The 56,136-nt window shown below is 68.9% G+C and carries 51 protein-coding genes and 2 tRNA genes (1 of these 53 only partly in view); 20 read left to right on the top strand and 33 right to left on the bottom strand.

The window, feature by feature from the left end:
* A partial coding sequence (locus ACIQCY_RS10365; RefSeq protein ID WP_400484001.1) for an integrase core domain-containing protein occupies positions 1-104 on the top strand: 104 nt, incomplete at its 5' end.
* 35 nt (positions 105-139) lie between these two features.
* Here ACIQCY_RS10365 and metG read toward each other — a convergent pair.
* The 7 genes from metG to ilvD all read right to left on the bottom strand — a co-directional run bounded on the left by metG (position 140) and on the right by ilvD (position 9,964).
* Entirely contained in the window at positions 140-1,714 is a 1,575-nt protein-coding gene (gene metG / locus ACIQCY_RS10370; RefSeq protein ID WP_400483810.1) for a methionine--tRNA ligase, read from the bottom strand.
* A gap of 46 nt (positions 1,715-1,760) precedes the next feature.
* Complete coding sequence (locus tag ACIQCY_RS10375) at positions 1,761-2,690, bottom strand: acetamidase/formamidase family protein (protein WP_400483811.1); 930 nt, start codon at positions 2,688-2,690, stop codon at positions 1,761-1,763.
* A gap of 11 nt (positions 2,691-2,701) precedes the next feature.
* Positions 2,702-4,294, bottom strand: coding sequence for a phosphoglycerate dehydrogenase (gene serA, locus ACIQCY_RS10380; RefSeq protein WP_400483812.1), 1,593 nt, complete (start codon positions 4,292-4,294; stop codon positions 2,702-2,704).
* 133 nt (positions 4,295-4,427) lie between these two features.
* On the bottom strand, positions 4,428-5,453 hold the full coding sequence (ilvC, locus tag ACIQCY_RS10385) for a ketol-acid reductoisomerase (protein WP_400483813.1): 1,026 nt from the start codon (positions 5,451-5,453) through the stop codon (positions 4,428-4,430).
* A gap of 54 nt (positions 5,454-5,507) precedes the next feature.
* Positions 5,508-6,020 (bottom strand): acetolactate synthase small subunit, encoded by a 513-nt coding sequence (ilvN, locus tag ACIQCY_RS10390; RefSeq protein ID WP_400483814.1) that lies wholly within the window; start codon positions 6,018-6,020, stop codon positions 5,508-5,510.
* 2 nt (positions 6,021-6,022) lie between these two features.
* Positions 6,023-7,903, bottom strand: a complete 1,881-nt coding sequence (locus tag ACIQCY_RS10395; RefSeq protein ID WP_400483815.1) for an acetolactate synthase large subunit — start codon at positions 7,901-7,903, stop codon at positions 6,023-6,025.
* A 357-nt stretch (positions 7,904-8,260) separates the two neighbouring features.
* The gene (ilvD, locus tag ACIQCY_RS10400; protein WP_400483816.1) at positions 8,261-9,964 is read right to left on the bottom strand and encodes a dihydroxy-acid dehydratase; all 1,704 of its coding nucleotides are present in this window, start codon (positions 9,962-9,964) and stop codon (positions 8,261-8,263) included.
* A 231-nt stretch (positions 9,965-10,195) separates the two neighbouring features.
* On the opposite strand from ilvD, the gene ACIQCY_RS10405 reads away from it, so the two are divergent.
* Positions 10,196-10,666 (top strand): hypothetical protein, encoded by a 471-nt coding sequence (locus tag ACIQCY_RS10405; RefSeq protein ID WP_400483817.1) that lies wholly within the window; start codon positions 10,196-10,198, stop codon positions 10,664-10,666.
* On the opposite strand, the gene ACIQCY_RS10410 is transcribed toward ACIQCY_RS10405, so the two are convergent.
* Positions 10,650-11,669 (bottom strand): 2-hydroxyacid dehydrogenase, encoded by a 1,020-nt coding sequence (locus ACIQCY_RS10410; protein ID WP_400483818.1) that lies wholly within the window; start codon positions 11,667-11,669, stop codon positions 10,650-10,652. The two genes, ACIQCY_RS10405 and ACIQCY_RS10410, sit on opposite strands and share 17 nt — an antisense overlap.
* A 194-nt stretch (positions 11,670-11,863) precedes the next feature.
* On the opposite strand from ACIQCY_RS10410, the gene ACIQCY_RS10415 reads away from it, so the two are divergent.
* Positions 11,864-11,936: transfer RNA gene (locus ACIQCY_RS10415), tRNA-Lys, on the top strand.
* A 465-nt stretch (positions 11,937-12,401) separates the two neighbouring features.
* Here ACIQCY_RS10415 and ACIQCY_RS10420 read toward each other — a convergent pair.
* Positions 12,402-12,647, bottom strand: a complete 246-nt coding sequence (locus ACIQCY_RS10420; RefSeq protein WP_400483819.1) for a helix-turn-helix domain-containing protein — start codon at positions 12,645-12,647, stop codon at positions 12,402-12,404.
* A 272-nt stretch (positions 12,648-12,919) separates the two neighbouring features.
* Here ACIQCY_RS10420 and ACIQCY_RS10425 point away from each other — a divergent pair, with 272 nt between their 5' ends.
* The gene (locus ACIQCY_RS10425; protein ID WP_400483820.1) at positions 12,920-13,159 is read left to right on the top strand and encodes a hypothetical protein; all 240 of its coding nucleotides are present in this window, start codon (positions 12,920-12,922) and stop codon (positions 13,157-13,159) included.
* Between the two features lie 125 nt (positions 13,160-13,284).
* On the opposite strand, the gene ACIQCY_RS10430 is transcribed toward ACIQCY_RS10425, so the two are convergent.
* Complete coding sequence (locus tag ACIQCY_RS10430; protein WP_400483821.1) at positions 13,285-14,544, bottom strand: hypothetical protein; 1,260 nt, start codon at positions 14,542-14,544, stop codon at positions 13,285-13,287.
* 328 nt (positions 14,545-14,872) lie between these two features.
* Between ACIQCY_RS10430 and ACIQCY_RS10435 the strand changes: the two genes are divergently transcribed.
* The gene (locus ACIQCY_RS10435) at positions 14,873-15,670 is read left to right on the top strand and encodes a hypothetical protein (protein ID WP_400483822.1); all 798 of its coding nucleotides are present in this window, start codon (positions 14,873-14,875) and stop codon (positions 15,668-15,670) included.
* Here the strand turns inward: ACIQCY_RS10435 and ACIQCY_RS10440 are convergent.
* Together ACIQCY_RS10440 and ACIQCY_RS10445 are read right to left on the bottom strand one after the other, a co-directional pair.
* Positions 15,647-16,258 (bottom strand): hypothetical protein, encoded by a 612-nt coding sequence (locus tag ACIQCY_RS10440; RefSeq protein ID WP_400483823.1) that lies wholly within the window; start codon positions 16,256-16,258, stop codon positions 15,647-15,649. The two genes, ACIQCY_RS10435 and ACIQCY_RS10440, sit on opposite strands and share 24 nt — an antisense overlap.
* Positions 16,259-16,352: 94 nt before the next feature.
* The gene (locus ACIQCY_RS10445; RefSeq protein ID WP_400483824.1) at positions 16,353-16,814 is read right to left on the bottom strand and encodes a hypothetical protein; all 462 of its coding nucleotides are present in this window, start codon (positions 16,812-16,814) and stop codon (positions 16,353-16,355) included.
* A gap of 534 nt (positions 16,815-17,348) precedes the next feature.
* On the opposite strand from ACIQCY_RS10445, the gene ACIQCY_RS10450 reads away from it, so the two are divergent.
* Positions 17,349-18,122 carry an AAA family ATPase gene (locus ACIQCY_RS10450; RefSeq protein ID WP_400483825.1) on the top strand — a complete coding sequence of 258 codons (774 nt, stop codon included), beginning with the start codon at positions 17,349-17,351 and terminating at the stop codon, positions 18,120-18,122.
* A gap of 167 nt (positions 18,123-18,289) precedes the next feature.
* On the opposite strand, the gene ACIQCY_RS10455 is transcribed toward ACIQCY_RS10450, so the two are convergent.
* Entirely contained in the window at positions 18,290-18,922 is a 633-nt protein-coding gene (locus tag ACIQCY_RS10455; protein ID WP_400483826.1) for a DUF3800 domain-containing protein, read from the bottom strand.
* Positions 18,923-19,502: 580 nt separating this feature from the next.
* On the opposite strand from ACIQCY_RS10455, the gene ACIQCY_RS10460 reads away from it, so the two are divergent.
* The 3 genes from ACIQCY_RS10460 to ACIQCY_RS10470 all read left to right on the top strand — a co-directional run bounded on the left by ACIQCY_RS10460 (position 19,503) and on the right by ACIQCY_RS10470 (position 21,106).
* The gene (locus ACIQCY_RS10460) at positions 19,503-19,745 is read left to right on the top strand and encodes a hypothetical protein (protein ID WP_400483827.1); all 243 of its coding nucleotides are present in this window, start codon (positions 19,503-19,505) and stop codon (positions 19,743-19,745) included.
* 44 nt (positions 19,746-19,789) lie between these two features.
* Positions 19,790-20,500 (top strand): hypothetical protein, encoded by a 711-nt coding sequence (locus tag ACIQCY_RS10465; RefSeq protein ID WP_400483828.1) that lies wholly within the window; start codon positions 19,790-19,792, stop codon positions 20,498-20,500.
* 129 nt (positions 20,501-20,629) lie between these two features.
* Positions 20,630-21,106: a VOC family protein gene (locus ACIQCY_RS10470; protein WP_400483829.1), complete on the top strand. Its 477-nt coding sequence runs from the start codon at positions 20,630-20,632 to the stop codon at positions 21,104-21,106.
* A 78-nt stretch (positions 21,107-21,184) separates the two neighbouring features.
* Here the strand turns inward: ACIQCY_RS10470 and ACIQCY_RS10475 are convergent, their stop codons facing one another.
* From ACIQCY_RS10475 to ACIQCY_RS10495, 5 genes are all read right to left on the bottom strand, one after another.
* Entirely contained in the window at positions 21,185-22,195 is a 1,011-nt protein-coding gene (locus ACIQCY_RS10475) for a cation diffusion facilitator family transporter (RefSeq protein ID WP_400483830.1), read from the bottom strand.
* A gap of 69 nt (positions 22,196-22,264) precedes the next feature.
* A complete protein-coding gene (locus ACIQCY_RS10480) occupies positions 22,265-22,453 on the bottom strand; it encodes a DUF2795 domain-containing protein (RefSeq protein WP_400483831.1) in 189 nt (62 codons plus the stop codon).
* A gap of 63 nt (positions 22,454-22,516) precedes the next feature.
* Positions 22,517-23,380: a glycosyltransferase family 2 protein gene (locus ACIQCY_RS10485; RefSeq protein WP_400483832.1), complete on the bottom strand. Its 864-nt coding sequence runs from the start codon at positions 23,378-23,380 to the stop codon at positions 22,517-22,519.
* On the bottom strand, positions 23,377-24,936 hold the full coding sequence (locus tag ACIQCY_RS10490) for a PfkB family carbohydrate kinase (RefSeq protein ID WP_400483833.1): 1,560 nt from the start codon (positions 24,934-24,936) through the stop codon (positions 23,377-23,379). Before ACIQCY_RS10490 ends, ACIQCY_RS10485 begins: the two co-directional genes overlap by 4 nt.
* The gene (locus ACIQCY_RS10495) at positions 24,936-26,348 is read right to left on the bottom strand and encodes an aldehyde dehydrogenase family protein (protein WP_400483834.1); all 1,413 of its coding nucleotides are present in this window, start codon (positions 26,346-26,348) and stop codon (positions 24,936-24,938) included. Before ACIQCY_RS10495 ends, ACIQCY_RS10490 begins: the two co-directional genes overlap by 1 nt.
* Before the next feature lie 283 nt (positions 26,349-26,631).
* Here ACIQCY_RS10495 and ACIQCY_RS10500 point away from each other — a divergent pair, with 283 nt between their 5' ends.
* Positions 26,632-27,783: a glycosyltransferase family 9 protein gene (locus ACIQCY_RS10500; protein ID WP_400483835.1), complete on the top strand. Its 1,152-nt coding sequence runs from the start codon at positions 26,632-26,634 to the stop codon at positions 27,781-27,783.
* Here the strand turns inward: ACIQCY_RS10500 and ACIQCY_RS10505 are convergent.
* The 7 genes from ACIQCY_RS10505 to ACIQCY_RS10535 all read right to left on the bottom strand — a co-directional run bounded on the left by ACIQCY_RS10505 (position 27,749) and on the right by ACIQCY_RS10535 (position 34,534).
* The gene (locus ACIQCY_RS10505; protein ID WP_400483836.1) at positions 27,749-28,474 is read right to left on the bottom strand and encodes an SDR family oxidoreductase; all 726 of its coding nucleotides are present in this window, start codon (positions 28,472-28,474) and stop codon (positions 27,749-27,751) included. The two genes, ACIQCY_RS10500 and ACIQCY_RS10505, sit on opposite strands and share 35 nt — an antisense overlap.
* A gap of 62 nt (positions 28,475-28,536) precedes the next feature.
* Positions 28,537-29,904: a PfkB family carbohydrate kinase gene (locus ACIQCY_RS10510; RefSeq protein WP_400483837.1), complete on the bottom strand. Its 1,368-nt coding sequence runs from the start codon at positions 29,902-29,904 to the stop codon at positions 28,537-28,539.
* Positions 29,901-30,602 (bottom strand): SIS domain-containing protein, encoded by a 702-nt coding sequence (locus ACIQCY_RS10515; RefSeq protein ID WP_400483838.1) that lies wholly within the window; start codon positions 30,600-30,602, stop codon positions 29,901-29,903. The genes ACIQCY_RS10510 and ACIQCY_RS10515 overlap by 4 nt, the downstream gene beginning before the upstream one ends.
* Positions 30,599-31,891 carry a glycosyltransferase gene (locus ACIQCY_RS10520; protein WP_400483839.1) on the bottom strand — a complete coding sequence of 431 codons (1,293 nt, stop codon included), beginning with the start codon at positions 31,889-31,891 and terminating at the stop codon, positions 30,599-30,601. Before ACIQCY_RS10520 ends, ACIQCY_RS10515 begins: the two co-directional genes overlap by 4 nt.
* Positions 31,888-32,889 (bottom strand): glycosyltransferase, encoded by a 1,002-nt coding sequence (locus ACIQCY_RS10525; protein ID WP_400483840.1) that lies wholly within the window; start codon positions 32,887-32,889, stop codon positions 31,888-31,890. The genes ACIQCY_RS10520 and ACIQCY_RS10525 overlap by 4 nt, the downstream gene beginning before the upstream one ends.
* The gene (locus tag ACIQCY_RS10530; RefSeq protein ID WP_400483841.1) at positions 32,886-33,989 is read right to left on the bottom strand and encodes a glycosyltransferase family 9 protein; all 1,104 of its coding nucleotides are present in this window, start codon (positions 33,987-33,989) and stop codon (positions 32,886-32,888) included. The genes ACIQCY_RS10525 and ACIQCY_RS10530 overlap by 4 nt, the downstream gene beginning before the upstream one ends.
* Positions 33,986-34,534, bottom strand: a complete 549-nt coding sequence (locus ACIQCY_RS10535; RefSeq protein WP_400483842.1) for a D-glycero-alpha-D-manno-heptose-1,7-bisphosphate 7-phosphatase — start codon at positions 34,532-34,534, stop codon at positions 33,986-33,988. The genes ACIQCY_RS10530 and ACIQCY_RS10535 overlap by 4 nt, the downstream gene beginning before the upstream one ends.
* A gap of 154 nt (positions 34,535-34,688) precedes the next feature.
* Between ACIQCY_RS10535 and ACIQCY_RS10540 the strand changes: the two genes are divergently transcribed.
* A complete protein-coding gene (locus ACIQCY_RS10540) occupies positions 34,689-35,678 on the top strand; it encodes a glycosyltransferase family 9 protein (protein WP_400483843.1) in 990 nt (329 codons plus the stop codon).
* 63 nt (positions 35,679-35,741) lie between these two features.
* Here the strand turns inward: ACIQCY_RS10540 and ACIQCY_RS10545 are convergent, their stop codons facing one another.
* Positions 35,742-36,572: a sigma-70 family RNA polymerase sigma factor gene (locus tag ACIQCY_RS10545; protein ID WP_400483844.1), complete on the bottom strand. Its 831-nt coding sequence runs from the start codon at positions 36,570-36,572 to the stop codon at positions 35,742-35,744.
* A gap of 223 nt (positions 36,573-36,795) precedes the next feature.
* Positions 36,796-37,305, bottom strand: a complete 510-nt coding sequence (locus ACIQCY_RS10550) for a MarR family winged helix-turn-helix transcriptional regulator (RefSeq protein WP_400483845.1) — start codon at positions 37,303-37,305, stop codon at positions 36,796-36,798.
* 160 nt (positions 37,306-37,465) lie between these two features.
* Here ACIQCY_RS10550 and bcp point away from each other — a divergent pair, with 160 nt between their 5' ends.
* From bcp to ACIQCY_RS10590, 8 genes are all read left to right on the top strand, one after another.
* Positions 37,466-37,939 carry a thioredoxin-dependent thiol peroxidase gene (bcp, locus tag ACIQCY_RS10555; protein ID WP_400483846.1) on the top strand — a complete coding sequence of 158 codons (474 nt, stop codon included), beginning with the start codon at positions 37,466-37,468 and terminating at the stop codon, positions 37,937-37,939.
* Positions 37,940-38,021: 82 nt separating this feature from the next.
* Positions 38,022-38,103, top strand: a tRNA-Leu gene (locus ACIQCY_RS10560).
* A gap of 815 nt (positions 38,104-38,918) precedes the next feature.
* Entirely contained in the window at positions 38,919-40,070 is a 1,152-nt protein-coding gene (locus ACIQCY_RS10565) for a hypothetical protein (protein ID WP_400483847.1), read from the top strand.
* Between the two features lie 394 nt (positions 40,071-40,464).
* On the top strand, positions 40,465-41,190 hold the full coding sequence (locus ACIQCY_RS10570; RefSeq protein WP_400483848.1) for a fasciclin domain-containing protein: 726 nt from the start codon (positions 40,465-40,467) through the stop codon (positions 41,188-41,190).
* Between the two features lie 205 nt (positions 41,191-41,395).
* Positions 41,396-43,084 carry an ABC transporter substrate-binding protein gene (locus ACIQCY_RS10575; protein WP_400483849.1) on the top strand — a complete coding sequence of 563 codons (1,689 nt, stop codon included), beginning with the start codon at positions 41,396-41,398 and terminating at the stop codon, positions 43,082-43,084.
* A 103-nt stretch (positions 43,085-43,187) separates the two neighbouring features.
* On the top strand, positions 43,188-44,687 hold the full coding sequence (locus ACIQCY_RS10580) for a malate:quinone oxidoreductase (RefSeq protein ID WP_400483850.1): 1,500 nt from the start codon (positions 43,188-43,190) through the stop codon (positions 44,685-44,687).
* A 52-nt stretch (positions 44,688-44,739) separates the two neighbouring features.
* Positions 44,740-47,877 carry an efflux RND transporter permease subunit gene (locus tag ACIQCY_RS10585; protein ID WP_400483851.1) on the top strand — a complete coding sequence of 1,046 codons (3,138 nt, stop codon included), beginning with the start codon at positions 44,740-44,742 and terminating at the stop codon, positions 47,875-47,877.
* Positions 47,878-47,966: 89 nt separating this feature from the next.
* Positions 47,967-48,491 (top strand): MarR family winged helix-turn-helix transcriptional regulator, encoded by a 525-nt coding sequence (locus ACIQCY_RS10590; protein ID WP_400483852.1) that lies wholly within the window; start codon positions 47,967-47,969, stop codon positions 48,489-48,491.
* Between the two features lie 24 nt (positions 48,492-48,515).
* Here the strand turns inward: ACIQCY_RS10590 and ACIQCY_RS10595 are convergent, their stop codons facing one another.
* Complete coding sequence (locus ACIQCY_RS10595) at positions 48,516-49,319, bottom strand: transglutaminase family protein (RefSeq protein ID WP_400483853.1); 804 nt, start codon at positions 49,317-49,319, stop codon at positions 48,516-48,518.
* Between the two features lie 119 nt (positions 49,320-49,438).
* On the opposite strand from ACIQCY_RS10595, the gene ACIQCY_RS10600 reads away from it, so the two are divergent.
* Positions 49,439-50,359: an oxidoreductase gene (locus tag ACIQCY_RS10600; protein ID WP_400483854.1), complete on the top strand. Its 921-nt coding sequence runs from the start codon at positions 49,439-49,441 to the stop codon at positions 50,357-50,359.
* A 6-nt stretch (positions 50,360-50,365) separates the two neighbouring features.
* Here ACIQCY_RS10600 and ACIQCY_RS10605 read toward each other — a convergent pair whose 3' ends face one another.
* The 5 genes in view from ACIQCY_RS10605 to nadA are tightly spaced (at most 35 nt apart) and all read right to left on the bottom strand, a layout consistent with a single transcriptional unit that may run on beyond the window.
* Entirely contained in the window at positions 50,366-51,139 is a 774-nt protein-coding gene (locus tag ACIQCY_RS10605) for a hypothetical protein (protein ID WP_400483855.1), read from the bottom strand.
* Between the two features lie 35 nt (positions 51,140-51,174).
* Entirely contained in the window at positions 51,175-52,365 is a 1,191-nt protein-coding gene (locus ACIQCY_RS10610; RefSeq protein ID WP_400483856.1) for a cysteine desulfurase family protein, read from the bottom strand.
* Positions 52,362-53,288: a carboxylating nicotinate-nucleotide diphosphorylase gene (gene nadC, locus ACIQCY_RS10615; RefSeq protein WP_400483857.1), complete on the bottom strand. Its 927-nt coding sequence runs from the start codon at positions 53,286-53,288 to the stop codon at positions 52,362-52,364. The genes ACIQCY_RS10610 and nadC overlap by 4 nt, the downstream gene beginning before the upstream one ends.
* The gene (nadB, locus tag ACIQCY_RS10620) at positions 53,285-54,958 is read right to left on the bottom strand and encodes an L-aspartate oxidase (RefSeq protein WP_400483858.1); all 1,674 of its coding nucleotides are present in this window, start codon (positions 54,956-54,958) and stop codon (positions 53,285-53,287) included. The genes nadC and nadB overlap by 4 nt, the downstream gene beginning before the upstream one ends.
* Positions 54,955-56,136, bottom strand: the 3' portion of a protein-coding gene (nadA, locus tag ACIQCY_RS10625) for a quinolinate synthase NadA (protein ID WP_400483859.1). 99 nt of this gene lie beyond the right edge of the window; the window shows 1,182 of its 1,281 coding nt (coding positions 100-1,281); its start codon lies beyond the right edge, outside the window; its stop codon occupies positions 54,955-54,957. The genes nadB and nadA overlap by 4 nt, the downstream gene beginning before the upstream one ends.

A 56,136-nucleotide genomic window follows, 5' to 3' on the forward strand; every position in this document is an offset into this window, starting at 1 on the left:
CCGACGCTCTCCACCACTGGCTACACTTCTACAACCACCAGCGCCCCCACGGCAGCCTCGGAGGCAAACCACCCATTACCCGGTGCAACCAACCTGCTGTCTAAGTACAACTAGGCCCCGCAGGAAGCGATCGGCGCGCTCAGGCCCCGGCGGGTTCCTCGTACTTGGGGAACACCGGGGACGGTGCGGGCAGGACGGTTCCCGGCTCGATGCGCCGTGCGAGGGCTTCGAAGAGGCGCCTGGGGTCGTCGTCGGCGGTCCCCTGGCCGAGCGCCGTGAGGATCTGCCCCGCACTGGTCGGCATGACGGGCTGGACCAGGACGGCCACCACCCGGAGTACCTCCAACGTCACGTACAGCACCGTGTTCATGCGTGCGGGGTCCGTCTTCCGAAGGACCCAGGGCTGCTGGTCGGCGAAGTACGCGTTCGTGTCCCCGAGCACGGTCCACACGGCCTCGAGCGCCCGGGAGAACTCCTGCCGGTCGTACGCGGCACGGCTCGCTCCCAGCAGGGCGTGCGCCTGGTCGAGGATCTGCGTGTCGGCGGGCGTGAGCTCCCCCGGCTGCGGGACGGCGCCGTCGCAGTTCTTGGCGACCATCGAGAGCGAGCGCTGCGCCAGGTTGCCGAAGTTGTTCGCGAGGTCGGAGTTCATCCGGCCGACGACGGCCTCGTGGCTGTAGGAGCCGTCCGCGCCGAACGGGACCTCCCGGAGGAGGAAGAAGCGCACGGAGTCCAGTCCGTACTGGTCCACCCAGTCGGCAGGAGCCACGGTGTTGCCGAGCGACTTCGACATCTTGACGCCCCGGTTGTGCAGGAAGCCGTGGATCATGACGCGCTTGGGCACCTCGAGCCCCGCCGACATGAGGAAGGCCGGCCAGTAGATGGCGTGGAAGCGGGAGATGTCCTTCCCGATCACGTGCACGTCGGCGGGCCAGAACCTGCGGAAGCGCTCCGACTCGGTGTCGGGGAACCCGACGCCGGTCAGGTAGTTGGTGAGCGCATCCACCCAGACGTACATGACGTGGCGGTCGTCGCCCGGCACCGGGACGCCCCAGTCGAAGGTGGTGCGGCTGATGGAGAGGTCCTCGAGTCCGCGCCGGACGAACGAGATGACCTCGTTGAACCGGGGCTGGGGTGCCCCGAACTCCGGCTGCGACTCGTACAGGTCGAGGAGCTTCTGCTGGTACGCGGAGAGCCGGAAGAAGTAGCTCTCCTCCTCGGTCCACGTGACCTCGGTATCGGTCTCCTTGGCGTACCGCACGCCGTCCTCGCGGACCTCCGTCTCGTCCTCGCCCCAGAACGCCTCGTCCCGCACGGAGTACCAGCCTGCGTACTTGTCGAGGTAGATGTCCCCGTTCGCCTCCATGCGCTTCCAGATCCCGGTCGCGGCGGCGTAGTGGTCCTCGTCGGTGGTGCGGATGAAGCGGTCGTAGGAGGTGCCGACGACGTCGTTCATGTCCCGGAACGCCTGCGCGTTGCGCGTGGCGAGGTCGCGCACGGGGATGCCCTCGCGGTCCGCCGCCTGCTGCATCTTCAGCCCGTGCTCGTCCGTGCCCGTGAGGTACATGACCTCGAACCCGTCCAGGCGCTTGAAGCGCGCCATGGCGTCGACGGCGATCGTCTCGTAGGCGTGCCCGATGTGCGGCACGCCGTTGGGGTAGGAGATGGCCGTGGTGATGTAGAACGAGGGCTTTGCGTCAGCTGGGGAGGTCACCCTATGAAATTACCCCGGCCCACCCGTATTTGCCCAAGTGCGGCGCTCACGCCGTCGTGACGGCGTCGATCCCCAGGACGGCGTGCACACCCCACGTCTGGTTGGCGATCTGCGTGACCCGGAGGTCGACGACGGAACTGGCGAGGGCCAGCGCGGCCTTCCGTTCGAGGCCATGGAGTTCCTGCATCCACGTGAGCATCGCCCCGAGCGCCTCGGCCGTCGCCCGGTTGAGGTCCGCGTCGAAGCCGAAGGTGATGCGTGCCGTGGGCGTGACCGCGTGGATGCCCGCCGGCGGAGCGTCCCGGACGACGTCGACCGTGACCGTCGTCGTCATCCCGCACTCGATGGCGGTGCCGCCCACCTCGCCGTCCCCCTGTGCTGCGTGCCCGTCCCCGAGGTGCAGCAGGGCGCCGGGCACGGTGACGGGCAGGAAGAGCGTGGAGCCGGCCGTCAGCTCGCGGCAGTCGATGTTGCCGCCTCCGGCCGCGCGCGGTGGCGTGGTGGAATGCTCCCCCGGCTCGGCGGGCGGCAGCCCCACCACGCCGAGGAACGGGGCGAGGCGGACGACGTGCCCGTACTGGTCGGTGCCCGTTCCGGCATCCCGGTCCAGGTCCCACAGCAGCCACGCCGGGTCCGTGCCCTCGAGGCCCAGGCTGCGGGTGAAGGCATCATCCCGCTTGCCGGCCACGGTCCAGCCCCAGTCGGCGGGTTCGAGCGCGTCGAACCGCACCGCCAGCACGTCCCCCGGCTCGGCCCCGGCCACCTCGATGGGCCCCGTGAGCGCGTGTCCGCGGCGGTCGGGGAACCGGTAGGGCGTCGCCGCTCCGGGCGTGTCCTGCCGTGCGAGGTGCCCCCAGGCGTCGAGCGATTCGACGACCACGCGGTCCCCCGGCTCGATCCGGAGGACGGGCGGCGTGTCCCTCGACAGGACCTGCACCGCGGTCGACTGCTCGGCGGCGAGATGGTGCGTGGCCATGGAGGGTCCCCTCAGTCCTGGAGGTCCACTTCACGTGCCACGGTGGCACCGATCTCGGCACGGATGGCGTCGAGGACCTCCTGCGGCACCGCGCTGTCGACGGTCAGGAGGGACAGCGCCTGGCCTCCCTCCTTGTTGCGGGAGACCTGCATGCCCGCGATGTTGATGTCGCGCTCGCCGAGGAGGCGGCCGAGCGTGCCGATCACGCCGGGACGGTCCGTGTACAGCAGCACCAGCAGGTGGTCGCTGATGGGGATCTCCAGCTCGTAGCCGTTCACGCCGACGAGCTTCTCCACCTGCTTGGGCCCGGTGAGGGTCCCCGCCACGGAGATCTGGCTTCCGTCGGACAGCGCCCCGCGCAGGCGGAGCACGTTGCGGTACTCCTCGGACTCGGGCGTGGTGACCAGCCGGGAGCTGATGCCGCGCTGCTCCGCGAGGACGGGTGCGTTGACGTAGGAGACCTGCTCCGAGACGACGTCGGTGAAGACGCCCTTGAGGGCGGCGAGTTCGAGGGCCTTGACGTCGAGGGACGCGATCTCGCCGGCGACCTCGATCTCGATCTGCGTCAGCGAGGCGTGGGTGAGGGCGGTGAAGATGCGCCCGAGCTTCTCCATGAGCGGGATGCCGGGCCGGACGGCCGGGTCGATCACGCCGCCTGCCACGTTGACGGCATCGGGCACGAGTTCGCCGGCCAGTGCGAGCCGGACCGACTTCGCGACGGAGATGCCCGCCTTCTCCTGGGCCTCCTCCGTCGAGGCGCCGAGGTGCGGTGTCACCACGACGCTGTCGTGGGCGAAGAACGGGAGGTCGGTGCTCGGCTCCTTCACGAAGACGTCCACGCCCGCGCCGGCGATCTGGCCCTGCTCGAGGGCGGTATGCAGTGCCGCCTCGTCGACGAGCCCGCCGCGCGCCACGTTCACCACGTACGCGGTGTCCTTCATGAGGGCGAAGGCGTCGGCACCGAGCATCCCCACGGTCTCGGGGGTCTTCGGCATGTGGATCGTCACGAAGTCGGATTCGCGCAGCAGTTCGTCGAGGGACACGAGCTGCACGCCGAGCTGCGCGGCGCGCGCGGAGGTGACGTAGGGGTCGTAGGCGAGGATCTGCGTGCCGAAGCCCTGGAGGCGGGCGGCGACCAGGGCGCCGATGCGGCCGAGCCCGATGATGCCGATGTTCTTCTCGTACAGTTCCGAGCCCGAGTACTTCGAGCGCTTCCACTCCCCCGCCTTCAGCGCCGCGCTCGCCTGCGGGATGTTGCGGGCCAGGCTCAGGATGTGGCCGACCGTGAGCTCGGCCGCGGAGATGATGTTCGACGTCGGGGCGTTCACGACCATGACGCCGGCCTGCGTCGCGGCCTTGATGTCGACGTTGTCCAGGCCCACTCCCGCACGTGCGATGACCTTCAGCTTCGGGGCGGCCCGAATGGCCTCCTCGTCCATCTGCGTCGCCGAGCGGACCAGGACGGCGTCGACGTCGGCCAGGGCCCCGAGGAGCTGCGAACGGTCGGCGCCATCGGTGCTGCGGATCTCGAAATCGGGACCCAGCGCCTGGACGGTGGCGGGTGAGAGTTCTTCGGCGAGGAGGACGACGGGCTTGGTGGTCACGGGGGTTTCCTTCTGCTGGAGGCGTGCGGATCAGGCGGGATGGGCCGGGAACGGGCCGGGTGGACACAGGTCCGGCAGGGCACCTGCTCGTCACTGAGCGTCGATCAGGTGCCCTGCCGGAAAGGGGGAGGCGCTAGCGCGCTACCGAGCCCTCGGTGTAGTCGTCATTCGTCTTGATCCACGAGAAGAGCTTGCGGAGTTCACGGCCCGTGCTCTCGATGGGGTGGTCCTCGCCCTTCTTGCGCAGCTCGGTGAACTCGGGCGCTCCGGCGTCCTGGTCGTCGATGAAGCGCTGGGCGAAGGCACCGTTCTGGATGTCCGCGAGGACGGCCTTCATGTTCTCCTTCACCTCGGGGGTGATCACGCGGGGTCCGGAGACGTAGTCGCCGTACTCCGCCGTGTCGGACACGCTCCAGCGCTGCTTGGCGATGCCGCCCTCGACCATGAGGTCGACGATGAGCTTGAGCTCGTGCAGTACCTCGAAGTACGCGACCTCGGGCTTGTAGCCGGCCTCGGTCAGCGTCTCGAAACCGTACTGGATGAGCTGCGAGGCGCCACCGCAGAGCACGGCCTGCTCGCCGAACAGGTCGGTCTCGGTCTCTTCGGTGAAGGTCGTCTCGATGACGCCGGCGCGCGTGCCGCCGATGGCCTTGGCGTAGGACAGCGCGAGGTCGCGTGCCTTGCCCGAGGCGTCCTGCTCGACGGCGATCAGGTCGGGGACGCCGCGGCCGGCCTCGAACTCGCGGCGGACGATGTGCCCCGGTCCCTTGGGCGCCACGAGGGCGACGTCGACGTCGGACGGGGGCTGGATGTAGCCGTAGCGGATGTTGAAGCCGTGGCCGAAGAACAGCGCGTCGCCGGCCTGCAGGTTCGGCGCGATGTCGTCCTTGTACACGTGCCGCTGCACCTGGTCGGGCGTGAGCACCATGATGAGGTCCGCCTCGGCGGTGGCCTCGGCGACCGAGAGCACCCGGAGGCCCTCGGCCTCGGCCTTGGCGCGCGACGCCGATCCTTCCTTCAGGCCGACGCGCACGTCGACGCCGGAGTCACGCAGGCTGAGCGCGTGGGCGTGGCCCTGGCTGCCGTAGCCGATGACGGCCACGGTGCGGCCCTGGATGATCGAAAGGTCTGCATCGTCGTCATAGAACAACTCGGTCACGGGTGTTTCTCCTTGGGTGGGTGGTACTGGGAAGTTGTGGAGGGATGGTGTGCGTCAGGCGCTGCGCAGCGCGCGGTCGCTCATCGACTTCGCGCCCCGGCCGATCGCCAGGGTGCCCGACTGCACGATCTCCCGGATGCCGAACGGCTCGAGCACGGACAGGAGCGCCGAGAGCTTCTCGGGCGTGCCCGTCGCCTCGATGATCAGCGAATCGATCGCCACGTCGACGACGGACGCGCGGAACAGGTCCGCGGCCTGGGTCACCTGCAGGCGCGTCGCCGCGTCCGCCCGGACCTTGATCAGGATGTGGTCGCGCTGCACCGACTGCTCGGTGGTGAGTTCGACGATCTTGAGGACGTTGATGAGCTTGTTCAGCTGCTTGGTGACCTGCTCGAGGAGGTCTCCCTCGGCTTCCACCACAACGGTGATGCGGGACATGCCCGCGACTTCGGTCGGTCCGACCGCAAGCGAGTTGATGTTGAACGCGCGCCGCGCGAACAGGCTGGCCACGCGGGTCAGGACGCCGGGTACGTCCTCGACGAGCACGGAAAGGGTGTGTCGTGCCATGGTCAGTCCTCCTGCTCCCAGGTCGGGGTCATGTTGCGGGCGATCTGGATGAGGTCGTTGCTGACGCCGGAGGGCACCATCGGCCACACCATCGAGTCGCGGCTGACCACGAAGTCGATGACGACCGGGCGGTCGTTGATGGCCAGTGCCTGCTCGATGGTGGCGTCGATGTCCTCGTCCCGCTCGCAGCGCAGGCCGACGCAGCCGTAGGCGTCGGCGAGCTTCACGAAGTCGGGGACGCGGACGGTGTCGTGGCCGGTGTTGAGGTCGGTGTTCGAGTAGCGGCCCTCGTAGAAGAGGGTCTGCCACTGCCGCACCATCCCCAGCGAGGAGTTGTTGATGACCGCGACCTTGATGGGGATGTTGTTGATCACGCAGGTGGCGAGTTCCTGGTTGGTCATCTGGAAGCAGCCGTCACCGTCGATCGCCCACACCACGCGGTCCGGGTTGCCGACCTTGGCGCCCATCGCCGCGGGCACGGAGTACCCCATGGTGCCGAGGCCGCCGGAGTTGAGCCAGGCGTGCGGGCGCTCGTACTGGATGAACTGCGCCGCCCACATCTGGTGCTGCCCGACGCCGGAGACGAAGACGCCCTCGGGTCCCGTGAGCTCGCCGATGCGCTTGATGACCTGCTGCGGAGCCGACAGGCCGTCGTCGGGCTGGGTGAAGCCCACGGGGTAGGTCTCGCGCAGGTGGCGGATGGTCTTCCACCAGGCGGAGATGTCAGGGCGCTCCTGCGCCTCGAACGAGTCACGGACAGCGGCGGTCAGCTCGGGGATGATCTCCTTGACCGAGCCGACGATCGGCACGTCCGCCGTGCGGTTCTTGGAGATCTCGGCGGGGTCGATGTCCGCGTGGATGACCTTCGCGTTCGGGGCGAAGCTGGACAGCACGCCCGTCACGCGGTCGTCGAAGCGTGCGCCGAGCGTGATCAGGAGGTCTGCCTGCTGCAGGGCCGTCACGGCCGAGACCGAGCCGTGCATGCCGGGCATGCCCACGTGCTGGTCGTGGGAGTCGGGGAAGACGCCGCGCGCCATGAGCGTGGTCACCACGGGAGCGCCCACCAGCTCGGCGAGCTCCTTCAGCTCCGCCGAGGCGTGCGCCTTGACGACGCCGCCGCCCACGTAGAACACGGGACGCTGCGAGGCGCTGATGAGCCGCGCCGCCTCGCGCACCTGCTTCGAATGCCCGCGTACCACGGGCCGGTAGCCGGGGATGTCGACCTTCGGGGGCCAGGAGAACGTCATCTTCGACTGCTGGGCATCCTTGGCGATGTCGACCAGGACCGGGCCGGGACGCCCGGTGGTCGCGATGTGGAACGCCTCGGCGAGCACGCGCGGGATGTCCTGGGCGTCCGTGACGAGGTAGGAGTGCTTCGTAATGGGCATGGTGATGCCGACGATGTCGGCTTCCTGGAACGCGTCCGAGCCGATGAAGGCGCTGGAGACCTGGCCCGTGATGGCGACCATCGGCACGGAGTCCATGTGGGCGTCGGCGATGGCGGTCACGAGGTTGGTGGCACCCGGACCGGATGTCGCGATGCAGACGCCGGGGCGGCCCGTGACCATGGCGTAGCCCTGCGCGGCGTGGCCTGCGCCCTGCTCGTGCCGCACGAGGATGTGGCGGAGCTTCGAGGAGGCCATGAGGGGATCGTAGGTCGGGAGGATGGCTCCGCCGGGAAGGCCGAAGACGTCGTCGACGCCGAGTTCCTCGAGGGATCGGACGATTGCCGCGGAGCCGAGCATCTCGGTGGGGCCGATGACCTTGTTCGGGCCACGGACGGCGCTCGCCGGGACGGCGGGCGCGGCCTCACGCGCAGGTGCTGCGGGAGGTGCTGGCCTTGCTGCCAGCAGCGCTGGGCTGATGGGCGATCCCTTGGACATCTCAGACTTCCTTTGGAACGTTCGCTGCACTGGTGCAGCTATGACTGCGGACTGACTTCCGCGCGCTTCCTCTGTGCCGACAGGTGTGTCAACAAAAAAACCCCTCAGCCTTGTCGGGCTCTGCGAGGGGTTGCGCGTGACTGTAGTCGTCTACGGACGGGCTTCAGGCCACGCGCTGTATAAGGACGACGACTACGGATTCGAGCTGCATACCTGTAGTTTCCACGCCCTCGCGAAAGGGTGTCAACCGCACCCCTTCCCGTCTCGCATCGTGGACAGGGTGTCCAGGAGCTGGACCGCCGGGCGCGGCACCCGGTCGGGAGGTCTCCCTCCGCCCGGATGCCGCCCTGCCGATCCCTAGCCCGTGTAGGCGCCCATGGACGCGGAGTGCACGAGCTTCGCGTACTTCGCCAGGACGCCCTTGGTGTAGCGGGCCGGGAGCGGCTCCCAGCCCACCCTGCGCTGCTCCAGCTCCGCTTCGTCGACGAGGAGGTCGAAGCTCTTCGCCGCGATGTCGACGCGGATGCGGTCGCCGTCGCGCACGAAGGCGATGGGGCCGCCGTCGACCGCCTCGGGCGCCACGTGGCCGATACACAGCCCCGTGGTTCCTCCGGAGAAGCGGCCGTCGGTGAGCAGCAGGACGTCCTTGCCGAGGCCGGCACCCTTGATCGCGCCGGTGATGGCGAGCATCTCGCGCATACCGGGGCCGCCCTTGGGTCCCTCATAGCGGATGACGAGGACGTCGCCGGCCTGGATGTCGCCGGCGTCGAGCGCGTCCAGTGCACCCTGCTCACGCTCGAAGACGCGGGCGGTGCCCTCGAAGACGTCGGCATCGAAGCCGGCGCTCTTCACGACGGCACCCTCGGGGGCCAGGGAGCCGTGCAGGATGGTGATGCCGCCGGTCTTGTGCAGCGGGTTGTCGAGCGCGCGCAGGATCTTGCCGTCGAGGTCCGGCGGGTCGATTTCCGCGAGGTTCTCCGCGAGGGTCTTGCCGGTCACCGTCAGGCAGTCGCCGTGCAGCAGGCCGGCGTCGAGCAGCGCCTTCATGATCACCGGCACGCCGCCCACCTTGTCGACGTCGAACATCACGTAGCGGCCGAAGGGCTTGAGGTCGCCGAGGTGCGGGATCCGGTCACCGATGCGCGTGAAGTCGTCGAGCGTCAGCTCCACCTCGGCCTCGCGGGCGATCGCCAGCAGGTGGAGGACGGCGTTGGTCGAGCCGCCGAAGGCCATGGTGACCGCGATGGCGTTCTCGAACGCCTTCTTGGTCATGATGTCGCGGGCCGTGATGCCGAGGCGCAGCAGGTTGACGACGGCCTCGCCGGACTTCCGGGCGAAGAGGTCGCGACGGCGGTCGGCCGACGGCGGAGCCGCGGAGCCGGGGAGCGACATCCCGAGGGCCTCACCGATGCAGGCCATGGTGTTCGCGGTGTACATCCCGCCGCAGGCACCCTCCCCGGGGCAGACGGCACGTTCGATGCTGTCGAGGTCCTTCAGGCTCATCTTCCCGGCGGCGCAGGCGCCGACCGCCTCGAAGGCGTCGATGAGCGTGACCTCCTTCTCGGTGCCGTCCTCGAGTTTGGCGAACCCCGGCATGATCGTTCCCGCGTACAGGAACACGGAGGCGAGGTCGAGCCGCGCCGCGGCCATGAGCATGCCCGGCAGGGACTTGTCACAGCCTGCCAGGAGCACGGAGCCGTCGATGCGTTCGGCCTGCATCACGGTCTCCACCGAATCCGCGATCACCTCACGGGAGACGAGCGAGAAATGCATGCCCTCGTGGCCCATCGAGATTCCATCGGACACCGAGATCGTGCCGAACTGCATCGGGAACCCTCCCGCGTCGCGCACCCCCTCCTTGGCTCCCTCCGCCAGGCGGTTCAGGGACAGGTTGCAGGGGGTGATCTCGTTCCAGGAGCTTGCGACACCGACCTGCGGCTTCGCGAAGTCCTCGTCACCCATGCCCACGGCACGCAGCATCCCGCGGGACGGCGCCGCATGGATCCCGTCCGTGACGACGCGGCTTCTCGGCTTGATGTCTACAGTTGGTTCCACGCTCATGAATTCGATTCTAGGCCCGTGTTGCAGGCACGTTTCGCCATATGACCCTCCTGTTACAGCCTCCTGCCGGCTCCCGGGAAGGCACTGCGTCCGGCCGGGCGGATCCTCGTGCCGCCGGCAGGGGCTCCGGTACAGTGTGGTTCCGCGGGCGAATCGGGGGCCCGCCTGCCGAGCGCACCACGAGCACTTCTCGGGTACCACCCCGACAGCCTCCTACCGCAACGGCGTGATATGACTCCCGACGAGCCCCACGACACCGGCCGACCGATCGACGGCGGACAGGGCCTGAAGAACGCCCTCCGCCTGGTCTTCGATTCGCAGATCCCGAACTACGGCGACTACAACCTCGTCTTCGCGGCTCCCCAGGCGCGGAGCGCCCGGGAGGCGGCGGCACCGGGAACGGGCTATGTGGTCGGCTACCGCTGGAAGCCCGTCGAGCTGATGATCGCCCCGGTGGACCTCGCCGCCATCTCGGGCGCGGGCGTGCCCGTGGAGATCAACATGACCAACCTCGCGCACGCCCTGCAGTGGGACGCGGACGACAGCTACGAGGTCGGTACGAGCACCGGACGGACCTTCCGGTTCACGGTGAGCGCGAGGCCGGTGCTCGATATCGGCCCCGGTACGCCCCCGCAGCTGGCCCAGGACGCCGACGTGGCCGACTTCACCTCGTTCATGGACGCGTTCATCGCCATGGCCTGAGGTCCGGTCCCGGCTCCTGGTCCAGGACCCGGTGCCCCCAGGGCCCGCGCCGCACCAGGTTGTCGGGCTCCTTCCCCTCCCCCAGCAGTTCCACCTGGCGCCGGAGCAGCGCGAGGATCCGGGGCGGGAACGCACCCGTGTTGCCGCCCACGTGGGGCGTGATGATCGTTCCCGGAGCGCTCCACAGCGGGTGGCCCTCGGGAAGCGGCTCCGGATCGACGACGTCGAGCGCCGCCCTGAGCCGCCCGGCCAGCACCTCGCGCGTGAGGGCGTCGGTATCGACGACCGCGCCGCGGGCGACGTTGACGACGAGCGCGCCGTCCGGAAGTGCCGCCAGCACCTCGCGCCCGATCAGCCCGCGGGTGCCGTCGCTGAGCGGCGTGATCACGATGACGACGTCATGGTGTGCGGCGAGCTCCACGAGTTCGTCGCTCCCGTGGACGTGCCCCAGGGCGTCGTTCCGTGCCGCGCTGCCGACCCTCGTGACGGTCGCCTCGAAGGTCGCGAGGCGCTTGCGGATCTCCTCGCCGATCCCGCCCACGCCCACGAGGAGGACGCGGCGGTCCGCCAGTCCCGGGTAGCGCGCGCTCTGCCATCGCCCCTCGGCCTGCTGCCGCACGGCGTCGTCGATCCCCCGTAGCGAGGCCAGGGCGAGCCCGACGGCGAGTTCGGCCGTCGCCGCCGCATGGACCCCCGCCGCCGTGGCGATCGCGACATCCGGTCCGACGAGGTCCGCGACGCCGTCGTAGCCCGTGGACTGCGTCTGGACGAGCTTGAGGTTCCTCGCGGCGTCGAGCGCGCCGTCGAGGTGGGCGCGGCCCGTGTAGGGCAGTACGGCGGCGTCGAGGTCTGCCGCATCGAATCCCTCGGGTTCGGCCTGGAAGTCCCAGAGCACCACCTCGACGCCCGGAGACGCATCGGCCAGGGCGTCCCGCAGGTCGGCGGAGGGGACACTGAGGAGACGGACGGTTCGGGTATCGGCGGTCACGGGATGGCTCGTCATGGCGCCAGCCTAGCGCCGCACCCCGTGCCGCACCCCGCGCCGCACCCCCTGCCGCACCCGGCCGATCCGCCCGTGCGGCCACCCCGCAGTGGCGGCGGCCGAGGGCCCGGTTTCATGTTTCGGCCGAAGTGCTGGTAGAGTTTCATGCTGTTGCGGATGATCCGACCGGGTGAAATCGGAAGGGAAAACGCTCAGCACCTCTAGCTCAATTGGCAGAGCAATTGACTCTTAATCAATGGGTTTCGGGTTCAAGTCCCGAGGGGTGCACAACACATAGCGGTCCCGCTAGGCACAACGCCTGGTGGGACCGCTTTTTTGTTGCCTCGGGATGGACCCGCTCTAAGTTGAGTCGAAGTTTCATAGTGATTCGTCCGTTCACGGAGGGCACGAAAAAGGCGGCCCGGGGCCCGGAACCGCCTCTTCCCTACTCGCTGACCTGGGCACTCCAGCGGCTCAGGTCGGCCGCCATGGTCGCCGCCGCTGCCGGGTCCAGGCCGCCGTCCACGTCGACCAGCAGGCGATGCCCCTCGGCCGCCGTCCAGGCTGGCCCGAGGTAGTAGCCGGCGCCGGCGTAGCCCTCCCCCCCACCACACCTCAGGGTTGCCGCCGTCCTGCGTGTAGCCCTCCGGATGCTGGGCGGTTGCGCTCACCATCGGCGTGCTCGTCACTGAGACCATTCCTTTCACGTACTGCTGTCCCCCCATGGGTACTGCTTCCCGGCATCGCCGATATTCATGGGTGATGTTTGCTCTTCTGGGGTGTGCTGGTGGAGACAATCTCGAAGGCTTCCCCTATCCCCAAGTCGAACGTCTCACAGAGGGCTGCTATGAACGCTCCGGAAGGTGTAGCGCCGCGGTCCACGCGGCGCAAGGTTGACCGGTCCACGCCCATCCGCCTGACTTGGTGCTCCTCACTGGGGATGTTGCGGATTTCGCGGAGGCGCTGGAGTAGCCCGGGTTTGATCCTGAGCTCCGCCATGACTGCCTCCACTGTCGCATTCTTGGAACGCTGTGGTGCACGTATGCACCGCTCCTTCGCTGCCGGGCAACGTCCCCCACGTCTGGTGGGAATTGTTGCCCGAGGCTTTCTTATGACTGGTGGGGTTCCTGTTGCCTGATGATGCAGAAGTCCCTCAGGGCGAGGTGGCGAACAAGGAACTTCGGACTTACATTCAGCGCGTCACGGACGGCGACAGCTGGCGTGCAATCGCCGCCCGCTCGGGCTTGGGACACTGGACGCTGACTAGGCAGATGGCCGGCGAGGTGAAGCCCCGGCCGATCGTGGCCATCTGCCGGGCGTATGACACACCCGTGGTGCCCGCGTTTCTCGCCGCCGGGTTCCTACAGCCCAAGGACATCGAGGCAGCTGGTACACGGGCTGCCCTGATGAGCGCGCCAGACATGGAACTGGTCGGGGAGATCCTCCGACGCCTCCGCACGGGATCCGCGGGGCCCGACCTCACCGACCCGATCGACAGCGACCTGGTCTAGCTCTCATTCTTAACGTGCTCCGCCCACGCCTAGAACTCGTCACTGATCCCCGGGGTGAGCGGGTGGGCGCATATTTCAGACACCTCAAAAAGCTGGGACATGCCTTATTAGCTCAAGAATTCGTGCTAATAGCCAGTCATCAGTATGGTTCCTGGCCAGTCAGTTCTTTCCTCGGTGATGCTTAGCACTGATAATCCTGATCGATGTAGCACCTTCAGCGGATCGGTGAAAAAGCGACATTGGGAGAATCTCAAATATGAGGCGGCGGGTTTTCCGTAGAACCCCGGAGACGCTTCATAGAAATTGCACCGCGTAAAGCTATATCCTCCCCTAGGGGTCTGCCCCTGCAGTGAGATTCTAGTACCCTTGAACTCGCAATCTATGAAGTTCACCGTCCAAGTTTCCTCGCCTGTCCCAAAATAATAGCCAATGTCGAAAACGACGAGCCCACTGATGAACTGGCAATGGGAGAATGTGATAGATGCCCCCTCTTCAGCAGCGTCGAGACGCACTTCGGCTGAGATGAAGTGGCAATCTTCAAACGATAAGGAAGCCACTGGAGAGCTTGAAAAGTCGAGCGCCTTGAAGTCAAGATCGAGCTTAACTAAACGCTCAGCAATGCGCGTGTTCTGCACCTTAACTACAGCCCGTGGCCAGCCGTTGTTCGTCCGGTCGACCGCAACTCTCTCGAAGATGGAACTCCAGATCGTGTCGCGTTCCGAATGGGTAGGAGCGCTAGCATCCGAAGCGGATTGCATCAGGGATAAATAGCTCGTCAACAGGTCAACGCATACCTGGCGTTCCTTGTAATTGTGCTTGTCGCTCCAGTCATCAGCTAAGGATGCAAGTGCATAAATGCCGGCTAAGCGCACTGCTGGCGAGGTATTACCTAGCTGCTCTGCCGCGCTCACGTAGCGACCCCTTAGAGCGGCGACTACGTCTAGGCCGTGCTTCTCACTGATCAATGCAAAATTCCGATTTGCTAGTTCGTAGTTTTTATTGGCCGTGACTTGGGCAGCGGCTGCTGTCTTCTGAACTTCGACTCCAGTCTTTTGTGCATCTGCTGCAATCTTCTGCGCATCAGCTGTCAAGCGAAGGGTTTTCTCAGCGGCTTGCTGCCTGCGGTAGGAGAGAAATAGAGTCGCGGCCAATCCGAGTGCGGCGACCAATGTAACCGAGTTACGTATAATCGAGAACGACGTGTCCGGGGTGATTCGACCCGGCTGCGTCCACCATCCAAATGATCCGGTTTCATAAGCGGCTAGGAAGTAAGCAGTGAGGAGTACAGCTACCGTCGACACACTGACGCCAAGGAAGAGCAGGAGCCCGAGATTGATTTGCTTCGGTTCTTTTGCGTCGCTGACTGCTGTTTCAGAGCGGGACATTCGGCTAGCCTAAGCGACGGCTGAGGGCGCAAAGTGCGGCGGCTTGTTCGAGCGTATGAGCGCAACATGCGCTAGCCATAGCCGAGCTGCTACGACGCCAGCGATCTACGCGGGTCGAGCAGTGCACTGGTTAGTCACCGCGTTGCAACGCGTGTCTTGGACGCTCCACTATTACCGGCTGATCGGCGGACCCGCCTTCAGGTGCTTGGCTAAGGCGTTCTAGCAGCCCTGAATCATTGGTATGCTATTGATGCCGCTTCTCCTTCAACGTGGAGCGGTAGAAACCCGACTAGCTCTCGCCGGCTGTCGGGTTTCGCTTTGCCCGGCAGTGCACCTCGAGGCCGCCGGCAACACCTACGACGCGGCTGACCCGCGGCACCCGCAGTTCGGGCAGGAGACCGCGTACATGCGGGCCTGGCCGACGTCGGACCCGTTACGCACCCTGCACGGCACCGCGTCGAAGGCACTCCTCGTGCCGGTGGAAGGGCGCGATGGGAAGGAAGCGCGCCACGCCATGGAGGCGATGCGGACGCAGACGACCTGCAACGAGACCGGCGTCCTCGTGCCCCCACTGCTCATGCGGAACAACACGGGCGGGGCCGAGATGTCGACGCCCACCCACGAGGTCATGCGGACCCTCACCACTGCCGGCCACCAGTCGCTCATCACCCAGCCGGGCCACCACATTCTCATGGAGTACTACGGCAACGGCGTCATGCACCCCGTCAGCCGGAGCATCCCGACCATCCCCACGGTCGACCAGTTCGCCATGGTCACCACCATGCGCGGCACCAGCCCCGAGCACCTGGCCGCATCCAACGCGCCCGTGTCGGATCCGTTCGGTACGTTCTCCGCCGGCGGGCAGCACCACGGCATCACCGAATGGACGGTGCCCGACGTCAACGAGTGCGAGTTCCGGATACTAGAGCCCCGCGAGATCACCGCGGGTATGGCCTTCCCGCACGACTACATCATGACCGGGAACAAGCGCGAGCAGGTCAAGAAGGCAGGCAACGCAGTCACCCGCCAGCGGCGCGCGATCTCATTGCGGTTGGCGCAGCGGCACCCGGGATCAGCGAATGACGCCCGATTACGAAAACGCCTACTCGACGCTGTCAGGCGCTGACGCCTGGGACCGTTGGTACCGCTCCAGAATCGCCACGATCGACTCGGAATCTTTCGTGTGCGACAGATCAGCAAGTGTGGTGATCACCCGTTCCTTATCGAGATCCTGCCCTCGATTCCAATGGACAACGAGAGCCGGAAGGGAGGCGATGCGGCGCCGACGTGCATATTCGTCCACGCTCCCATCGAGCAGCACAACATTGCGAACGTGCTCAACTAACAAGCCTTCCGCGGCGCTCGCATTCAGTTCAGCTGTAGCTAGCCGAGCGATCAAGGCCGAGGAAGATGGCGCGAACGGGGCGGTTGACACCCTACCGCCAGAGAAAGGGCCGTTGACCTTATATACCTGCATTTCCTGTTCATACGCTTTTCGAGCGTCTAGATACTCCGGAATTGCATTCAAGAAACTGCTGATCGCGTCGACAAAGCGTTGCTTGCGGTTCGATTCAAGGCGTGCCGCTTCGGAAGCGAGCCGGGCTGCCTCAGACTCGTGCGCCTGCGACCTGGCCTGCTTGGCTATGAGGATCGAAGCGAGCAAGGCGCCGAACGTGGCTAACGCGGAAAGCATCGGGATCAACCCCAGTGTCATCCACTCGAAAAGCGAAGGCCCCCCACCAAGTTCCTCTGATATTTCGAGAATGGCGCAAGTGATGGGACCGCCTGCATCACAAGGTCTCACCTACTTAGCCGTTCGACTGAGTAGGTGTCGGGCCTGGCTCAACTTTTGTCGAGCCAGGCGTCAGGACTGTGTTCGTGGCCTCACCCAACGTCAGATTTGTGTTCAGGGCGTCCACCATATTGGTCACGACGCAAAGGCCAATGGTCGCGACAATCGAGCCAAAGAATACAACCGCGGCCCATCCTTTTTTGCTCTTGGCTCGCAAGTAGGAAACAAGCATGGCAATGAACGGGACGAGAAAAAGCGCCACTGCGAGGAGGCCACCTCCAGCCGTCTGCAGCGCAGCGACACCGAGGACGAAAGCAGCCGCCATACTGCTCACGAAGTTAGTCGCGAGGATGGCGACCGTCGCCGCCTCTTTGGTTGCCTTCCCCACGCCATCCGCGTCCCGAATGGCCTTCAACCCCAACAGGGAGAGCGCCCAAAGGCCTCCTACAAAAACTCCGTACTGAATCAACCCGCCCATAGGACCCCCACACCTCTGTTCAAAGTCGACTTTCGACCAAGAGCATCTTGGCTTGGTTTGGGGCGATCGACAAAACGCAGCTCATCCGGTCCGCGGAATGCGGGGTGCTGCCGCGCTCATCCGCGCCCTCGTTCATTCCAAATAGCATGCAATGGCCTTGGAAGGAGACATCTTGAGCTTCCTCAAGAGCGTCAAGCAGAAGTACGGGGACTCGGTCGGCGACGACGGGCAACCCGCAGCAACCGTGCACCAACTCCTCACCCTCGACGGGCGACCCCGTACGCCCTCGCCGCACTCAACCGCGAATGCGCGAACGTCACCACCGCCCCCGAAGGCACCAGGAACCACGCCCTCAACCGGGCCGCATTCAGCCTCAGCCAGCTCGTTGCCGGCGGGGAGCTGCCCCACGCAACCGTCCACGACCACCTCACCCAGGCCGCCCTCGGTTGCGGGCTCCCCCGCGACGAGATCGCCGCGACCCTCGCGTCCGGGCTCGGGGCAGGAGCGGAACACCCCCGTCAGGCACCACCGCCCATGCTCCTCCCCGAACCCACCACCATCCCCGCACCCGCGATCGCCGAGAAGCCCGACGACCTTGAGGAACGCGTCCAAGGCGACGGGGACCTCACCGACGCCGACCGCGCCTTCCTCCTCCAACTGCAACGCCACCAAGCCGTGCAGCAGGAAGTCGAACGTGAACGCGCCCGCAGGGAAGCACGACAAATCCTCGACGCCGAGGAGAACCTCAAACAGTTCCGCGTCCCACCCTCACGCCCCACCCTCACCGCCGAGCTCCTCATCGCGGACCCGCCCCTCGACTATGCCGTCGACCAGCTGCTCCCCATGGGCGGCAACGTCCTCCTCACCGCCCAGTTCAAGACCGGCAGGTCCACCACCATCAACAACCTCGCCAAGTCCTTCGCCGACCAGATCGACTTTCTTGGCAAGTACTCGGTGCACCCCGACAGCGGCCGCACCGCGATCTTCAACTACGAGGTCGATGACCGGCTCTACCGGAAGTGGTTGCGGGAGCTCAACGTCGACAACACCGACATGGTGTCCCTGCTCAACCTCCGCGGCTTCCGCATGCCCGTCACCGTCAAATACGTAGAGGACTGGACCGTCGGCTGGCTCGCCGACCACGAGAGCACGAACTGGATCGTGGACCCCTTCGCCCGCGCCTTCACCGGTGTCAGCGAGAACGACAACACCGAGGTCGGCAGGTTCCTCGACACCCTCGACGTCATCAAGAACCGGGGTCGGCGTTCAGAACCTCATCCTTCCCACCCACAACGCGTAGATTCCTGAGCCCGGAACCGATTCTGTGGATAAATTGTGGACTGTATGTGGATAAGTATCGTTGTTTGGTGCATAAGTTTGTGCAAGAATCGAGGTACCGAGACCCGCCGTTCGAATAGTCCCCGTATGGCGCGCGTTCTTCCTCGTGAAGATAGAGCGGCGGGTCGCCCTTCACATCAGCCGAACGGCCAGAGCGTTCCTTGTGGCTGCCAAGTCCGTGGCTTGATGATGGCCAGGTGCTTCGTATCAGCCGGCTTGTGCGTGCGCACTCCCCGGTTGATCGCACCAGCCACCATATCCGCCAACTGGATCCCCACGTTCTGCTTCGAATCACCATAGGTGATCCTGCGGATGGCCCCCGGGTTCTCGCGATTCGCCATGTTCATGATGTAGTTGTGATCGCTCATCCCAAAGGCTTTCGTATCCTGGCCATCGATGATCACCTTCGCGTCGTGGATCGTGCCAAACCCCTTGGAGAGCAGCTGCCGGATTGCATAGCTCTTGAGCGCGCTCGGGCTACTACGAAGCTTCGGACTCCAGAGTTTCGACTTGTCCATGTAAATGGCCCGGATGCTGTACTCCACGGGCTTGGTGCAATCGAAGAAGCAATCCTTCACTCGCTCCTTCGTCTTGAAGTATTTGAACTCAGTCCGCAACCCGTTGTGAGCAGCACAGTTCGCGATGCACTTGTTCAGCAGTTCGATTTGCTGGGGATCGCGGAAGACGCATGCGGCCATGACGAGATGGCTACTGGAGCCCGAGTCGAACTTGAAGCCCCCGTCGCCCGAGTCGTCTATGAAGATGTGCACTTGTACATCTTCCCCCAGGCAACGAACTCTCCAAAGTCGGCAGGGCGTTGTCCACAGGGCTGTAGAGCTTGCCTAATGGTAGAGGGCGAACAGTACGGGTACAGAGAGGGACCGAAGGGCCGCTCCGTCCCCGCGCAGTCCGTAGGGCGGGACCGGAGGAGAACGACGGAGCAACTACTCCGGCACCGCGCTGTAGGCAGGAGCTAACGGCTCCAAGTTGAGTCTAAGTCTATTGTCGACGTCTTCGGCCATAGAATGAACGACTCTAAACTGGATAGGGCTTTGATAGCCCTACTTCCCCGTGAATGCGGGGCTGAATTGATCACTAATCGTTCACCCTTTGATTTGTCAAAGGGCGCTGACCCTCCACCAATGGGTTTCGGGTTCAAGTCCCGAGGGCTGCACCTCGAATCCCCGTCCTTCAGGTCTCGGCGCCTGGAGGGCGGGGATTCGTTCTTTCCGGGTTCCGACCGGCCTGCCGGAACAGCCTGCGTCAAGTCCCCTCCTCCTCCAGATCACCCGTTGCACCGCGTTTGGCGCCTCCTGCACGATGGCTGGTATCCGACTCCCGGAGGACCCCATGTTCAGGAACGCGGCGGACGAACCGCCCACCATCGAATTCCATGCCTGGCCCCGGCCGATCCCGGCGCACTACCTCTCGTTCGTGCAGCTGACCATCCTCCTCGCCCTGGTGATGGTCCTGCTCCTGACCGTCCTGCCGTCGCTCTCCTTCCTGCACTTTCTCGTCGGCGTGCTGGTCCTCGTGTCGCTCTTCCGCAGGACGCGAAGGCGGTATCCCCGGCGCGAGGACGCCAACGACTGACGCACGCACCTCCGTTCCCGCGGGGACGGGCCTACGATGGACGGGTGAACGAGATCCTGTCCTTCGCGGGGGACTACTGGTGGCTGGTCTTCCCGCTGTCGGGCGTGTTCGCCGTCTGGGGACGGAAGTGGTCGGAAGCGGGCGAGCGACGCCACCAGCGCAAGGTGGAGCTCTACCGCCTGAAGCACCCCTCCCTGGCACAGGGAGCACCCGGGCGCCCCGACCGGGCTCCCGAGCAGCCGCACGGACGCGAGAGGGATGTCCAGCACCTCGGGCGCCGGCATGACGAGGTGGACCGGAGGTGGCTGTCCTACGAGCTCGACGCCGCGAAACTGATCGACTACCCCACCATGACCGATGTCCGTGAACCGCTCACGGTCGCCTTCCTCCGGGCCAAGCGCGAGGCCGACTCCCTGCGCCCGGCGGATCCCGCGACCGTGTCGGCCGAGGACCTTTCCGCCTACCGGTCCGCCGTCACCTCCTACGACGTCGCGTTCCAGGTGGCCGAGACGGAGGCGCGCCGCGTTCGGGCGAGCGGCTTCAGCGCCCAGGAGCGCCAGCGCCTGGAACGGGCGCGCAAATTCGTCACGGTGGCCATCGACGACGCCGCGACCGCGGCCGAACGGCAGACCGCCTACCGCCGTGCACGCCGGGAACTCGACGGCCTGATCGTCCTGCCCGATGCCACGATCACCTCCCTCGAGGAGAAGATCGCGGGGGCAATCGGCACCCGCCCCGAGCCTTCGCCGTCCTGATCCACGCACGCGCGGCTTCCGTGCACCGCCCTCCCGCAGGGGTGCCTTCCCTGCGTGCCCCGGCTGGACGATAATCGCACCCATCACCGAAAAGGCGTGGCGGAAGCCACCGGGCGGGAAGCAGGCACCATGGCAGCGACGATCAACACCTACCTCAGCTTTCGGGACACCGCCGGCGAGGCGATGGACTTCTACCGGTCCGTGTTCGGCGGGGAGCTCCAGCGCAGCACCTTCGCCGAGTACCAGGTCAGCGAGGATCCGGCGGAGCAGGGAAAGGTCATGCACTCGATGCTGACCACCCCCTCGGGCCAGGTGCTCATGGCGGCCGACACGCCGAACAGCATGGAGTACAGCGCGCCGTCCGGGCACTCCCTCTCGATCAGCGGTGACGACGAGGCGGAGCTCCGCGGGTACTGGGAGGCCCTCTCCGGAAGCGGGAGCGTGATCGTCCCCCTGGCCGAGTCGCCCTGGGGCGACAGCTTCGGCATGTGCCTCGACCGGTTCGGCGTCACCTGGATGGTGAACATCGCCGGGTCCCCCGCTGCGGGCCAGGACGCGCCGGCAGCCGCCCCGGTGGACGTGACCGGTGAGGCCACCGGCGTCTGATCCACGCACTGATCAACACGCACTGATCCCCGACCCTCTGGTCCCCGGGCTCTGATGACCGGATCTGATGCCCGGGGGTCAGACGTGCGCGCCTGCCCCGAAGGTCAGGGTCGGCTCGTCCGGCGTGGAGAGCGTGAGCACGGCTTCCTCGATGCGCTCGTGCTCCTCGACGTCGCGCTCGACGGCGCGGAGGGCGACGGCGACGTCGTGCTCCCTGCGGTCGCCCACGAGATCCACCGCGGCCACGAGGTAGAGGCGCTCGGGTCCCACGTACTCCAGGTGCAGGTAGGTCACGCGCTCGATGCTCGCGTGTGCAGCCAGGCGCGCCGCCACCGATTCGAGGAGTGCCGGGGAGACGGCCTGCCCGACGAGGAACCGCCGGTTGCGGTCGATCAGGATCACGGCGATCACCCCGAGGAGGACGCCGACCAGGATGGAACCGACGGCGTCCGGGATCGACGAGCCCGTCAGCTGGTGCAGCAGGATGCCGAGGAACGCGATGACGAGGCCGACCAGCGCGGCGGCGTCCTCCGCGAAGACCGCACGGAGGGTGGGGTTCGACGTCGTCGAGACGCTCTGCAGCGTGGAGGTGCCACGCTCCTGGCCTGCCTTCCGCGCCTGCCGGAACGCCTGGCTGAACGAGACCCCCTCGAGCACGAAGGCCACCGCGAGCACGATGTACGCGATCCCGTAGTCCCCGGCCGGCTCGGGTTCGAGCAGCTGCTGCACGCCGTGCGTGATGGACACGACGGCTCCGGCGGTGAAGAGCCCGAAGGCCGCGAACATCGACCAGACATAGGCTTCGCGGCCGTAGCCCATGGGGTGCGAGCGGTCCCGGTGGCGCCTGGACTTGCGCTCGGCGATGAGCAGGAAGATCTGGTTCCCGGTGTCGGCCCACGAGTGGGCGGCCTCCGCCGTCATCGAGGCCGAGCCGGTGAGCACGGCGGCGACCGTCTTGGCGGCGGCCACCAGGAGGTTGGCGACGAACGCGATGACGACGGTCAGTGCGCCCTCCCCACCCTTCGGCCTACGCCGTCCCGTCCCGTCGGGGCGGCCCGAGCCTGAGTCCTGCGATGGCTGGTTCTTCATGCCGTCCTTCCGGGAGGGCCGTGCGTCGGCGGCGGTCCTCCGCGGGAGAGCACCGCCGCCGATCCGGTACTACTTGGATGCTTCCTTGTTCACGTCCGTCGGCGAGTCGAACTCGCGGTCGGGGAGGTTGCCCAGCGTCTCGAGGACGCTGTCATCGGCGCCCTTCTCCGTCGCGTGCTTGACGAGGTCCTCCTTCGATGCCGGGTAGTCCATGCCGCCCAGGGCCTTCTGGATGTCGATCGGGCTCGGATCTGCCATGTGGTGCTCCTTCGTATCGGTTCGATTGCCTTGCACTGTGGTGTTCCCGGGGCGGGAGCACCGTCACTGGCCCAGGATCACGTGGGCAGCGTCTATGGCACGGTCGGTCACCGTGGTGGGCGCCTCGAGGTGCACGGCTCCCGAGGGGATGATGCCCGCCCCGCCGAAGCGTTCCATGACGCGCCACTGGGCGGCGACGTCCTCTCCTGCGTGGTCGGGCGGGAGCCTGTCCCAGAAGTCGAATCCGCCGCACTCCAGGAGTGCCTCGCGGTCGAACAGGACGCACCCGCCCACCCAGGCGACGCGGTACAGCCTCCACCCGCCCGGCGGGATGGCGAGTTCGGCGGCGGCGTGTGCCAGGTTCGCCGCATTGTGCAGCGGCCAGCGGGCGAAGCCCTCCGTGTCCGGTCGGATCCGCTCCGGCAGCACCTCGTCGCCGGGCCAGAGGGCCAGCTCCGTGCGCTCGTGGGGCCTGCGGTCGTCCAGGTAGGACAGGCCCTGGACGGCGGACCCGATGAATCCGCACCCAGCGGCCCTGAGTGCCCTCACCATGCGGTGCAGCGACCCGGGTTCGAGCCAGACATCGTTGTCGAGGAAGAGGACGAGCGGCGCGCCGGCCAGTCCGAGGAGGTGGTTCCGGTGCTCGGCCAGACCCCTGCGGGGCAGGTGGCGCTCGAGCCGGACCGTCCGTCCCTGGGCCTCGAGCACCCGCACCATGGCGCGGACGGCCGGCTGGCCGAGGGACGCGGCGTCGTCGTCGGTCTGGTCGCTGACGATGACGCGGAACGGGACACCCTCCTGCGCCGCGAGTCCGGACAGGGTCACCGCGAGCTCGGCCGGACGCCCGAAGGACGGGATGAGCACATCGACGACGGCTTCCTCCCGGGCCGGGTCCAGCGCCCACTCCCCCGACCAGCGCGGTGTCACGGCGCGTCCCCCGCCACGCGCGTCGACCGGATCCTTCGGACCACGTCCGCGGTGGACCGTTCCGGCACGTAGTCGAGGATGCTGACCCTTCCGCCACAGGCCTCGACGGCCGGCGCCTCCTCCAGCATCTGGGCTGTGTAGTCGCCGCCCTTCGCATAGACGTCCGGCTTCAGCAGCTCGATGAGCGGGACCAGGGTGTCGGTCCCGAAGACGGTGACGTAGTCGACGCAGCTCAGCGACGCGATGATGCCCGCGCGGTCGGCGATCGGGTTGATGGGCCGATCGGGGCCCTTGAGCCTGCGGACGCCGTCGTCGTCGTTCAGCGCCACCACGAGGACGTCGCCCAGCTGCTTCGCCTGGTTGAGGTAGCGGGTGTGGCCCCGGTGCAGCACATCGAAGCAGCCGTTGGTGAGCACGATCCGCTTCCCGGCCGCGCGGTCCTCCTCGACCCTGCGCAGGAGGTCGGCCGTCGCCAGTGCGGTGTCCGCGAACTGCTGGAGATGGCCCGTCAGGTCCGCCGTCGTGCAGACGGAGGTGCCGGGCCGGTGCACGACGACGTCGGCGGCGGCCTGCGCGAGGTCGAGGCTCGTGGTGAGCGGCAGGCCGGCCGCGCGTGCAGCCGTGAGGCTCGCCACGAACGTGTCCCCCGCGCCCGAGGCCTGCTTCTCGGTGGCGGGCTTGGCCCAGGTGCGGTGTTCCTCGCCGTCCTGCCCGAGCAGCACCGTACCGTCGCGGTCCAGGGTGACGACCACGGCGGCGGCGTTCGTGGCCGCGAGGAGCTCCGTCCGCCGTTCGGCCACCGTCGCAGCCCTGTCGGACCGCGGATCGAGGCGCGTCGCGAGGACCTGCGCGGCCTCCTGCGCATTCGGGGTGACGATGTCCGGGCCGAGCGCGGACCAGGCCGCGGTGTCGTGCGCGTCGACGACGACGAGCGTTCCCGGCTCGATGCTCGAGGCATGGCCGAGCGCCGCCCGGACCTCCTCGCCGAGTGCCCCCGAGCCGTAGTCGCACACGACGACGGCGTCGGCGCCGGCCACGGCGTCGGGGATCCTGGCGGCGAGCGCGGTGACCGCCGCCGCGGGAAGGCCGTCATGCGTGTCGTCGAGCCTGAGCATCACCTGGTCCCCACCGAGGATCCGGTACTTCGTGGTGGTGCCCACCTGCGGGTCCTGCACGAGGTGCGTGGTGTCCACGCCGGCGTCCTCGAGGATGCCGCGCAGGCGCCGCCCGGCGTCGTCGGTACCGATCAGGCCGCACATGCGGACCCTCGCCCCCAGGGCGGCGAGGTTCATGGCGGTGTTCGCCGCGCCGCCCGCCGCATAGTCGCGGCGCGTGATGTCGACGACCGGTGCCGGCGCCTCGCGGCAGAAGCGCTCGATGGTGCCGCTCCACCAGCCGTCCAGCATCGCGTCGCCCACCACGGTGACGTGCGGCGCACGATCGGCGATGGCGGCCGGGACCCAGGCCGCGAGCCCGCGGACCTCCGCCAGGTCGCTCACGCCGTCGTTCGTACCCGGCACACCCTCGTCGGGGCGGTCCTGCAGCTCATCGTCCATCAGTCGTTCTCCTGCGGGGGTGAGCTGATGTGCACGACCTTCACGAGGGCGAACTCGTCGAGCAGCTCCGGGCCGTACCCGAAGCCCGCTCCGCTGATGCCGCGGGGCTGCGCGGATCCGCCGGGCGCCCCTCCGAACACCGCGTTGACCTTGACCGTGCCGACGGCCAGCCCGGCGATGGCCCGCTGCGCGTGGGCGATGCTGCCGGTCAGCACCGATGCCGCGAGGCCGTAGGGGCCCGCCGCGGCCAGCCGAAGCGCCTCCTCGAAGCTGTCGACGACGGTGACGGGAGCCACGGGCCCGAAGGTCTCCTCCGTCATGACGGTCATCGCCCCGGTGCAGTCTGTGAGGACCGTGGCGGGGTAGTGCGCGCCCGGCCCGTCCGGCACCGCGCCGCCCTCGAGGCACTGCGCACCCTGGCGGAGGGCCTCGCCGACCTGGCCGTCCACGGTTTCCCGCATGCGGCGGTCCACCAGCGGCGGGAACGTCCCGCTCGTGTTGCGGCCGCGAGCCTCCTCGGCCAGCGCCGCCAGGAACGGCTCGGCGACGGCCCGGTGCACATAGATGCGCTCCACCGAGGTGCAGATCTGGCCCGCGTTGGCGAAGGCGCCGAGCGCCGCCTGGCCCGCCGCCCACACCGGGTCCACATCGGCGTCCACGATCAGCGGATCGTTGCCACCGTTCTCACGGATGACGTGGGCGCCGGTGAGGGACGCGGCACGGGCTATCCGTGCTCCGGTGGCGCTGGACCCGACGTGCGCGAAGACGTCCACGCCCGTCTCCATGGTGATCATCTGGCCCACTCCGGCCCCTCCGGTCAGCGTGGTGAAGACGCCGTCCGGGAAGGCCGGCTGCAGCAGGCGCCCGAGCAGTTCGCCCACGTGCGGGCACCGTTCGCTCGGCTTGTGGATGACGGCGTTGCCCGTGACGAGCGCCGCGCCGATCAGGCCGGCCGCCACGGCCACGGGATCGTTCCAGGGGGTCAGCAGCACGGCGACCCCGCGCGGCTCGGCGACGGTGTAGTCGGTGGCGGTGACGGCTCCGCGGAGGCTGAGCCCGCGGTGCACCGGCCCGAGTTCGGCGTACTGCTCGAGGGTGGAGATCCCTGCCTCGATCCCGCCCAGGGCGTCCTCGAGGGGTTTGCCGGTCTCGCGGGTGTTGAGTTCGGCCAGCTCCCGGGCACCTGCCCGCAGCGCCGCTGCCGCACTGCGGAGTGCTGCGCCGCGGACCGCCGGGCTCGTGGCCGCCCACTCGGGCTGCACCGTGCGGGCGAGGGAGATCGCGAGTGCCACCTGCTCACGGGCGGCGCACGGGAGAGTCCCCACCTCGCTGCCGTCGCTCGGGTCGTGGATGGTGATGGACTCGTCGTCCTGCACATCAAGCAGGGGGTGTGCCTGGGAGTTGATGGACATTGCGCTCCTTGATGTCGTGTACCGCCGCGGCCCGTTCGCAGCCTGCGGCTAGTGGTCCCGTACCCAGCTCCGGCGCGTTCACACACGGCACCGGCCGATTTCTGCGCCGCACCCGCGCAGTCATCAGCACGCTTAGCATATGGTGGCAGGAGGACGCGCGGCGGCTCGTCCGCCCCGGGCACAGCCGTGGGCAGCGGGAGCACCGCTGTGTAGGGATGGAGGGGCAGGACGACGGCCGGGCGGCACTCGAGGGTCACCAGGGACAGGAACGGGGAAGGACTCCATGCAGCAGGACACGACGGCGGATTTCGGCGGGCGACAGGACACGGCGCGGTCCGTGGGACCCGTGCTCGCACCGTTCGAGGACATCCGACGGATCGCCGTCCTGCGCGGAGGCGGCCTCGGTGACCTCATGTTCGCCCTGCCGGCCATCTCCGCGCTGAAGCACCGGTACCCGGAGGCCGAGATCACGCTCCTGGGCATGCCCGGGCACGCCGCCCTGCTCACCGGCAGGCCGGGGCCGGTGTCCGCCGTGCTGGAACTCCCCGCCTCCCCCGGCGTCCGCCCCGGCGACGAGGATCCCGGAACCGTCGACCGGTTCTTCGCCGGCATCCGGGGGTCCTTCGACCTCGCCGTCCAGCTGCACGGCGGCGGCCGCAATTCCAATCCGTTCCTCCTGCGGCTGGAGGCCCGCCACACCGTCGGCACCCGCACTCCCGACGCCGTCGCACTCGAGCGCACCATTCCCTACGTCTACTACCAGCACGAGGTGTTCCGCGCGCTGGAGGTCGTGGGGCTGGCCGGGGCCGTGCCGGTGGACCTGGAGCCCCGGGTGCAGGTGCTGCCCGCTGAAGCCGACCGCGCGGCGCAGCTGACCCGTGGGGGCGCGCTGGTGGCACTGCACCCCGGTGCCACCGACCCGCGCCGCAGGTGGCCGTCGTCGTCGTTCGCCCAGGTCGCGGTGCGTGCTGCCGCGGACGGCTGCGAGGTGGTGGTGGTCGGGGACCCGACGGATGTCCCGGCGGCCGAGGAGATCGTGCGCCTGGCGCTCGAGCAGGACCCGACGGCGGACGTCCGGTCGCTCGCCGGCCGGCTGACCCTCGGCGAGCTGACGGGGGTCCTGGACCGCAGCGCCGTCATGGTCGGCAACGACAGCGGCCCCCGCCACCTCGCCCAGGCCGTCGGCACGCCGACCGTGGGCGTCTACTGGATCGGCAATGTGATCAACGCGGGGGCGATGGGACGGACGCTCCACCGCGTGCATTTCTCGTGGGTGACGCACTGCCCCGTCTGCGGGGTGGATGTCACGCAGGTGGGCTGGACGGCGGAACGCTGCGAGCACGATGACTCGTTCGTCGCTACCGTCCAGCCCGACGCCGTCTACGCGGACGTGGCCGAACTCAGGGCCACGAGCCTTCTTCTGCGTGGGCGATGACCATCTCGCGGATCTCGCAGCTCTTGGGCTGCGAGAGCGCGAAGAGGATCGCCTCGGCGACGCGCTCGGGGTCGTTGAGGCGTGAGTCGTCCTGCGGCTTGTACTGCTCGTCGCGGTCGTCGAAGAACCGCGTCTTCATGCCGCCGGGGATGATCGTCGTGACGCCGATCTGGCCCGCCGTCTCGGCGGCCAGGGCCTGCGAGAAGCCCATGACCCCGAACTTGGAGGCGCAGTAGGCCGTCGCGTCGCCGACGGCCTTGATGCCCAGCGTCGAGGCGATCGTGACCACGCGGCCGTGCGTCTTCTTCAGGTACGGCAGCGCGGCACGGGCGGTCGATGCGGTGCCCATGAGGTTCACGCCGATCACCTTCTCCCACTGGTCGGCGGGCACCGTGTCGAGCGCTCCGCACCGGTCGATGCCGGCGGCGGTGACGACGGCGTCCAGGCCGTCCATCATCTCGGCCGCCTCGCGGACCGCTGCCTCCACGGCCTCGCGGTCGGCGACGTCGACCTCGAAGGCCTTGACGCCCGTCACGCGGCTGATGTCGCGGTCGAGCACCACGGGGGTCCCTCCCGCGGCGATCACGCCCTGCACGATGGCCGCGCCGAGGCCGGAGCCTCCGCCGGTCACCAGGACGCGTCCCGGGTTGAAGCCCGGAGTTCCTGCGGTGGTCGTTGCGTTCTCGGTCATGTTCGTTCCTTTCGTTGCGTGTGCCGGCCGCCGGAAGGGACCGGGCACGGATCTGCAGCCCGTCAGCCGACTCGTGCGAGGGCGGCTGCAAGTTTGGTGGTGGAGCGGGCCGGGATGTAGGGGACCGTGACGGTCCTGCCACCCCAGCTGCTCACGAGCGCGGCCTCGGGGAGGTCCTCCGCCGCATAGTCGCCGCCCTTGACCCAGATGTCGGGCTGCAGGCGGGAGATGGCGTTCTCCGGCGTCGACTCGCCGAAGACGAGCACGGCGTCGACGCACTCGAGGGCGGAGAGCAGTTCGGCGCGGTCCTCCTGCTTGATGATGGGCCGGTTCTCGCCCTTGAGCCCCCGCACCGACTCGTCCGAATTGAGGCAGACGATCAGGCAGTCGCCCAGCTGGCGCGCGGCGGCGAGCGTCCGTGCGTGGCCGGCATGGAGGAGGTCGAAGCATCCGCCGGTGGCGACGACCGTCCCGCCCGCCTCGCGCGTCCGGCGAGCGACGTTGAGGGCGTCGAGGCCGTCGACGGGCAGCTGCTGCGGCGCATCCTCCCGCCGGTTGCCCATGGCGCTCACGCCACCGGAGCCGAGGAAGCGGGCTGCGGATTCCGTCGCCTGCTGCGCGGCGGCGTCGATCGCGGCTCCCTCGGCGAGCCCGACGGCGAGCGCGGAGGCGAAGCGGTCGCCCGCACCGCAGGGGTCGGAGGCGCTCACGCGGGGTGCGGGCACCACCTGGGGCAGGAGCCCGGCGGCGGCGACGAGCGCGCCGTGCTCTCCCATGGTGACGAGCACCGCCCGGCTCCCCCAGGCCTCCAGCAGGACGTCGGCGGCGGCCGCCGCGGCCTGCGTGCCGGTCCCCTGCACGTCCGCGAAGCGGAGGGCCTCGCCGATGTTCGGGGTCACCGCGGCGACGCCCGGGACAGGCTGCACCCCCGAGGGGTGGGGGTCCCAGACCACCGGCGTGGACCCGGTGAGGGCTTCCAGCCGGGCGCGCAACCCCCCGTTGGCGAGCAGGCCGCGGCCGTAGTCGGCTGCGATGATCGCGTCGGCACCGTCGAGTGCGGTCAGCATCTCCTCGGTGCAGCCCGGCACGGGCGGCTTCGCGCATCCTTCGTCGAAGCGCACCACCGGCTGGCCCGAAGCGCGCACCCGGGTCTTCACCGGCGTCGGGGCGCCCGAGGGACCGGCGACGACGGTGATGCCCTCGAGCTCTGCGCGCAGCAGCCCGGCGGCGTCGTCCTCGCCGAGGACGGTCACGAGGACGGCGTCGTGTCCGTCGGCCTGCAGCATGCGGGCCACGAGGCCTGCACCACCGGCGCGGCGCTGGACGGCGTCGACGTCGACGACGGGCACGGGTGCGTCGGGAGAGAGCCGGCCGGCACCGCCGGACAGGTCCGTGTCGAGCAGTACGTCCCCGACCACCACGATCCTCATCGCTTCTCCTCCTGGCGGCGGCGGTGCACTTCGGCATCGAAGGCCCTGCAGATCGCGTGGAGGGCGATCAGGTGGCCCTCCTGGGCGTTCGCGGACTTCGCGTCGATCGCCACGAAGTCGTCGACGCGCTCGGTCAGCGGATTCGGTCCCGCCCCGGTGAGCGCCCAGGTGGTGATCCCGGCGTCGCGCGCCGCGTCCACCGCGTGCAGCAGGTTCGGACTCTTCCCGCTCGTGCTCAGGAGCACGAGGATGTCTCCCTGCCGGCCGTGGGCGCTCACCTGGCGGGCGAACATGCGGTCGAAGCCGTAGTCGTTGGCGATCGCCGTGACCGCGGAGCTCTCGGCGTGGAGGGAGATCGCGGAGAACGGTTCGCGTTCGCCGTCGAAGCGGCCCACGAGTTCGGCGGTGAGGTGCTGGGCCTCGGCGGCCGAGCCCCCGTTGCCCGCGGCGAGGAGGCGCTGGCCGGCCAGCAGGCGATCGGCCATCTCCACCCCCCAGCCGGCGAGGGTGCCGACATTCTGGAGGAGGGACTCGATGGCCGGGGTGACGGCGCGCAGGTGGTCCGTCACGAGCCGCCGCGAATCCGTCTGGACCTGGTCCAGGCTGCCCGGGGTCCTGCCCCCGGCCGGCGCAGCTGCAGCCCGTCCCGCGGCGTCGATGCGCGTGTCCGCTGATACGTCGGAGATGTGTGTGGTCACAGTGCCCTGCCTCCCGTGCTTTCGAGTCGACGCGCGGCGCTCCGCCGCGCCGTGGCCGGTTGTGCCGGCGCTGCCGCGTTGAGGGCCGTCTGGTAGGCCCTCTCCGTGTCGGCGGCGATCCTGCTCCACGAGTACCGGGCCTTCACGCGGCGGTAGCCGTTGTCGCCGAGTTCGCGGGCCCATGCGGGATCCGCCAGCATCTCGGCGACTGCGACGGCGATGGCCGCCGGGTCCTGGGGCGGTACATGGAGGCCGGTCTTGCCGTCCACCACGGTGTCGACGAGGCCGCCGACGGCTGCGGCGACCACGGGGACGCCGCAGGCCATGGCCTCGAGCGGGACGATGCCGAACGGCTCGTACCAGGGTGCGCAGACGACGGCGTCGGCACTGCGGAGGACGGCGGGCATCTCCGCCCGGGACACCTGCCCCCGCAGGACCACGCGGTCGGCGACGCCGAGCTCGGCGGCCAGCGCGCGGAGGCGCTGCGCCTCGGGATCGTCCTCGAGCCCGGTCGAGTTGCCTGCACCCCCCACGATGACGAGTTCGACGTCGTCCTGCCCACGCTCGGCGAGCTGACGCAGGGCGCGGATGGCGAGGTCCATGCCCTTGCGGGGCACGAGCCGGCCGACGCTCACGATGCGGTGCGCGCGGCCGCGGTCCTCCACGGGACCCCTGGGCGTGAACAGCTCGAGGTCGACGCCGCAGGGGGCGATCGAGACCCGGCTGCCCGGGACGCCCATCGCCTTGAGCTCGAACACCTCGTCGGAGCACGTCGCGACGATCCGGTCCGCGCTGCGTCCCACCATCGCCTCGAGCATGAGCCGCTCGGACGGGCTGGTGTCCTCCGCCCCCTGGTGGCGCCGCTTGACGGTGCCGAGGGCGTGGAAGGTCTGGACGACCTGCACGGGGCGGCCAGCGCTCCGTGACTGGCGGGCGGCGTCGAGCGCGGCGATACCCGACATCCAGAAATGTCCGTGCACGATGTCCGGTGCGTCCTGGCCCCAGTCCTCGACGATCCCTTCGGCGAACTCGCCCATGTACGGCAGCAGCAGGTCCTTGGGGACGCTGCGGACGGGCCCTGCGGTGACGTGGACGACCTCCAGCCGGGGGTCGGTCCGCACGCGGTCCGGCAGCGCGGGATCGTCACGCCGCGTATACACCGTGACCTCGTGTCCCCGCCGGGCGAGCGCGAGGGACAGTTCGGCGACGTGGACGTTCTGTCCGCCGGCGTCGACTCCCCCCAGGGCCGCGAGCGGGCTTGCATGCTCAGACACCATCGATATCCTCACTGCGCTTTCCTTTCTGTAACCGCCAGGACACGGTGACGCATCGGTTCCTGCTCCAGGACGTCGTCCCAGTCGGCGAGGAACCGGGCGAGCCCGTACCGTGCGAGTGCCGCCTCCCGTGCGGCCAGTCCCCGTGTCCGGGCTTCGTCCGGATCGTCGATGAGGCGTGCTGCCATCCGTACGAGGTCGTCGATGCTGGTCGAGATGGCCCCGGCCTCCGCGGGGACCGCGCGTGCCGCCTCCGTCGTCGCGAGTGCCAGCACGGGAAGCCCGACATGCATGGCCTCGAGGAGCGAGAGTCCGAGGGAGGTCCAGCGCAGGGGGTGGACGTAGGCCCGCGAGCGCCCGAGCCGGGCGTGGAGCTCCGCCATGGGAAGGTCGCCCCCGATGCGCAGTTCTCCGGGTCCGAGGTCCAGCGCGTCGGCGAGACTGTCCGTCCCCATGCCGAACACCTCGAGCGGGGCGACGCCGGCGAAGCGCGGCAGCAGGTCGGTCCCGGTGATCCTGCCGCGGCGGACGGGTTCGTTGATCACCGCGGCGAGCTGTTCCAGCTCCCCCGTGTAGAGGTAGCCCGGGTCCACGATGCCGTGCTCGATGACCTTCGTCCTCGCACCACCGTTGTCCCAGAAGAGCTCGTTGAAGTGCGTGACGTGGAGGACCGGGATGTCCGCCTGGCCCGCCAGGGGATGGACCGTGCCCACGATGTCGCGCCGCGGAGTGTTGTGCTCGAGGAACACCGCCGGCAGGTCGCGGCCGGGCGTGCGCCCCAGGAGCCGCTCGCACTCGGCGATCTCCTCGACCCTCTGCAGGACGACGACATCGATGTCGGCATCCGCCAGGTCCTCCGGCGCCACTTCGATGACGGACACCGGCCAGTCACGCCCGGCCCGGCCGAGGCCCCATGCGCCGCCGTCGGGCGTGGTGGGCAGCACGTACGTGTGCGCACCGCGCACGAAGGCGTCGGTCCAGCCGCCGTGGACGTGCCATAACAGGATCCTCATCGGTTTCCCCTCGTTGTTCTGCGGCCATCGGAGCGGCCGATGCTGCGGCGTGAGCCGAGTGACGATATTCCGGAACTGAGGCGGAGGACGGCGTCCACGACGTCCTCCGGGGAGACATTGGACAGGCACGGATGGCCCTGCACCGGGCAGATGCGCGCGCGGCTGAGGGCGCATGCGGCGTCCTGGTCACCCAGGAGTTCCACCGGCACGCGGTACGGTGCCCAGCGGATGGCCGGCACCACGGGCGAGAACAGGCACACCACGGGAGTGCCGACAGCCGCCGCGAGGTGCGCCGGGCCGGTGTTGCCGGTGATGACCACGGATGCCCCGGCGAGGACGGATCCCAGCGTGGCGAGGTCGGTCCGGCCGCCGAGGTCCAGGGCCTCGGGGCCGGCGACGGTCGAGGTCAGGTCGGTCTCGTTCGGTCCTCCCGTGACGACGACGCGGAACCCGGCCGCGGTGAGGAGTTCGACGGCGGCCGCGTGGTGCAGGGGCGGCCACGCGCGGGCGGGCACTGAGGCGCCCGGGTGGACCACGACGTACGGGCCCCTGCCCACGAGGTCCGAGGCGTCCGTGAGGTCGGCGACCTGGAGCCTGCCGTCGTCGCCGGGCGGCAGCGCGTAGCCGGCGGCCTCCGCGATACCGAGCGCGCGCTCGGCCTCCGGCTGGTCCTCGGGGAAGTCCTCCCCCGGCTTGAGGCGGACATCGAGGAGCGACCCCGCGTAGTCGACGGAGGCCCCGGCGATCCGGCGTATCCCGGCGAGCCGGAGCAGCAGCGCGAGCGGCAGCGGTGACTGGTGGAAGGAGGTCAGGAGAACCGCCTCGTCGACGCCGAGGGCCACCACGGCGTCGTGCAGCTCGCCCATCAGCTCGGGCGTGGGCTCGGGGGCGGGATCGATGATCCAGGGCGCGGACCAGGTGAGGACGTCGACGACGCCGGGCAGCAGGCGGGCCGCGGCCGCGCCCTGCGGCCCGCACAGCATGACGACGTCGTTCGGTGAGTCCCCGTGGTCCCCGGCGGCGATGGCGCGGACGGCCGGTCCGGCCAGCAGGACGTCGCCGGCGCTGTCGAGGCGGGCGACGAGGACGCGGCGCCTCACGGGCCCTCCGCCCACAGCGCGGCGACGGCGCCGGCGAGATCCGCGGCGACGGCCGGAGCCGAGCGGATCTCCTCCCCGAGCGTGATGTCGGTCGGCACCAGTACGGCCCGGGCACCGGCGGCGGCAGCGGCGCCCATGTCGGCTCCGATGTCCCCGATCACGGCGACCTCGGACGGCTCGAGGTCCAGGCGCGCGCTGGCCGAGAGGACCATGCCGGGTGCCGGTTTGCGGCACGGGCAGCCGTCGTCGGAACCGTGGGGGCAGACCTCCCACACGTCGAACGGCCCGAGCAGCTCCTCGACGCGCGCGTTGACGGCGTCGACCTGCTCCCGCGTGACGTAGCCCCGCGCGATCCCGGACTGGTTGGTGACCACGCCGACGGGGATACCGCGTGAGCGCAGTCCGTCGAGGACCTCGCGGGCTCCGGGCATGGGCTGCACGAGGGAAGGGTCGCCGTTGTAGGGGACGTCCACGACGATGGTCCCGTCGCGGTCGAACAGGACCGCCCGGGGCGCTGTCCGTGGACGTCCGGCCGAAGTATGCATACAGGCTTAGTTCCCGAGAAGAAGCAGTACTAAACACTTTGTGCCGAACTTCTTCTCCGGCCGTCCCGCCCGCACCCCGGCGGGGCCGCCGACGGCAGCGTGCGATGGCCGGCGTGCGACGGGTGGCACCTGATCCTCTGGCAGGATGATTCGCATGACTTCCGAGGGCACCAGCGCCGCGAGCGCCCGCCAGATCCCCGCATCGACTCCCGCTCCGGACGGACGCCCCGAGATCCTGGCCCTGCGGGCGCTCAAGCTCGGTGACCTCCTCGTGGCGGTGCCGGCACTGAAGGGACTGCGCCGGGCCTTCCCGGACCACCGCATCCTCTACGCGGCGCAGGAATGGCTCCGGCCCATCGTCGGGCTGACCGACGCGATCGACGACCTGCTGCCCACCCACGGACTCGACGACCCCCTGCCCATCGAGCACGGGCGGATCGACCTGGCCGTGAACCTGCACGGGAACGGGGCCGAGAGCAGGGGCCGCCTCGAGGAGATCGGCGCGAGACGCCTTCTGGGCCACCGCTCGCCGGGCTGGGAGGGCCCCGAGTGGGACAACGACGCCCTCGAACGCGAGCGCTGGGCCTCGCTCGTCAGCTGGCACGGGGTCCCTGCCGATCCGCTGGACTGCCGCCTGCGGGTGCCCGACGGCGAGAGCCACGCCCCCGGCGCCGTCGTCGTCCATGTCGGAGCCGCCTACGGCAGCCGCCTGTGGCCCGTGGAGCGGTTCGCGGCAGTGGCGCGTTCCCTGGCCGCGGCCGGTCATCGGGTGGTGTTCACGGGGAGCGGGAAGGAGCGACCGCGCGCCCTCGCGGTCGCCGACGCCGCCGGGCTGCCCGAGGAGTCCGTCGCGGCGGGGAACCTCCCCCTCGACCGCTTCGCGCGACTGATCGCGGATGCGTCCCTCGTGATCTCCGCCGACACGGGGGCCGCCCACCTCGCGTCGGCCTACGCGAGGCCGTCGGTCATCCTCTTCGGGCCGGCACCGGTGTCCTCGTGGGGGCCGCCGCCCGGACCCCACACCGTCCTGACGGATGAATCGCTGCGCGTCGGCGAGACGTTCTCCCCCACCCCGGATCCGGCCCTCCTGGCCGTGACCGTGGAGCAGGTGCTGGCCGCAGCGGCGGACCACGGCATCTCCTAGGCGCGCCGGAGCCCTCCCGGACTCCGCACACGGACCGACCCGAGGTTCAGCGGGTGCAGCTTCTCAGGCGATGCTCGACCGCGCGGGGCGCTGGTCCTGCCCGGCAGGTGCGCCGAGGAGCCGCTTCTGCAGCTTGACCAGGATCCGCGCCAGCGTCCTGGACACCTGCATCTGGGACATGCCGAGCTCGTCGCCGATCCCCTGCTGGGTCTGCTCCATGAAGTAGCGGCGGTAGAGGAGTTCCTTCTCGCTGCTGTCGAGTTCGTTGACGGCGCTGCGCAGGGAGATCATGTCGTCGCTGCGCTCCATGCCGTTGGAGTCGGTCGCCAGGGTGTCGGCCCAGCTGCGGCCTTCGAACGGCGCGTCGAGGGAGTCGGGGCGCAGGCTGGAATGGGAGGCCTGCGCTTCGAGGATCTTCTCCTCGGGCCAGCCCAGCTCGAGCCCCAGTTCGCGGGCGGTCGCTTCGCGCCCGAGGCGCTGAGCCATGGCGGGCGCCGTCCTGGCGATCTCGGTGCGGAGGTCCTGGACCTCCCGCGGCGGCCGGACCACCCAGCACGAATCCCGCAGGTACCGCTTGATCTCGCCGTTGATGGTCGGGACGGCGAACGAGGCGAAGGCGATGCCCCGCGCGGGGTTGAACCGCTGCACGGCCTTGATGAGCCCGAGGTACGCGACCTGGCGGATGTCCGACGCCTCCGGGCCCGTTGCCGCGAACGACCGCGCCACCGATTCCGCGATGTCCATGTGCCGCAGGGCGATGTCGTCCTGCAGTGCCGCCTTCAGGGGACGCTCCTGGTACGCGCCGTCGTCCGCCCCGTGCCCGACGACGGATGCGTCCGCGGGTTGTCCCTGGCGGTCGGCGTCGGTCGGTCGGGGTAGGGCGGTACTCTGCATGCTGTTCTCCGTCAGGCGTTGGACACTCACGCCTCCCAACAAAACATCAGCATGCTTAGTACGCAAGCACTTTTTGCCTTCTCAGCGGTTTTTCGCCGAAGTCTTCCCTTCTCCTACCAGCGGGTGTAGGGCGAGTCGCCCAACCGGGTGCCTCCGAGCACGCAAAAAGCCCCTGCCTCGGGGGCAAGGGGCCTCGTGGTGCCCGGAACGGTGGCTCCTGGCCTCAGCTCGGCACGGTCGCCGCAGGGCCGGAGGCGCCGGAGCCGTCGACGGCGACGCCCTCCTGGGGTGCATCGTCCGATGCCGCCCAGTTCCAGCGGGGAGCGCCCAGCTCGCGGATGACGGTCTGGAGGTGGCCCCGCAGTTCCTCCGAGACGAGACCGCCTCCCGCGACGAGCGTGCGCTCGATGTCGTCCGCGGTCTCGAGGACCTGCCGGCCTGCCGGGGAGATGGAGACCATGTGCGAGCGCCGGTCGAGATCGTTCCGCACGCGCGTCACGTGCCCCCTGGACTCGAGCCGCGCGAGCGTCTTGCCCATCGTCTGGGCCTGCACGCGCACGATCTGCGCGAGGCTCGCCTGCGTCATGGCGCCCTGGTCCGCGAGGACCCCGAGGGCGATGACCCCTGCATGGGTCACCCCGATGTCGACCAGCCGCTCGTTCCAGGCGTGCTCGACAAGGCGCGCCGCCGTCGTCAGCAGTCGACCCGTGGGCCATTGCTCCAGGTTGGGCATTGAACAGTGCACTTCCTCTCGGTTAGGAGACCGGCTGCCGCCGTCGGCGTCGGATCTTCCCTATGATAGCTAGGCCGGCTAGGAGTCTTCCCGGCCGGCGGGAAGGGCCGTGCCGCGCAGCGCGCCCTTCCGGCCGTCCCACGAATCCTCAGGAGTATGCATGTCGCAACGACTAGCCGCCGGTGATAGTGCCCCCGACTTTACGCTCAAGGACGCCCATGGCAGCGACGTGACACTGTCCTCGCTCCGGGAAAGCAGGGTGGTGGTCTACTTCTACCCGGCTGCCGCCACTCCCGGCTGCACCACCGAGGCCTGCGACTTCCGCGACAACCTGGCCTCGCTCGCCGGCGCCGGCTACAAGGTGCTGGGCATCTCCCCCGACCCGGTCCGTAAGCTCGCCGCCTTCGCGGACCAGGAGTCCCTGAACTTCCCGCTGCTCTCGGACGAGGACCATGCGGTCGCCGAAGCGTACGGCGCCTGGGGTGAGAAGAAGAACTACGGAAAGACCTACGAGGGGCTCATCCGCTCGACCGTCGTCGTCGACGCGGAGGGGAAGGTCTCGCTCGCCCAGTACAACGTGCGGGCCACCGGCCACGTCGCGAAGCTGCGGCGGGACCTCGGCATCGACCAGTAGGCATCGACCCGCAGGGATCGAACGCGCCTGTCCTTGGCGCTACAGTGAAGAGAAAGGGATGCACCCGGTCGGGTGCATCCGAGCGCGAGTGGCGGAATTGGCAGACGCGCTGGATTTAGGTTCCAGTGTCTTCGGACGTAGGGGTTCAAGTCCCCTCTTGCGCACAGTGAAGATCCTAGCGACAGCGGTTTCGCAAAGGCCTTCGTGGGGTAGTCGAGATCGGTGACAGACGTACCGCTGTCTCGATCCATGGCAACAATCAGGAGGCGCAGGAGGGCAGACGACTCGACCGCCTACGGCGTCAGCCGGTATGGGGAGGAAACGGGAAAGCAGACCCCGAAGACCTTCGAAGGCCCTGCATCCGCCGCTCTACTGCACGGCTCCCCACATCTGCGACGTCGTAGCGGAGCACATCGACAACGTGATCGGCATCGGGCCCGGGACGCGCTCGCAATACCGCAGGCTCCTCGAGAATGAGGATCGCGACGCCTTTCGCGAAGTGCTACGGCGCATTGATCGACTCGATCGCATTCGTCGAGAGGATGACCCGGCGGATCTCTCCACGTCGTATTCGAGGAACGACACGAAGTGAAGCCCACGAGTTCTCCGGAGCGTCTCGATTGCCGGATATCGGCCAGCCCACTCGGCGGCGAACTCCGTCAACCGGTCGGTCGCCGCCGCCTCACTCGGAGTACACACTGTTTCTCCTAGTGTTCCGAATCGATCCCTGGTGCCCGGAAGTGACACGCCCCATCCAGCAGGGTGACGTTCGGTGGTCGGTTGAGCTCCATGTGCGAAACTTGCGATCGTGTTCATCGAGGCTCCGACACCTGCGTATGGTCGGCACTTCGGCAAGCTGTCCCGACCGAGATGGGTCAGACCAGTCTCTTGGGTGGTCAGCATTGTGGGCTCGTCATTGCTTGTCTTGTATCGACAGCCTTCATCAGTTCGAGACGTAGTGTGGGCGGAAGACGGCGGCGTGTTCCTGCAGCAAGCACTCGATGGAAACGGAGGCGTATTCAATCCGTACGATGGCTACCTTCATCTCGTACCTCGGATAATTGCGGGTCTTACTGTCGCCGCCATTCCTCCCAGTGGATACGCGATGAGCATGAACCTGCTCAGCTGCCTCACCGTTGCCCTCGTCGCAGCTCTTGTCTTTCACTGTTCTCGAGAGTTGGACGAACGGCTGCACACTCGTATAGCTCTTGCATCCCTCGTCCTGTTGATCAGCTCCGGCCCGCTCGAAACAACGGGTAACACCGCTAACCTGCACTGGTACCTCTTGTTCGCTACGCCGTGGCTGCTGTTCAAGCGGCCTGGATCCAGGGGCGAAGCACTGATTCTTCTGTTGGCCGGAGCTGCTATATCCCTAACCGAGATTCTGTCCGTGATCTTCGTGCCGCTCGCACTGGTGCGGCATCGTGACAAGGCATTCTGGCCCGCACGTGTGGGCCTGCTTCTGGGACTCCTCTGCCAGCTGTGCGCAACCAGCCTCAACCCTAGGGTGACGAATGAGTCGGAACCGCTTGAGTTGGGCTCCACGGTCACGGGCTGGTTCGTCAACGCGGTGGGCACTCCCATTCTCGGGGAAACCTCGCACATCGGTGCTCTTGTGAACGGCTATGGATGGTTGCCCCTTGCTGCCTCCGCTGCGCTATTCGTTGCGGCATTTGCACTCGTGATGCGCATGGGCACTCCTCAACATCGCTTAGCCGCAGTCGTGGTGCTGGGGGCATCAATCACCCTTTGGGCTGCAACTCAGATCGTCAACCCCACACCGCTGCTCGATTACGCCAATTTCACGTCAGCTGACTGGGCGGAAGCTCGGCATTCAAGGTACGCCGTACCGACCTCGATGTTCGTGATGGCCCTGGTGCCTCTGGCGATGTCCGTTCTGCCTAAGCAGCGGGTAGTCGCCGGCACAGTATTACTCGCCGTCTTCTTCAGTGTGCAGGCGCTTACTCTCCTGCCCTCGGAGACCGCCCGAAGCGGTGGACCGGATTGGAGTGAAGCAACCGAAAGTGCAGTTGGAAAGTGCCATCGAGGGGCGCAAGAAGTAGTGCTGCCTGCAGCCCCGAAAGGCTGGGCCTCCGGCGGCGTCCGTATTCCTTGCGAGAAGTTGCGGTAGTGGCACCTGTGCAACGGGCTCGGGCGGAAGCAAACCGCGGGTGAACGGGGTCTTCAACGTGGAAAGGAACGTCGTCAGACGCTTGGAGCGTCCACCACGGTTCTCAAGTCCCCTCTTGCATCACCCGTCGTCGGACGGGTGGAGAAGCCCCGCCGGGCCCAGGAGCCCGGCGGGGCTTTTTCTCTGCCCTGAGCCACTGCCGGCTGCATCGCCGCAGGTCACGGGTAGGTCACGAAAGAGGACCGCGGAGACACGACGGAATTTTTCCTGAAGATCCAACCCATCCACCCCCACCGGGCGCCCGAAGTAACTGTGAGACATCGACACGATGTGTTTCATCGCAAGACCACCGACCACAGGCACCCGCCGGGTCCCATCTATGGAGGAAAATCTCATGGAAATCACCAAGCGCAGGAACCTCTCGATCCTCGGTATCGCAGCAGTCTCCATGTTCGGTCTCGCAGCCTGTGGAGGCGGCGAAGAGGCAGCATCCGAGGCCACCCCGAGCAGCATGGCCAGCGAGAGCAGCGAGAGCAGCATGGCCACTGAGTCGGCATCGCCGTCGGCAGAAGCGAGCATGAGCCCCTCGGCCTCCGCGGACGCCATGATGGATCCCGCAGCAAACCTCGTCGGCCCCGGCTGCGCCGGCTACGCCGAGACGGTCCCCGACGGCGCAGGATCGGTCGCCGGCATGGCCCTGGACCCCGTCGCCACCGCCGCCTCGAACAACCCCATCCTCACCCAGCTCACCGCTGCCGTCTCCGGCGGGATCAACCCCGACGTCGACCTCGTCGACACCCTCAACGGCGGCGAGTTCACCGTCTTCGCACCCGTCGACGAAGCCTTCGCCGCCCTGCCCGCCGAGGCCGTCGAGGGCCTCAAGACCGACACCGAGGGCCTCAGCAGCATCCTCACCTACCACGTCGTCCCCGGCAAGATCCAGCCCGCCGAGCTCGAGGGCACCACCCAGACCACCGTCCAGGGCGCCGACCTCGAGGTCACCGGCTCCGGCCAGGAACTCATGGTCAACGGCGCCAACGTCATCTGCGGCGGTGTCCAGACCGCCAACGCCGTCGTCTACCTCATCGACACCGTCATGATGCCCCCCGCAGCGGGCTAAGGACGCCTGACCTCCCTGGTCCAATCCTCTAACGTGTTCCAGGGATCACGGACGGACCCTCCACCTTCACGGTGGAGGGTGCGTTCCTGTCTCCGCGCATGGCGCGTTCCTCCATGGAACGTCCGGGGCCATCGCCTAGACTTGGGCATTCCAGACACCCGGAACCCTATGACCGGGCTCCCCCTGCCCCTCGGAGATCGAACCTGTGAAGACCCCTGCCGCGCGCCACACCCGCAACGGACGCGGGGCACGCGGCGTGATCGCGATGGCAGCAGTACTCGCGTCGGCGGTATCCCTGGTCTCCTGCACAGCAGGCGAGGTCGCACCACCGCAACCGACGACGACGACGGCAGCCGAGGCGCCCACCGATCTGTCCACCTTCACCTTCGGCACCGCCTCCGATCCCCGGACGCTGGACCCGGCACTCGCCAACGACACCGAGTCCTACCGCGTCACGCAGCAGATGATGCAGGGGCTCGTGGGCGTCGACCCCCTCACCTCCGAGCCGACCGCCCTGCTCGCCGAAGCATGGCGGGAGCAGGACGACGGCCGCGCCTACGAGTTCACGCTCCGGCAGGACGTCGTCTTCCAGGACGGCGTGCCGTTCGACGCCGCCGCCGTGTGCGCCAACTTCGACCGCTGGTACTCCACCCCCGCCGAAGCACGCGCCGGCGCGTCCCGGCTCCCCTTCGAGAGCGTGTTCAAGGCGTATTCCGACCAGCCCGACGTGAGCCTGTACGGAGGCTGCACGGCGACCGCGCAGTACACCGTCGAGGTGCAGCTCACGGGCCGGATCACCGGACTGGTCCCGGCGCTCGCCGCCCCCGCCTTCGCCATGTCCTCTCCCTCGGCCCTCGCACCCGGAGCGGCGGACGACCTCGGCCGGGCACCGGTCGGCACCGGTCCCTTCGAGCTCGTCTCCTGGGAGCCGGGCACCGTCGAACTGAGGTCCTTCGACGGTTACTGGGGCGAGCGCGGCGAGGTGGAGCGGGTGATCTTCACCACGATCGCCAATGCCGATTCCCGTGCACGCGCCCTCACCTCGGGCCGGATCGACGGCTATGACTTCGTCTCCGTGGACAGCGCCGTGGACCTCGCACGCAACGGACTCCAGTTCCTCCAGCGCGATCCCTACTCCGTGCTGTACCTCGGGATGAACGAGGAGTTCCCGGGTGTCGACAACCCCCTCTTCCGTGAGGCCGTCGCCCATGCGGTGGACAAGGACGCCCTGATCGAGGGCCGCTTCCTGCAGGGCACCAAGCCGGCGCGCCAGTTCATCCCGGAGAAGCTCGGCGTGAGCAACGACACGGTGGAGGACTACGGGTACGACCTCGACCTCGCCAGGGAGCTGCTCGAGGAATCCGGCTACGACGGGCGCGAGCTTCCCTTCTATTACCCGCGCAACGTTTCCCGGGCCTACCTCCCTTCCCCCGAGAAGGCCTATGCCGAGCTCAGCCGGCAGCTGACCGAGGCAGGCTTCAACATCAAGCCCGTGCCGATCGACTGGACCGACGGCTATGTGGCCGCAGTCCAGGCGTCCGGCGACCGGGCCTTCCACCTCCTGGGCTGGAGCGGAAGCTACCAGGACCCGGACAACTTCGTGGGCGCCCTCTTCGGCAGCTACAGCGCCGAGTTCGGCTACGAGGACCCGCAGCTCTTCAGCAAGATCAACCGGGCACGTGGCCTGCCCGCGGGCGAGGAGCGCACGGCCGCGTACGCGGACATCAGTTCGCGGATCTCGGACAGGATCCCGGCCGTGCCTCTCGCCTTCCCGATCTCCGCACTCGCGATGAGTGCCCGCGTCACGACGTACCCGGTCAGCCCGGTGATGAACGAGGTCTTCAACCGGATCGATCTGGCCGGCGTCGAGCCCCGGCCCGCACCCTCCGAGTGACACTTCCGGCGCCTGCGGCCGGCAGCCCGGGTGGGCCCCGACGGATTTAAGTAAGGTCACCACCAGACGCTAGGCTTTCCCTGCTAGGACCTCGCGACTGGAGATGACGTTGACCACTAAGAATCAGGGCACACCGGCCAAGACCACCGACGTCGTTTTGATCGGCGGCGGGATCATGAGCGCCACGCTCGGTGCCTTCCTGCGTCAGCTCCAGCCCGAGTGGGACATCTCGCTCTTCGAACGCCTCGACGTCGCCGGCCTGGAGAGCTCCGATCCCTGGAACAACGCAGGTACCGGCCACTCCGCGCTGTGCGAGCTGAACTACTCGCCCGCGGGCAAGGACGGGTCCGTGGACCCCGCCAAGGCCGTCGCCATCAACGAGCAGTTCCAGGTCTCGCGGCAGTTCTGGTCGCACATGGTCTCCGAGGGCCACCTCGGCGATCCCCGCAGCTTCATCAACCCCGTGCCGCACATGAGCTTCGTCTGGGGCCAGGCGAACGCCGAGTACCTGCGCAGGCGCTACGAGGCGCTCAGCCCGCAGCCGCTGTTCAGCACCATGGAGCACAGCGAGGACCACGACACCATCGCCGGGTGGACCCCCCTGGTCATGAAGGGCCGCAACCCCTCGCAGCCCGTCGCGGCGTCCCGCGTCGAGGGCGGTACCGACGTCGACTTCGGCGCCCTGACCCGGCAGCTCACCGGCTACCTGGAGGGCACCGGCGTCGACCTGCACTACGGCTTCGACGTGCTCGACGTCGCACGGGCCTCCGACGGCCGCTGGGACGTCAAGGTCAGGAGCAGGGCGACGGGCGAGACCACCACGGTGACCACGAAGTTCGTCTTCATCGGTGCCGGCGGCGGCGCCCTCCACCTCCTGCAGCGCAGCGGCATCCCCGAAGGCCGGGGCTTCGCCGGCTTCCCCGTCTCCGGGCAGTTCCTCCGGTGCACCGACCCGGAGCTCGTGAACCAGCACAACGCGAAGGTCTACGGCCAGGCATCGGTCGGCGCACCGCCGATGTCCGTCCCCCACCTGGACACGCGCTTCGTCCAAGGAGAACGTTCCCTGCTCTTCGGCCCGTACGCCGGTTTCTCCACCAAGTTCCTCAAGCGCGGGTCCTACCTGGACCTCCCGTCGTCCATCCGCACCTCGAACCTCGTGCCGATGCTCGCCGTCGCCAAGGACAATATGTCGCTGACCAAGTACCTCATCACCGAGGTCCTGAAGAACCGCGATGCGAAGAACGAGTCGCTCAACGAATTCCTGCCGTCCGCCGAGGGTGGCAGCTGGGAACTGATCTCGGCCGGGCAGCGTGTACAGGTCATCAAGAAGGCACCGAAGAAGGGTGGCGTGCTGCAGTTCGGCACCGAGGTCATCACCTCCGCCGACGGCACGGTGGGAGCCCTCCTCGGAGCCTCGCCCGGCGCCTCGACGGCGGCCCCGATCATGGTGGAACTGCTCAAGCGCTGCTTCCCGGCCAAGATGTCCGGCTGGGAGCCGAAGCTGAAGGAGATGCTGCCCGGGTACGGCGTCAAGCTCAACGAGAACCCGTCCCTCGCGGCCGACGTCCAGTCCCTGACAGATCGGGTCCTCAAGCTCAAGTAGCACCAGGCGGAGCCAGCCGGCCGGTCAACCGTCAGTATCGAAGGCAGGTTCCTTGTTCCGTCTGGCTCAGCTCTCCCTGGCTAACAGGGCGCTCATCGCGCTCATCACCATCCTCGCCTCGGTCTTCGGCGTCATCACGCTCGGATCGCTGAAGCAGGAGCTCATACCCTCGCTCGAGTTCCCCCAGATCACGGTCCTGTCCACCGTGCAGGGAGCCTCGCCCGAGTACCTCGACCAGCAGGTCAGCGAGCCGCTCGAGGCCGCCCTGAGCGGTGTCGAGGGCCTCGAGTCCTCGTCGTCCACCTCGCGCACCGGCGTCTCGACCGTCAGCCTCGTGTTCGTCTACGGCACCAACCTCGACCGGGCACGTGCACAGGTGGACCGGGCGATCTCGACGGTGCGCCCCACGCTGCCGGAGGACGTCGAACCCCAGGCCCTCGCCGGCAGCATCAGCGACCTGCCCATCGTGTTCATGGCGGTGTCCTCGGACCAGTCGCTCAGCGAACTGAACGGCGACCTCGCCCGGCTGACCGTTCCCCGCCTGCAGAAGATCGACGGCGTCCGTACCGCCGACGTCTCCGGGGGTACCAGCCAGCACGTCGCGGTGCTTCCCCGGCCCGGCGCCCTCGCGGCGGCAGGGCTGACGGTCGGCGACCTGACCAGCACGCTCGAGGACAACGGGGCGCTCTTCCCCGTGGGGACCCTCGAGGAGGACCCGCGGTCCCTGACCATCCAGGCGGGCAGCCGGATCGGCTCCCTCGAGGACATCGAGGCGCTGCCGGTCCTGCCGTCGTCGGGCAGCGCACCCGCGGGTCCGGCGGTCACGATCGGCGAGCTCGCGGAGGTCGGCCTGGCCGACGACGAAGCCACCTCCGTGACGCGCACCAACGGCGTGGAGACCCTCGCGCTGACGGTGACGAAGGTACCCGACGGCGACACCGTGGAGATCTCGCAGGAGATCGTGGCCCTCGTCCCCGATCTCGAGGCGGAGCTCGGCAGCGCTGCGGACATCACGGTGGTGTTCGACCAGGCGCCGTTCATCGAACGCAGCATCGACGACCTCACCACCGAGGGCATCCTGGGCCTCGGATTCGCCGTCCTCATCATCCTCGTCTTCCTGCTCTCGGTCCGCTCCACCCTCGTCACCGCCATCTCGATCCCGCTGTCGCTCCTCATCACGTTCATCGGGCTCTATGCCGCGGGCTACTCCCTCAACCTGCTGACGCTGGGCGCACTGACCATCGCCATCGGACGCGTCGTGGACGACTCGATCGTGGTCATCGAGAACATCAAACGGCACCTCGGCTACGGCGAGGAGAAGCGCGAGGCCATCCTGACGGCGGTGCGGGAGGTGGCCGGGGCCATCACGGCGTCGACGCTGACCACCGTCGCCGTCTTCGCGCCCATCGGCTTCGTCGGCGGCCTCGCCGGCGAGCTGTTCCGGCCCTTCGCCGTCACGACGGGCATCGCCCTCCTGGCGTCCCTCGCCGTCTCCCTGACCATCGTCCCGGTCCTCGCCTACTGGTTCCTGCCCCGGACGTCGCCGGGCCGCCGCGGGGCACGCCATGCCGTGACGATCCCCGCGGACAGCACCCACGAGGCTCCGCCCGCGGAACGTCCGTCCCGCCTCCAGCGCGGCTACCTCCCGATCCTCGCGGGAACCCAACGCCACCCCGTCATCACGCTCGTCAGCGGGCTGATCGTCCTTGGCGCCACCGCTGCGATGGTCCCGTTCCTCCCCACGAACCTCCTCGGGGGCTCGGGCCAGAACAGCTTCTCCATCACGCAGACCCTTCCGCCGGGGACGAGCCTCGCCACGACCTCCGAGGCGGCCGGCCGTACGGAGCAGGTACTGGCGGACGTCCCCGAGATCCGCGACGTCCAGCTGACGGTCGGCAACGCCGACGGTGCCTTCGCCGCCCAGTTCTCCGGCGGAGCCTCGGTGGCGACGTTCACCGTGATCACCGATGAGGATGCGGACCAGGAGGCGCTGCAGGAGTCCGTGCGCCAGGACCTCGAAGGGCTGCAGGACGCGGGCATGTTCTCCCTCTCGAGCCAGCAGGGAGGCTTCGGAACCTCCAGCACCATCGACATCGACATCACAGCTCCGGTCGCCGAGGACCTCGAGACCGCGAACGGCGCCGTGCTCGACGGCATGCAGGGACTCGACGGTGCCGGAGAGGTCACGAGCAACCTCTCGGCCGCGCAGCCGCAGGTCCAGATCGACGTGGACCGGGCCGCCGCCGTGGGCGCCGGCCTGAGCGAGGGCCAGATCGCCGGCCTGCTCGGCGGAAGCATCAGCCCGGTTCCGGCGGGTTCCGTGCGTTTCGAAGCGGACGACTTCCCGGTGCTGATCGGCGAGGGCACGCCGATCACGAGCCTCGACCAGCTCCGCACCCTCCAGATCCCGACGGCGCGGGGCCCCGTCCCGCTGTCCGCCGTGGCCTCGGTCGACGAGGTCCAGGTACCGCTCTCGGTCACGAGCGCGAACGGGGAGCGGACCGCACGGGTATCCATCACGCCGGCCGGGAACGACCTCGGCACGCTGACGGCGGCGGTGAACGAACGCCTCGAGGGCATCGACCTGCCCGCCGGCGCGACGGCCACCGTCGGCGGCGCGTCCACCCAGCAGGCGGAGTCGTTCGGCCAGCTGTTCCTGGCGCTCTGGGCGGCCGTCGCCATCGTCTACGTCATCATGGTCGCGACGTTCAAGAGCCTCGTGCAGCCGCTGATCCTGCTCGTGTCGATTCCCTTTGCGGCCACGGGCGCCATCGCCCTCCTGCTGATCACGCGGATCCCGCTGGGGCTGCCCTCGCTCATCGGCATGCTCATGCTCGTGGGCATCGTGGTCACCAACGCGATCGTGCTGATCGACCTCATCAACCAGTACCGCCTGCCGCGCAACGGGATGCCCGGCCTGCGCGTCCCGGATGCGATCCGCGAGGGTGCGCGCCAACGTCTGCGACCGATCCTCATGACGGCGCTGGCCACGGTCTTCGCGCTGACACCGATGGCCCTCGGCCTGACCGGAGAGGGCGGATTCATCTCGCAGCCGCTCGCCGTCGTCGTGATCGGCGGACTGGTCTCGTCGACCGCGCTGACGCTCATCCTCGTCCCGGTGCTCTATCGGCTGATCGAGGGCCGCCGCGAGGAGCGGGCGCTGCGCCGTGAGGCCGGTGCCGCAACCTGATACGACCGCCCGGCGGTCGCCTGGAAGCGTATACTAGATGCAAATGTATCTAGTATGCCGGCGGTGCCGGCAGGAGGCCGGGAACAGCCATGGCTGACCAGTTGGACACCCACGCGCAGCACAGCGGCGCCGAGGCGGCGGCCGACGGCGCCGGGGGCTCAGGCGATCCCGCCCCCTCCTCCGTGCGGCAGGCATCCGAGACCTGGGAGTCGCTGTTCCGGGCCCAGGTGGGCGTCATGCGCCGCATCCGGCAGGATCCCGTCTTCCGGGAGCTGCCCATCGGGGAGTACGACGTCCTGTTCAACCTGAGCCGCTGCCCGACCGGCTGGACCCGCCTGAACGAACTCAACAACCACCTCCTGATCAGCCAGCCGAGCCTGAGCCGCATGGTGGATCGCCTCGAGGCGAAGAACCTGGTGCGGAAGCGGCCGGCGGAGAATGATCAGCGCGGCGTCGAACTGGCTCTCACGGACGAGGGCAGGGCACTGCAGCGGCGGATCGGTTCGGCCCACGTGCAACGGATCCAGGAGGTGCTGGCACCGGTCCTCGGTCCGGCCGAGATGGATCAGCTCAGGGCGCTGACGGACAGGATCAACGCGGGTCTCGGGCAGTAGCCCCGGAGCGGAGCGCCGTCGGGCTCAGCCCAGCGCCAGCCGCTCGGCGGCGTACTCCACGGGGAGCTCATCCACCGTCGCGGTCACCGACAGGCTGGAGAGTTGCAGCGCGCCCCCGATCGTCGAGAGGAACGCCGTGTCCGTCGCGTCCCTGCCGGTCGCGATACGCAGCATCGAGGCGCGCGGCGCGAGACCGGTCGCGTCGACCACGTGCCATGCCCCGTCCACCCAGGCCTCGACGACGGCGTGGAAGTCCATCGGGCTCAGGCCGGGCGCGTAGACGGATACGAGGCGTGCAGGGATGTCCCGGGCCCTCAGGAGGGCGATCACGAGATGCGCGTAGTCCCGGCAGACCCCCCTGCGGGCCAGGAGCGTGTCCACGGCGCTGTCCGTGAAGCGCGAGGACCCCGAGACATAGGTCAGCTCCGCGGCCACCCAGTCCCGTACGGCCTGCAGGAGGTCCCCACCCTGCACGTCAGGGAACTGCGCGTAGGCCGTGGGCAGGATCCTGTCGGACTCGCAGTAGCGGCTCGGACGGACGTACCGCACCAGGTCGACGTCGTCCCTGGGCGCGGCCGCCGCCGAACCGGTGACTGTTGCCCGGTACCGGACCTCGAGCGACGCGGCCTCCGGGGTGGTGAGCAGGTGCAGCCTCGTGCCGTCCCTGTCCTCCCGCTCGCGGAGGTCCGCCGGGCGTCCGTCGACCAGCACCGACAGCTCCTCCTCCACCGCCTCGTACCCGGCCGGGCCTGCCACGGCGATCGACAGGACCACCTCGGTGCCCGCCGTCGTCACGGCACCGAGATCGGCGGAGACAGTGCGTCGCATGGTTCGTTGCTCCCGGTAGGCGGCTGGATCGCCTCCAACTCTATGCTGTTGCGGGGCGGTAACCTCCGACGTCGGCGGGCACCACGGCCCGGCAGGACGAACCAGCAGGAAGGAACACCATGAGCGACTTCACAGCGGATGCCATCGGCGATCTGACGGGCAGGCGCGTGGTCATCACCGGCGCCAACAGCGGGCTGGGACTCCAGACCGCCGTCGGGCTCGCGCGGAAGGGCGCCGAGGTGGTGCTCGCGTGCCGGAACGGGCAGCGAGGGCGCGAGGCGGAGCAGAAGGTCCGCTCGCTGGCCGGCACCGAGCGGGTCGAGGCGCGCACCCTCGACCTCGCGAGCCTCGCTTCCGTCCGTGATTTCGCGGCCGGCCTCAGCGGACCGGTCCACATCCTCGTCAACAACGCCGGGGTGATGGCCACCCCGAAGTCCACGACGGCGGACGGCTTCGAACTGCAGTTCGGCACCAACCACCTCGGCCACTTCGCACTGACGGGCCTGTTGCTGCCGAACCTCCACGAGGCCGGATCCGCCCGTGTCGTCACGCTCTCCAGCCTCGCCCACAAGCGGGGACGCATCGATTTCGACGACCTGCAGTCGGAGCGGGGCTATCGCCGGTGGCGGGCGTACGGGCAGAGCAAGATCGCCAACCTGTACTTCATGGTGGAACTCGACAGGCGCGCGAGGGCAGCGGGCTGGGACCTGACGTCGGTGGCGGCACATCCCGGACTGGCGAACACGAACCTCACGGCGGGGATGCAGGCGCCGGCCGTGCTCGACGTCTTCGGCGGCTTCTTCAGGCTCATGGGCCAGTCCGATGCCGATGGCGCACTACCCACGCTGTACGCCGCCACCTCGGAGGACGTCCGGGGTGGCGACTACTACGGTCCGTCCGGCCCCGGCGAGACCCGCGGCGCCCCCCGCCTCGTCGCCCCGGTGCCCCGGGTGCTGGATCGAGACATCGCCGCGCGGCTCTGGAACCGCAGCGTCGAGCTGACCGGGGTCGATTATGCGGCCCTGCAGCCGGCGGGCTGATCCGGCCTAGGCGGCGGGCGGCGCAGCGACCTGCACGGACTGGATCATCTGGCGGATGGTCGCGAACTCCGGGGTGCCGTAGTACGCCTCCGCCTCCCCGATGGTCCCGAAGGACACCGTCTGCGGCCCGGTGTTCGCCGGCGCCTTGGGTGCCAGCACCTCGAGGTCGCCGAAACTGAACCGGCCGAGCCCCTCGCCGCCCTGCACGGTGTTCGGCAGGGCGCACGCCAGTCCGTCGGCGCCGCCCACCTGGTCCGTGATCCCGTACGCACCGAAGAATCGGAATCCGGTGATTAGCCGGACCACGAAGCGGGGCTCGATGTCCGCCGCGGCCGGCGGCTCACCGGTCAGCTCGAGCGGCTCGCTGCCGATGACGTAATAGGGCGTCCTCTCCGCCTCCGGGCAGGGGGCTTCGGCTGTCAGGATGCCGGTGTGCAGTTCAGCGGTGGTGGTTCCCTCGGGGGTGCGGACGGCGTAGTGCAGCGAGTCGGGGGCGTAGGCTCCGGGCTCGGGCTGCAGCGGCTGCACCACCCAGTCCCGTGGAAGCTCGAAGCTCACGAGCCGAGCGGGATCGGTGAAGACCTTCCACCCCTCCCGCGCCTCACGCAGCGGTTCCGCGGTGGGTTCGGCCGCGGGAGTGGAAACAGGGGCCGACGGCTCAGTGCCTGCCGGCGCCTGGGTGCAGGACACCAGGAGGACACCCGCGAGCGCTGCCGCGGCCATGGTGCGCGCAACGCTCCCCGACCGACGCTGCGCCCTCCTACTGGATGCGATCTTCATCGTGTCCCTCCTGGCCGTGTCCCGGTGCCGCCAGTCTAGGCGTCGGTCAGTGCGCCGGGGCTTCGTGCCGCGCCGAGGGATCGGACCGTGCCGAGGGATCGCACCGTGCCGACCGCGGCGACCACGGCGTCGGCCGCCTGCCGGAGGTCCTCGGGAGGCGTGTCCTGTGTCCACGAGAACCGCACGGCGGTGGACGCCGTCTCCTCGTCCAGGCCGAGCGCCAGCAGCACCGCGGAGGGCTCGTCGGAACCCGCAGCACACGCGGACCCGCTCGAGCAGATGACGCCGCGGCGTTCGAGTTCCAGGAGGACGGCCTCTCCGCTGACTGCAGGAAAGCAGAACGAGGCGAGGTTGGGGAGCCGGTGCTCGGCGTCGCCGGTCAGGATCGACCCCGGGACGCCGTCGAGGATGGCTCCGCTGAACACGTCCCGGTCGGCACTCGCGGTGTCCGCGGCTCCGGGAAGTGCGCCGTGCGCGAGCTCCAGCGCCCGCGCGAGCCCGACGGCGCCGGCCACGTTCTCCGTGCCCGACCGGCGTCCGCGTTCCTGGCCGCCGCCGTGCAGCACGGCCTCGCAGGGCGTGCCCGCGCGGAGGTACAGCAGGCCGATCCCCTTCGGTGTGCCCAGCTTGTGGCCCGAGATGCTGAGGGCCGTGACCCCCAGGCGGTCGACGTCCAGCGGAAGCCAGCCCGCGGCCTGCACGGCGTCGGTGTGGAAGGGCACGCCGGCGCTGCGGCAGACGGCCGCCAGCGCCGGGATGTCCTGGACCGTCCCCACCTCGTTGTTGGCGTACATGAGGGTGCACAGGGTGGTGCCGACCTCCAGGGCCGCGGCCAGCGCCGCCGGGGAGATGAGGCCCGTCTCCGAGACCGGCACGATCGTGACGCGGAACCCGTGGAACGTCCGGAGGTAGGCCAGGGCCTCCAGCACCGCCGGGTGCTCGATGGCGCTCGTGACGACATGGCGCCCGCGCGGTGCCGCGAGGGCGATGCCCTTGAGGGCGAGGTTGTCGGCCTCTGTGCCGCCCGACGTGAAGATGATCTCGGAGGGCCTGCAGCCGAGCAGCCCCGCGACGCGGGAGCGTGCCCGCGAGAAGTGCGTGGCGGCGGCCTCACCATAGGCGTGGTGGCTCGACGGGTTGCCGAAGGTCGCCGTCAGCAGGGGCCACATCTCCTCGAGGACCTCCCGCCGTGCCGGCGCCGTGGCCGCGGCATCCAGGTAGATCATGGACGCCCCGACGCCGCGGGGGGCAGTGGAGCGAAGTCCAGCCCGAGGTCGAGGGACCGGACGCTGTGCGTGAGGGCGCCCGCGGAGATGATGTCGACGCCCGTCGCTGCGATGGCCGCGACGGTGTCCAGCCCGACGTTGCCGCTGGCTTCGGTGAGGGCGCGCCTCCCGATCCGGCGCACGCCCTCCGCGAGGTCGTCGAGGGTGAAGTTGTCGAGCATGATCGTGTCCACCCCCGCGGCGAGGACCGGTTCGATCTGGTCCAGCCGGTCCACCTCGACCTCCACGTGGACCGTGTGCGGCAGCCGGCCCCGGACCGCCAGGAGGGCTTCGGTGAGGGCCCCGGGACCGTCGACCGCGAGGAGCGCCAGGTGGTTGTCCTTGACCATGACGGCGTCGGAGAGGCCGGAGCGGTGGTTGGAGCCTCCACCGCATCGGACGGCCCAGCGTTCCAGCACCCTGAGCCCGGGGGTCGTCTTCCGGGTGTCGACGATGCGCGCGTGCGTGCCGGCAGCGGCGTCGACGAACGCCCTCGTCATCGTCGCTATGCCGCTGAGGCGCTGCGCGATGTTGAGGGCCGTACGTTCCGCGGTGAGGATGCCCGCCGCCGGTCCGCTGATCTCCGCGAGGGTGTCGCCGGCGCCGAAGCGGGTGCCGTCCGCCTGCGGGAAGGCCACGCGGATGCGCGGGTCGGTGAGGCGCATGGCGGCCTCGATCGCGGCCGTCCCGCAGAGGATCCCCGGTTCGCGCGCCGTGACCGTCGCCGTCGCCGTCCGGTCGGGATCGATGAGCGCCTGGCAGGTGATGTCACCCCAGGGTGCGTCCTCGGCCAGAGCCGCGGCGACGACGGCGTCGATCAGGTGCTGCGGCGGCCGTGCGGCCGTCGTCGCGGTGGCCGGCGTGCCGGCTGTGGTCTGGGTCATGGCGTTCTTCCTTGGGCTCGTACGTAGGACCGGCTCGGGGCGGGGCGGGAGGCATCGTCGGGCTGGTCCGAGCGGTAGTGCGCTCCGCAGGACTCGGCCCTGCCGGCCGCCGCATGCACGAGAAGCCGCGCACACAGCAGCAGGTTGGCCGTCTCCGGGTCGCTGCCCGGCCGGTAGGCGGCCAGGTGCTTGCGGGCGAGGTCCAATCCGTCCCCCGTGCGCAGTACACCGGCGTGGTCGGACATGAGGGACCGCAGGTCCGCGCGTGTGAAGTCCTGGGTGGCCGTCGCCTCCGCCTCGAGGTCGAGGAGCTCGGCGTCGAACCGCGGCGCTTCTCCCCCGCCGTCGACGATCGCCGTCGCGCACCGGGCACCGAAGACCACTCCTTCGAGCAGGCTGTTCGAGGCGAGCCGGTTGGCGCCGTGCACGCCGGTGCAGGCCACCTCACCCACCGCGAAGAGTCCCGGGACCGAGGTCCGCCCGTCCGTGTCCGTCCGCACGCCGCCCATCCAGTAGTGGGCCGCGGGCACCACCGGCACCGGGGAGGAGGACCAGTCGAACCCGTACCGGGCGGTCAGCGCCGTGAGGAACGGGAAACGGCCGGCCAGGAATGCCTTCCCGAGCGCGGTCGCGTCGAGCCAGACCCGCGATGCCTGCACCGTGTCGGCATCCGTGGCCGTAGCCGTAGCCGTATCCGTATCCGTGGCCCTGGCGCGGGCCAGGTGGCGGGCGATGCTGCGGGAGACGACGTCGCGCGGTGCCAGGTCCCCGTCGGGGTGGTAGTCCTCCATGAACGCGTGTCCCCGGGCATCCAGGAGCCGCGCGCCCTCGCCGCGGACGGCTTCGGAGACGAGCGGGTTCCCCGGGACGTCCAGGGAGGTGGGGTGGAACTGGAAGAACTCGAGGTCGGCGACCACGGCGCCTGCCCGCCAGGCCAGGGCCACGCCGTCGCCGGTGGCGATCGCCGGGTTGGTCGTGTGCTCGAAGAGCTGCCCGGCTCCGCCCGTGGCGAGCACCACGGCGTCCGCCCCCAGCTGCCGCACCTCCCCGTCCTGGAGCAGTTCGACGCCGGTGGCGCGTGGCGCGTCTCCGGGACGTCCCTCGAGCAGGACCCGCGTCACGACGGCGTTCTCGACCACGCGGATCCCCTGGTCGCTGCGCACCGCGGCGGCGAGGACATCCACCAGGCCGGCACCGGTCGCGTCACCGCGGATGTGCAGGACCCTCGCGGCGGAGTGCGCCGCCTCGCGGCCCAGCGCGGGTGCCGCGCTGCCGGTCGCGGTATCGAAGGCCACCCCGGCCTCCTGCAGCGTGCGTATGCCGTCCGCGGCACCCTCGCAGAGGACCGCGACGGCGTGCTGGTCGGCAAGGCCGGCACCGGCAGCGAGCGTGTCCGCGATGTGTGCCTCCACCGAGTCGGACTCCCCCTCCTCCGTCGCGGCGCCCCCGGCCTGTGCCAGGTGCGGGACGACGGCGGCGATACCGCCCTGCGCGTACCTCGTGTTGCTCTCGACGAGGTCCGCCTTGGTGAGCAGCACGACGTCCCAGCCCGGATCGAGGCGCCGGACCGTGAGCGCCGCCTGCAGCCCGGCGACACCGCCACCGACGACGACGGCGCGGCGGGTACCGGGACGGGCGCCCGTCCCGCGCACCGGAGGATCCGGTGTCACGGCTGCACCGCGAGCATGCGGTTGAGGGCGACGCGGGCATGGGCGGTCACGGCGTCGGGCACCGTGATGCGGTTGAACACCCGGCCGTCGACGAGTCCTTCCAGCACCCAGGCGAGGTACCCGGGGTGGATGCGGTACATGGTCGAGCACGGGCAGATGACGGGATCGAGGCAGAAGATCGTGTGCTCGGGGTACTGCGCCGCGAGCCGGTTCACCATGTTGATCTCCGTACCGACCGCGAAGGTGCTGCCCGGCTCGGCGGCCGCGATCGCCTTCCGGATGTAGTCGGTGGAGCCTGCCTCGTCGGCGGCATCGACCACGGGCATCGGGCACTCGGGGTGCACGATCACGCGCACCCCCGGAAAATTCGCGCGTGCCTTCTCGATCTGCGCCACGGTGAAGCGCTTGTGCACCGAGCAGAAGCCGTGCCAGAGGATCACGCGGGAGTCCCGCAGCGTCTGCTCGTCCGTTCCGCCCCAGGGCCTGCGTGGATTCCACATCGGCATCTGCTCCAGCGGCACGCCCATGGCCTTGGCGGTGTTGCGCCCGAGGTGCTGGTCGGGGAAGAACAGGACGCGCTGTCCACGCTCGAACGCCCACTCGAGCACCGCGGCGGCGTTCGAGGAGGTGCAGACGATCCCGCCGTTCTCGCCGCAGAAACCCTTGAGGGCGGCGGACGAGTTCATGTAGGTGACGGGGATGACCGGCTGCCTCCCGTCGGCGTCCGGTTCCGATCCGAAGAGCGCCGTCAGCTGGTCCCAGCACTCGGAGACGGAGTCGATGTCCGCCATGTCGGCCATCGAGCAGCCCGCCGCGAGGTTGGGCAGGATCACGGCCTGCTGCGGCGTCGACAGCATGTCCGCGGTCTCCGCCATGAAGTGGACTCCGCAGAAGATGATGGCCTCGGCCGAGGACCGTTCGGTGGCAGCGCGTGCGAGCTGGTAGCTGTCCCCCACGAAGTCCGCGTACTTCACCACCTCGTCGCGCTGGTAGAAGTGCCCGAGGATGACGGCGGATTCACCGAGGAACGCTTTCGCCGCGAGGATCCTGCGGTCGAGGTCCTCGGCCGAGGCGGTCCGGTACTCCTCCGGCAGTTCCCCCTGGCGGGGCGTCTCGGGCGGGGCTGCGTCTCCCATGGATGCCCCCGGGCCGTAGCCCGGCATGGGAAGGGCGTCGAA

It is taken from the genome of Arthrobacter sp. NPDC092385 (assembly GCF_044755105.1).
In the GTDB taxonomy this organism is placed as follows: Bacteria; Actinomycetota; Actinomycetes; order Actinomycetales; family Micrococcaceae; genus Arthrobacter_D.

Excerpts from the sequence above, each read along its gene's own strand:
- ACIQCY_RS10375 (WP_400483811.1), bottom strand. The coding sequence starts at position 2,690 with ATGGCCACGCACCATCTCGCCGCCGAGCAGTCGACCGCGGTGCAGGTC.
- ilvN (WP_400483814.1), bottom strand. The coding sequence starts at position 6,020 with ATGGCACGACACACCCTTTCCGTGCTCGTCGAGGACGTACCCGGCGTC.
- ACIQCY_RS10395 (WP_400483815.1), bottom strand. The coding sequence starts at position 7,903 with ATGTCCAAGGGATCGCCCATCAGCCCAGCGCTGCTGGCAGCAAGGCCA.
- ilvD (WP_400483816.1), bottom strand. The coding sequence starts at position 9,964 with ATGAGCGTGGAACCAACTGTAGACATCAAGCCGAGAAGCCGCGTCGTC.
- ACIQCY_RS10405 (WP_400483817.1), top strand. The coding sequence starts at position 10,196 with ATGACTCCCGACGAGCCCCACGACACCGGCCGACCGATCGACGGCGGA.
- ACIQCY_RS10410 (WP_400483818.1), bottom strand. The coding sequence starts at position 11,669 with ATGACGAGCCATCCCGTGACCGCCGATACCCGAACCGTCCGTCTCCTC.
- ACIQCY_RS10420 (WP_400483819.1), bottom strand. The coding sequence starts at position 12,647 with ATGGCGGAGCTCAGGATCAAACCCGGGCTACTCCAGCGCCTCCGCGAA.
- ACIQCY_RS10425 (WP_400483820.1), top strand. The coding sequence starts at position 12,920 with ATGGCCGGCGAGGTGAAGCCCCGGCCGATCGTGGCCATCTGCCGGGCG.
- ACIQCY_RS10430 (WP_400483821.1), bottom strand. The coding sequence starts at position 14,544 with ATGTCCCGCTCTGAAACAGCAGTCAGCGACGCAAAAGAACCGAAGCAA.
- ACIQCY_RS10440 (WP_400483823.1), bottom strand. The coding sequence starts at position 16,258 with ATGACACTGGGGTTGATCCCGATGCTTTCCGCGTTAGCCACGTTCGGC.
- ACIQCY_RS10445 (WP_400483824.1), bottom strand. The coding sequence starts at position 16,814 with ATGGGCGGGTTGATTCAGTACGGAGTTTTTGTAGGAGGCCTTTGGGCG.
- ACIQCY_RS10450 (WP_400483825.1), top strand. The coding sequence starts at position 17,349 with ATGCTCCTCCCCGAACCCACCACCATCCCCGCACCCGCGATCGCCGAG.
- ACIQCY_RS10460 (WP_400483827.1), top strand. The coding sequence starts at position 19,503 with ATGTTCAGGAACGCGGCGGACGAACCGCCCACCATCGAATTCCATGCC.
- ACIQCY_RS10470 (WP_400483829.1), top strand. The coding sequence starts at position 20,630 with ATGGCAGCGACGATCAACACCTACCTCAGCTTTCGGGACACCGCCGGC.
- ACIQCY_RS10475 (WP_400483830.1), bottom strand. The coding sequence starts at position 22,195 with ATGAAGAACCAGCCATCGCAGGACTCAGGCTCGGGCCGCCCCGACGGG.
- ACIQCY_RS10480 (WP_400483831.1), bottom strand. The coding sequence starts at position 22,453 with ATGGCAGATCCGAGCCCGATCGACATCCAGAAGGCCCTGGGCGGCATG.
- ACIQCY_RS10490 (WP_400483833.1), bottom strand. The coding sequence starts at position 24,936 with ATGGACGATGAGCTGCAGGACCGCCCCGACGAGGGTGTGCCGGGTACG.
- ACIQCY_RS10495 (WP_400483834.1), bottom strand. The coding sequence starts at position 26,348 with ATGTCCATCAACTCCCAGGCACACCCCCTGCTTGATGTGCAGGACGAC.
- ACIQCY_RS10500 (WP_400483835.1), top strand. The coding sequence starts at position 26,632 with ATGCAGCAGGACACGACGGCGGATTTCGGCGGGCGACAGGACACGGCG.
- ACIQCY_RS10505 (WP_400483836.1), bottom strand. The coding sequence starts at position 28,474 with ATGACCGAGAACGCAACGACCACCGCAGGAACTCCGGGCTTCAACCCG.
- ACIQCY_RS10510 (WP_400483837.1), bottom strand. The coding sequence starts at position 29,904 with ATGAGGATCGTGGTGGTCGGGGACGTACTGCTCGACACGGACCTGTCC.
- ACIQCY_RS10525 (WP_400483840.1), bottom strand. The coding sequence starts at position 32,889 with ATGAGGATCCTGTTATGGCACGTCCACGGCGGCTGGACCGACGCCTTC.
- ACIQCY_RS10535 (WP_400483842.1), bottom strand. The coding sequence starts at position 34,534 with ATGCATACTTCGGCCGGACGTCCACGGACAGCGCCCCGGGCGGTCCTG.
- ACIQCY_RS10540 (WP_400483843.1), top strand. The coding sequence starts at position 34,689 with ATGACTTCCGAGGGCACCAGCGCCGCGAGCGCCCGCCAGATCCCCGCA.
- ACIQCY_RS10545 (WP_400483844.1), bottom strand. The coding sequence starts at position 36,572 with ATGCAGAGTACCGCCCTACCCCGACCGACCGACGCCGACCGCCAGGGA.
- ACIQCY_RS10550 (WP_400483845.1), bottom strand. The coding sequence starts at position 37,305 with ATGCCCAACCTGGAGCAATGGCCCACGGGTCGACTGCTGACGACGGCG.
- bcp (WP_400483846.1), top strand. The coding sequence starts at position 37,466 with ATGTCGCAACGACTAGCCGCCGGTGATAGTGCCCCCGACTTTACGCTC.
- ACIQCY_RS10570 (WP_400483848.1), top strand. The coding sequence starts at position 40,465 with ATGGAAATCACCAAGCGCAGGAACCTCTCGATCCTCGGTATCGCAGCA.
- ACIQCY_RS10580 (WP_400483850.1), top strand. The coding sequence starts at position 43,188 with ATGACGTTGACCACTAAGAATCAGGGCACACCGGCCAAGACCACCGAC.
- ACIQCY_RS10590 (WP_400483852.1), top strand. The coding sequence starts at position 47,967 with ATGGCTGACCAGTTGGACACCCACGCGCAGCACAGCGGCGCCGAGGCG.
- ACIQCY_RS10595 (WP_400483853.1), bottom strand. The coding sequence starts at position 49,319 with ATGCGACGCACTGTCTCCGCCGATCTCGGTGCCGTGACGACGGCGGGC.
- ACIQCY_RS10600 (WP_400483854.1), top strand. The coding sequence starts at position 49,439 with ATGAGCGACTTCACAGCGGATGCCATCGGCGATCTGACGGGCAGGCGC.
- ACIQCY_RS10605 (WP_400483855.1), bottom strand. The coding sequence starts at position 51,139 with ATGAAGATCGCATCCAGTAGGAGGGCGCAGCGTCGGTCGGGGAGCGTT.
- ACIQCY_RS10610 (WP_400483856.1), bottom strand. The coding sequence starts at position 52,365 with ATGATCTACCTGGATGCCGCGGCCACGGCGCCGGCACGGCGGGAGGTC.
- nadC (WP_400483857.1), bottom strand. The coding sequence starts at position 53,288 with ATGACCCAGACCACAGCCGGCACGCCGGCCACCGCGACGACGGCCGCA.